Here is a 55,555-nt window from a genome sequence, read left to right as displayed (position 1 = left end):
ACGGCCAACATCGCCGCCCTGGTCAGCATCCCGATCCTGGCCGTGTTGATCTTCGTCGTCAGCATCAGCGGGTTCATGTACACCCCGATGCTGGCGTTCGCCGCCACGGCCTGTGCACTGATCGCCGTGGTGGTGATCCCGGTGGCCGTGTACCTCGGCCGGCGGATGGCGGTCGGCGCGATGGAGGCGGAGAAACAGCGGGCCGCCGAACGCGCGGCCGAGGCGTCCCGGCGTCAGCTGGTGGCCTGGGTCAGCCATGACCTGCGCACCCCGCTGGCCGGGATCCGGGCGATGAGCGAGGCGCTGGAGGACTCGGTGGTGGTCGAGCCGGAGGAAGTGGCCGACTACGCGCGGCGGATCAGCGCGGAGACCGCCCGGCTGTCCGCCATGGTCGACGACCTGTTCGAGCTGTCCCGCATCAACGCCGGGGCGCTGCGGCTGACGTTCGGCCCGGTGTCCACCGAGGAGCTGGTCGCGCAGGCCATGGAGGCGGCGGCGCCGGCCGCCGGGCAACGCGGCGTGCATCTGGCCGCGTCGGCCGATCCCGGCTGGCCGGTGGTGAACGGGTCGGACCACGAACTGATCCGGGTGCTGCGCAACCTGCTGGTCAACGCGATCCGGCACACCCCATCGGACGGGACGGTCGAGGTGGTCGCCGGACAGACCGGTGATCAGGCCTGGCTGGCGGTCCAGGATGCCTGCGGCGGCATCGACGCCGACGACCTGCCCCGGGTGTTCGACGTGGCCTTTCGGGGCGCCGCCGCCCGTTCGCCGGAGAAGGGGTCGGCCGCCGGTGGGGCCGGGCTGGGCCTGGCCATCGCGCGGGGACTCGTGGAGGCGCACGGCGGCGAGATCGCCGTGCACAACGAGGGGCCGGGGTGCCGGTTCGAGGTACGTCTGCCGTTGGCCGCGGCGGCCTGACCCGCCGGCCGACCCGCGCGCCGGCCGATTGCCCGGGGGGGATCACGCGTGGGGTCGGGTCACCCGCGGGTCCGGGCGGCCGCCGTCCCCGGCCTTCAGGTGCAGCACCGCAACCGCGATGACCGCCGCCAGCGCGATCTCCACCGCGCCGGCCGCCCGCTGCAGCAGACCCGGCGGCAGCGACAGCTGATCCAGGCCGACGATCCCGGGGATCCGGTTCAGGATCAGCGCCGCGCTGAGCACCCCGCTGACCGCGGTGGTGCTGAGCAGTACCCACCCGGTCCAGGTCGCGTTCATCACCGACCGGGACCGCCGCCACACCGCGAGGCCGACGATCGGCAGCAGCCCGAAGATCACCGCGCCGGCCATCAGGTGAATCGTCGACGAGGTATCCCCGGGCGTGCCGGGCAGGTTGGTCGGGAATACCGCGGCCAGGATCAAGGCCAGGGACCAACCGACCAGCATCGACCGGACCGCCGTCGCGCCGGCGAGGCCGCGGGCGATGGCAATCCCGGCCAGGGCCAGCGCCCCGGCGGTCAGCCCGAACAGGGGCTCGCCCCACGGCGTCTGGACCACGAAGTCGCTGATCGTCGTGGTGGTGGCCGACAGCCGAGCCGGGGCGTCGAGGTGCAGCAGCACGATCGGCGGAACCGACACCGTCGCCCCGGCGATGGCGATGCGGGCGCTGCGGGCCGGCGTCGCCCAGGAGAGAACGCCGATGCTCGACGCGCCCGCGGCGGGCGTCCTGAACAGGGTGGCGGTGGTCATCCCGGACTCCTCAAAAATGATCATGTACGGCGTTTCGCAGAACCTGTGAAAACCGTAGGAATGATCGAAGGAGCAGGTCAGAGGGTTAGCCCTGGTCTTGGTGAGGGTCCAGGCGGCCAGTTCCCCCCAGGGTCAGCCGACCGCTGGGCGTGGGAATACCCGGCCCCAAGGTGGGCCTGGACCCACCCCTGAGGCACCCGGATCGGGGTGAACCCGGACCGGGCCGGCGAGCGTAGCGTGAGGCCGTGACGACCGGGCCCACCCCTGTGCTGCATCGCCTGCCCGACCGTCACCGCGGCCCGGCGCCCACCGGCCTGCTGTCCCACCTGCGCCGCGCCCGTGACCACATCGACCGGGAGTACCGGTCGGCGGTCGACCTCGACCAACTGGCGGCGGTGGCCGGTGTGTCCAAATTCCATTTCGTCCGGGCGTTCGCGGCCACCTACGGGGAGACCCCGATCCGCTATCTCACCCACCGCCGCGTCGAACGGGCACAGGACCTGCTGCGATCGGCCAACCTGACGGTCACCGAGATCTGCATGGCGGTCGGGTTCACCAGCCTCGGGTCGTTCTCCTCCCGGTTCGCGGAGCTGGTCGGCGAGACCCCCACGGCCTATCGCAACCGTTGGGCCGCGCAAGGCGGCCCGCACATCCCCGGCTGCTACCTGTTCATGAGCGGGGTGCTCGACCCGAAGGTCACCGGCCACTCGCCGTGTTGATCATGGGGTTCCGGCCGCTCGGCGGGCTCGCGGAACGGCCACCATCCCATGATCAACTCGACTTGAGCGAGCGCCCGGTTGCGCAATCTCGGAGAAGCGGGCGAGCGCCCGACGGGCCTAGCGTCGTCGGCATGATCACCAACATCTCGCTGACCACGGTCTACTGCCTGGACCAGGACGCCACCCGGGACTTCTACGTCGACGTGCTGGGTTTCCAACCGCGGATGGACGCGCCGATGGGGCCCGACGCCCGATGGGTCACCGTCTGCCACCCCAACCAACCCGAGCTCGAGGTCACGCTGATGACGCCCGGTCCGCCGTTGGCACCCGATGCGGCCGACTTCGTCCGGCGCCAGTTGGAGAAGGGGCAGATGGGCGGCCTCGGCCTGCGGGTGGACGACTGCCGCAAGACGCACCAGGAGCTTGTCGAGAAGGGCGTGGAATTCCTCCAGGAACCCGCCGACCGGCCCTACGGGGTGGAGGCCGTCATGCGGGACAACACCGGCAACTGGCTGGTGCTGGTCGAGCCCCGCGACTTCGAACCGGCCGACCTGGCCTGATCGGCGATGGCCGGGATCAAACGGTGATCGCCGCGGTGCCGAAGGCGACGTTGAATCGGTCGCACCAGATGACCACCGAGTTCAGGCCGGACAGGTCGACGTCCGCCGGGATCTCGTAGTTCTGGTTGCCGTCGGTGCCCTTCAGGTCGCCCAGCCCGACGTAGCGGGTGTCGTCGTACTTGCCCCAGTCGTCACCGCCGGCGGCCTGATCGGACAACGCCACGTCCACGTCCGGGCCGTCGCTGGTGGAGAAGTTCTCCAGGCGGAGGATTCTCGACCCGTCGGGCAGCTGGAAGATCGTTGCCGTGCCCGTGGTGGTGTGCTCGCCGTCGACGAAGGTGCCGGTCGTCAGCACGACGGGTTCGGCGGCCGGCGGTTCCGCTGCCGCGCCGGTCGGCTCGACAGTTGGCCCACCGGTCGGCTCGGCGGCGGGCCCTGTGGTCGGGTCGGCCGCCGGCGCGGACGTTCCGGCGGACGGGAGTGCGGCCGGGGCGGCGGCGGCCACCGGGAAGCCCTCGTCGACGGTGCTGCGGGTGAACAACTTCCACGGTTGGAACAGGGCCAGGCCGACGGCACCGGCCAGCACCGCGACCACGACGACCGTGCCGATGATGATCTTTTTCCGGCTGCGCCGGCCCGTCTGGGCCGGTCGGGTGTCGAGGTCGTTCATGTCATCTCTCCCGGGGTCGCGGTCTCGGCTCGTGCCAGTTCATCGCACGCCTTGAGTACGGATCAACGGGCGAGTTGTGACAGGAGTCTGACGGATCGTGCCGACAGGAGCGTCGGTGTTCGCGGTCCGATACGGCCGGCCGCCCGGCCGCCCGACGGATCCGATCACGAGGGACCGGCGTGCGCGGATGACGCTCCCGCCCGAGGGACGGCGACTGGCGCCCGAGCCGCTCCGTCGCGATGCCACCGATGCCACCGACGCCCGCGGATGAGGTTCCGCCCATCCAGCACGGCCCGAGCGGGCCGGTCGCTACGACCGATCCGGACGGGCCGCGGGTGCCGACGGGCCGAACCGCTGAGACGAGCGGCCGACCATCCACCAGCGCAGGACGACGAACCGCAGACCGCCGACGAGGGCGTTGACGGCGACGAGTGCGAGCACTCCAGCGGTGTCGGACGGGTCGTTCAGCGTGGCCAGGGCGGCCGCGCCGAGCAGCAGGGTCAGCAGCGAGGTGAGGATGCCAACGGCGTGGTCGCCCTCGATCCCGGAGCCCGACCCGCCGAACGAGAACCGGCGGTGCAACTCGGTCGCCACCAGGGTCGACGCCAGCCAGGACGCCACGTTGGCCGGCTGGGATCCGACGCTGTCGGCCAGGAACGTGTACGTCGCCAGCTGCACCAGGCTCGCCCCGCCCCCGACCAGGCCGAACCGGGCCAGCTGACCGACCCATGGCGCCGTGGCCCGCCGCCCGACCTGCCCCGCGGACGCGGCCGGAAAATCTGGGTGGAGGATTCCGGCGAGGGTCATGACTCGACTCTGGTCGTCACGGCCCAGCGTGACCCAGGACGACGCTGAGTGTTTCCTGTGCCCGGGAGGACGATCATGGCCGACGTATGGATCGACCGAACGGGCACGGCCCGGCCGACCCTGGTGGTGCCCGCCCGCACCACGTGGTCGGAGTTCCCGGCTCTGTGGCGACCGCTGCTGGACGAGGTGTGGGGGTGCCTCCGGGCGGCCGGCGTCGGCGGGGGATGCCCCAACGTCATGCTCTATCTGGACGACGCGCCGCAGGTCGAGATCGGGGTGCTCACCGCGGAACCGGTTCCGCTGACCGGGCGGGTGGTGCGGTCGACGCTGCCGGCGGGTGCGGTCGCGACCACCCGGCATCGCGGCTCCTCCACCGGTCTCGGCGAGGCCCACGAGACGGTGCGGAACTGGGTCGCCGACCATGGCCGCCGCCTGGCCGGCCCGCGGTGGGAGGTCTACGGGCCGCATCGGGACGACCCGGCGGAGCTGTGGGTCGACGTGTCCTACCGGCTGGCGTGATCGGGTCAGGACCGCGGCGGCGTGCTCTCGCGCACGACGACATCGCCGATCACGGTGCTGACGGTGGTCTCGTCGTCGGGTCGCCCGCTCAACGCCAGGTCGAGCGCGTCGGCGCCGATCCGTTCCATCGGCAGCCGGACCGTGGTCAATGCCGGCCGGACGTCCCGCAGGGTGGAGATGTCGTCGAAGCCGGCGACCGCCACGTCGGCCGGGACCCGTAAGCCCTGGTCGCGGAGCGCGGCGATCGCCCCGACGGCCATCACGTCGTTCACCGCGAACACCACGTCGACCCCGTTCAGGACGCCGAGGTCGATCAGCTCGGTCATGGCGACGTACCCACCGTCCCGGGTGAGTGGCGCCACCAGCACGTTCTCCTGGGGCACCGGCGTCCCGGCGTCGGCCATCCCCCCGCGGAACCCGGTCACCCGGTCCTCGGACGTGGCGATCAACTCCGGACCGGCCAGCACGGCCGCCCGCCGGTAGCCCAACGACGCCAGGGTCGCGGCCAGCCGGCGGGCGCTACCGGCGTTGTCGATCTCGATGGTCCGCAGCGGCAGCCGGTGCTGGCCGACCACCGCGACCCGCCCGCCGCCCACCGCGTAGCCGACGAGCTCCGCACCCAGCCGGCCGGCCGACTCGGGGTCGTTGAACCGTGAACCGGCGAGCACGATCGCCCGCGCTCGTTGCCGGCGCAGCGACTCGACGTGCCGCACCTCGGTGAGCGGGTCGGACAGGGTGGCCGAGATCGTGACGATCAGGTTGCGGGCGGCGGCGACCTCCATCACCCCGGCGGCCAGCGCGCTCGCGGACGGGTCGGCGATGTCGTGCACGACGAGGCCGACGGTGGTCGTCGTGCCCCGGACGACCGCCTGGGCGTTGGCGTTGGGCGAGTAATTCAGCTCGGCGGCGGCGGCCCGCACCCTGGCCCGCAGCTCCGGGTTGACCGTGCGACCGGCCGAGCCGTGCAGCGCCCGCGACGCGGTGGCCACCGAGACGCCCGCCCACCGGGCGACGTCGGCCAGGGTGACCTGCTCGGCCACGACCACCTCCAGCCCGTTCGGAGCCGCCAGGGTAGCCGTCCCGCGTTCGCGTCGGGACCGCGGTGACGGGTGAACCGTAAGATGGCCCATCGTGCTCGTCCTCGCCCTCGACACCTCGACCCCCGAGGTCACCGCCGGCGTCGTCGCGTTGCGGTCGCCACACGAGCTGATCGCCGCGCTGCAGGCCGGACCGGCGGTGCGGCCGGCAACGGTGCTGGCCCAGCGGAAGGCGGTCGCCCCGCTCGGCCACGCGGAGAAGCTGATGCCGCTGGTGTCCGAGGCGCTCGCGGCCGCCGGGCACACCCTGCGCGAGCTGGATGCGGTGGTGGTGGGCATCGGGCCGGGCCCGTTCACCGGTCTGCGGGTGGGCATGGTGACCGGCGCAGCGCTCGCCGACGCGCTGGATGTCCCGGTGCACGGCGTGCCCGGGCACGACGGGCTGGCCCGGACGTTGCACCCGCTGCCCGGCGAACTGCTCGTGGTCACCGACGCCCGGCGACGCGAGGTGTATGTCTCCGGCTACCGGGCCGACGGCCGTCGGGCGCTGGGCCCGGCCGTGGTCGCGCCGGCCGCCGTGCCCGAGTTGCTGGCCGAGCACGGTCTGACGCCGACCCACGTCGCCGGGGCCGGCGCGGCCCTGCTGATCGCACCGGATCTGCCGGTGCTGACGCCGCCCGCGGACGCCCCCGCGCTCGGCCTGGTGGAGGCGGCGGCCACGCCGCTGCTGACCGGGGCGCTGCCCGGCCCGCTCGTCCCGCTGTACCTGCGCCGGCCGGACGCCACGGTGCCGGGCGCCCGCAAGTCGGTGCTGGGCCGGTGACCGCCGTGCCGATCGGGCTGGAAGCCGCGTCCGCCCAGGACATCCCGACGCTCGTCGAGCTGGAGGAGATCCTCTTCCCGGGAGATTCGCCCTGGACCGCAGCCATGTTCGCCGGTGAGCTGTCCGCCGGCTTCCACTACGTGGTGCATCGGGACGCCGATGGCGTCGTCGACGGCTACGCCGGGCTGGCGCTGCTCGGTGACGAGGCCGAGGTGCACACCATCGGCGTGCGACCCACGGCGCAGGGGGCGGGCCTCGGCCGGGCCCTGCTGCGCGATCTGCTCGCGCACGCCGGGCGACGCCGGGTGGTGCTGGAGGTCCGCACCGACAACGCCCCCGCCATTGCGCTCTACGAGTCGGAGGGGTTCGTGATCCTCGGAGTGCGCCGCCGCTACTACCGGCCCAGCGGGGCCGATGCCTACACCATGGTGCGTCCGGCATGAGCGCCGCCGCGGTCACCGGTCCGGTCGTGCTCGGGATCGAGACGTCCTGCGACGAAACCGGTGTCGGCCTGGTCCGGATGGCGGCGGGCGGGCCGGTGCTGCTCGGCCACGCCGTGGCGTCCAGCCAGGACGAGCACGCCCGGTTCGGCGGGGTGGTGCCGGAGATCGCGTCCCGCGCCCATCTGGAGGCGATGGTGCCGACCGTGCACGCTGCGTTCGGCCACGCCGGGATCGACCCCCGCGAGGTGGACGCGGTCGCGGTGACGGCCGGTCCCGGCCTGGCGGGGGCGCTGCTGGTCGGGGTCGCGGCCGCGAAGGCCTATGCCGCGGCCTGGGACGTGCCACTGTTCGGCGTCAATCACATGGCCGGGCACGTCGCCGCCGACACGCTGGAGCACGGGCCGTTGCCGGCCCCGGCGCTCGCCCTGCTGGTCTCGGGGGGCCACACCCAGCTGTTGCGGGTGGACGACCTGGCCGGCTCGATCACCGAGATCGGCACCACCATCGACGACGCCGCCGGCGAGGCCTACGACAAGGTCGCCCGGCTGCTCGGGCTGAGCTACCCGGGCGGGCCGGTGATCGACCGGCTCGCCGCGGACGGCGACCCGGCCGCCATCCGCTTCCCCCGCGGCCTCACCGGACCGCAGGACCCGGCCTACGACTTCTCCTTCTCGGGTCTGAAGACGGCCGTCGCCCGGCACGTCGAGCAGGCGGAGCGGGATGGCCGGACGGTCGACGTCCCGGACGTCTGTGCCTCCTTCCAGGAGGCGGTGGTCGACGTGCTGACCGCCAAGACCGTTCGCGCCGCCACCGATCTGGGCATCGGCACGGTGGTGATCGCCGGCGGGGTGGCGGCCAACGGCCGGCTCCGGGCGCTGGCGCAGGAGCGGTGCGCGGCCGCCGGGCTGGAGCTGCGGGTGCCCCGGCCGGGCCTGTGCACGGACAACGGCGCGATGATCGCGGCGGTCGGTGCGCATGTCCTGGCCGGTGGTGGCGAGCCGTCCGGACCACTGCTCACCGGCGATCCGGGCCTGCCGGTGTCGACGGTGCACGTCGGCTGATCGGGGACGGTCCCGGCCCTCCCGATTCGGCGTCGGGGACGGCCGACGCGGTCCCGTCCCCGGGCCGGCCGGCGGCCTCGTGTGCTCGGCCGACACCGGTCCCGGGCGGTCCGCGCTTACCCTGGACGGACGTGACCGTGATCCGGATCACGTCCAGCTCAACGAGGAGCGTCGATGACCGCGACCACCGCGCACGACCCGAGCCCGTTCCTGCGCTCTGCCGCCGGGCGTGCCTTACTCACCCGCCTGCGGGCGACGACCGACGGTCGCACCGGTGACCAGCTTTCGGCGGCCATCCGGGCCGTCACCACCGCCGGTTCGGTGCTGCCGGCGGAGGAGGTGGACGCGGCGCTCACCGCGATCACCCTGTTGCTCGCCGAGATCCAGCCGGAGTTGCTCGACGGCGCGCCGGACGAGGCGGCCCTGCGGGACTGGCTGCGGCACGTCGACACCGAGCTCACCCCGGGCCGGCGGATGGCCGCCGAGGCGGCCCTCGTGCGGGTTGAGATCGACCTGGACAACCAGTGGTACGACGCGCACGTGGCCGACGGCAGCGTGCAGGAGGTGCTGGCCGACCTGCACCGGTTGCGCAACGCCCTGGCCGACGCGGCCAACTGATCTCGGGCGCCCGATCACGGCCAGTTGACCATGGCCCGCCGACCGCGAGTCGTTTGGTGCTCGCCGATCGCCGATCGGGTCCACCGGCCGCAACGACCATCCGGTCGGCGCGCCGGCGCAGGTTCGCCGGGGTCGGTGGTTGAGACCTGGCACTCGCATGGCTAGAGTGCTAGTTGAACGGCTCAGTGACGGCCCGGCACCCGCGACGACGGACCCGAACCGCGCCGGGAACTCAAGACAATCCTGTCGACGGTGACCCCGCAGTGGGTGGCCGCCGCGCGAACGAACCCCAGAAGGGGGAGGTCACACAGTGGCGAGCGTGAACATCCAGCCGCTCGAGGACAAGATCCTCGTTGAGGCCAACGAGGCCGAGACGACGACCGCGTCCGGCATCGTCATTCCCGACACCGCCAAGGAGAAGCCGCAGGAGGGGACCGTCCTTGCGGTCGGCCCCGGCCGGTACGACGACAGCGGCAAGCGCATCCCGATCGACGTTGCCGAAGGCGACGTGGTCATCTACTCGAAGTACGGCGGCACCGAGGTGAAGTACGCGGGCAAGGAGTACCTGCTGCTGTCCGCGCGCGACGTGTTGGCCAAGGTCAGCAAGTGATGTCGACCGGCCGGTGAGCCCGCGCCCATCGGTCGGTCAGTTGCTATCCACCCCGCCCCGGCGGCCCGCACGCGCGGGCGGCCGGGGCGCGGTCATCTCCGCAGTTGTTCAAGGACACCGAGCCTCCACCGAATAAAGAGAACTGGAACAACACATGGCGAAGCAGATCCGCTTCGATACCGACGCGCGCGCGGCGTTGCAGCGCGGCGTCGACAAGCTCGCCGACGCGGTCAAGGTCACCCTGGGCCCGCGCGGCCGGTACGTGGTGCTGGACAAGAAGTTCGGCGGCCCGACCATCACCAACGACGGCGTCACCATCGCCCGCGACATCGAGCTGGACGACCCGAACGAGAATATGGGTGCCCAGCTGGCCAAGACCGCGGCCACCAAGACCAACGATGTGGCCGGTGACGGCACCACCACCGCGACCATCCTGACCCAGGCGATGGTGGCCGAGGGTCTGCGCAACGTGACGGCCGGCGCGGACCCGCTGGCGCTGCGCTCGGGCATCGCCCAGGCCGCGGACCGGGTCAACGAGCTGCTGACCGAGTGGTCCATCCCGGTGGCCGGCGATCGGGGCGCGATCGCCAACGTGGGCACCATCGCCTCCCGGGACGAGACGATCGGCCAGCTGCTGGGCGACGCGCTCGAGCGCGTCGGGGCCGACGGCGTGGTCAGCGTCGAGGAGCACTCGGGCCTGGCCACCGAGCTCGAGTACACCGATGGTGTGCAGTTCGACAAGGGCTACCTCTCGCCGTACTTCGCCACCGACCCGGAGGCCGGTGAGGCCGTCCTGGAGGACGCGCTGGTGCTGCTGGTCCGGGAGAAGATCTCCGCGCTGGCCGACCTGCTGCCGCTGCTGGAAAAGGTGCTCGAGACCAAGAAGCCGCTGCTGATCGTCGCCGAGGACGTCGAGGGCGAGGCGCTGTCCACGCTCGTCGTCAACGCGATCCGCAAGACCTTCACCGTCGTCGCGGTCAAGGCGCCGTTCTTCGGCGATCGGCGCAAGGCGTTCCAGCAGGACCTGGCCATCGTCACCGGGGCCGAGGTGGTGTCCAGCGAGGTCGGGCTCAAGCTCGCCGAGGTCGGCACCGAGGTGCTGGGGTCCGCCCGCCGGATCACCGTCACCAAGGACAACACCACCGTGGTCGACGGCGGCGGCACGGCCGAGGCGGTCGCCGACCGGGCGGCCCAGCTGCGTAAGGACATCGAATCCACCGATTCGGACTGGGACCGGGAGAAGCTGCAGGAGCGGCTGGCCAAGCTGGCCGGCGGCGTCGCGGTGATCAAGGTCGGCGCGGCCACCGAGATCGAGGCCAAGGAGCGCAAGCACCGCATCGAGGATGCGGTCCACGCCACCAAGGCCGCGGTGGCCGAGGGCATCATCGCCGGCGGTGGCTCCGCCCTGGTGGCCGCCGCAGCCGGACTGGCCGACCTGGAGGCCACGTTGTCCGGGGATGAAGCGACCGGTGTCGCCATCGTCCGCAAGGCACTCACCGCGCCGACCTACTGGATCGCCGCCAACGGCGGTCAGGAGGGTGCCGTGGTGGTCAACAAGGTCGCCGGCCTGCCGCGGGGTGAGGGCTACGACGCCGCCACCGATACCTTCGTCGACCTGGTCAAGGCCGGGATCATCGACCCGGTCAAGGTCACCAAGTCCGCGGTGTCCAACGCTGCTTCGATCGCCGGCATGGTGCTGACCACCGAGTCGACCGTCGTGGACATCCCCGAGGGCGAACACGATCATGCGGCGGGTGGCGGCCACCACGGCCACAGCCACTGATCGTTCTGCGATCCGGCGATTCGGCGGGCCGCTCGACCCCATTGGGTCGGGCGGCCCGTCGGCGTTTCGGGAACGGTCAATGGGTCCATTCGGCGGCGTGCGCGGATTCCGCGCCGCTCGGGTGTGGCGCGTTCACTCGTTGGAACCAATCCCGGCCCGCCGACAGTAGCCAGTTCCCCGATTGGGCGACTACTATCGAGTGACGAAGGGTGTGGCGTCGCGGCGTCATCGAACTGTGATCCGGGCGCGGGCATCCGGACGCCTGTCGCGCGGACCGTCACGCCGCCGGGTGTGTCAGAGTGCCCGGACGGGTGTTGGGGACGATCGGGCTACATGACGCCGGGGGGCGATGTGATCAACGGATGGCGGACGGGCGGTCCGCCCACTCCGGGCGGGCGAGCGCCGGCCGGTGCCGCCGGCAGTTCAGTGTGCGCCGGTGAGCGTGAGCATCTGCGCCCGTTCGCTCTCGGACAGTCCGCCCCAGATGCCGTAGGGCTCGTGAACCCGCAAGGCGTGGTCCCGGCAGGCCGCCATGGCCGGGCACTGGAAACAGACCGCCTTCGCCTGCGCCTCCCGGCGGGCCCGGGCCGGCCCGCGTTCACCTTCGGGGTGGAAGAAGAACGAACTGGCCATGCCGCGACAGGCTGCGTGCAGTTGCCAATCCCAGAGATCCGCATTCGGTCCGGGAAGGCGCCTGGTGTCCGCCACGTCGATCCCCTCTGCAGCAGTGGGCGCCGCCCATGTCGGCGCTCGATGGGACAGGTCCGAGAGGAACGGAAACGGTTCGTCGGGCCGTCAGAGCCGGGGATCGGAGCGCGGTCGACCGGGCAGCCCCGCCGGGCACGCCTCCGCCAGATTCGGGCGGGCGGGAGTGCCTGCGTCGTGCTGCCTTTGGGCCGGATCCGCGCTGATCTCGGCGCTGTTGATCTCCAGACCCTAGAGCCCTCCCGCGTCCCCGACAAGACCTTGATCACGTTTTTTGTCGATCTTGAGCTCGAGGTCGTCATCGTTGTCACCGCCGGGGGGACGGCGCGACCCGTGTGGGTGGGATGTGAACTGCATCACCACCACCTCCGCGCCTCGGGACGGACCCCCGAACAACGGAAAGTGACGGCAGGACTACCGTCTGTCAAGACAGCGCCAGTTACAACCATGCCGGACCTGGATCGCCCGTCCGTGTCCGACGATCGGCCCGCCGGCACACGCACCGACGGACCGGTCGAAGTAGTGACGCGGCCGATCGGGGTCTCCCTCATTCCGTCGAATGACCGAGGCAAAGTACTATTCACACCGTCTGCAGGGGGAGTCTCGTGACCAGCGTCCTGATTTGCGATGAGCGCCGGAGTGCGCGCGACGGTCTCACGCGCGTGATGGGCGCGGTGCCGTCGGTCGAAGGCATCGATTGTGTCGCCAGTGGCGACGAACTGCTGGCCCGGTACGGCCGGCAGTCCAGTGACGTCGTGCTGATCGGCACCCAGCGGGCGCTGACCAGTGGCATCGAGGCCACCCGACGATTGCTCGCCGTGCACCCGTCGGCGGTGGTGATCGTGTTCGGGTCGCCCGACGACACCGCGTCCATCGCGGCGGCGATCGCCTGCGGGGCCCGTGGATTCCTGCGGTGGGACGCGACCCAGCCGGAGATCGTCGCCGCGTTGGCCGACACGCTCACCACCCCGCGACTGCCGGCGCTGCGGGACACCCCGGACGGTGAGGCGCCGCTCACCGAGCGGGAGATGCAGGTCCTGCGGGGAATGAGTCAGGGACAGTCGAACGGCGAGATCGGGCGCGAATTGTTTCTGTCCGAGGACACCGTGAAGACGCACGCCCGTCGGCTGTTCCGCAAACTCGGGGCTCGGGATCGCGCGCAGGCGGTCGCGCTCGGCTTCCGCCGCGGGTTCGTCGCCTGACCGACCCGTGCGGCCGATCGGTGTCCGCGATCCGCTCGATCGACTGGTCGGATCACCCGACTCATCGCGTTCCGACTCCCCGCGGTGGGTCCTGATTCCCACCCATGGCGCCGAATGGGCGAATTAGGCGGCCCGTGCGCGTCGGGTGGCTACGATGAGGTCACATTCGGATTGATCGCCCGGCCGCCTCGTGCCTGCCGGGGCGGCTGCGTCGTTCCTTCGACGGTGTAACGGGGGTGCCACCGATGACGATGAATGAGCAGTCGTCGGAGAATCCCGAGCAGCCCGGTGCGGACGATCTTGTCGATCGGGCGGTCGGAGGTGACCAGGCGGCGATCGAAGAGTTGGTCGGCCGCATCCACCCCGTGGTCGTCCGGTACTGCCGCTCCCGGATGTCGGTCGGTCCGCAGTTCCTGGCGACGGCGGACGACATTGCGCAGGAGGTGTGCATGGCCGTGCTCACCGCGCTGCCGTCGTTCCGGCGCGAGGGCAAGCCCTTCCTGGCGTTCGTGTACGGGATTGCCTCGCACAAGGTGGCCGACGCGCACCGGGCGGCCGCGCGGGTCCGGTCATTGCCGGTGGCGCAGGTGCCCGACGGGCCCTCCACCGAGCGGGGGCCCGAGCAGTTCGTCGTGGCCTCGTCGACGGCGGCCGTGGTCGACGAGCTTCTCAGTCACCTGCCCGGCATCCAGCAGGAGATTCTCCGGCTGCGCGTCGTCGCCGGCTTGAGCGCGGAGGAAACAGCCGATGCGCTCGGAATGACGGCCGGCGCGGTCCGGGTGGCCCAGCACCGGGCGCTCGCCAAGCTTCGGCAGCGGTTGACCGCCGGGACCGTCCGCGCGGAACGTTTGAGCTGATGGCCCGCCGTCACGGGCGACGCGAGGTCGACCCTGATGCGCCCGTCGTCGACCTCGATCGGGTGCTGGCCGACGATCTGCGGATTGACCTGATCAGCCGGCGGCCCTGGCCCGATCGGGTGCGCGCACCACGATCCCCGGGCGCCCATCGCGCCGTCGGCCGGCACCATCGTCCGGCGGCGGACGAGCAGTTGCTCGAACTCCTCGACGAATGGCGGCTGGAGCTGGCCCGCCCGCCGCTGCCGCCACCAATGGTCGTCCGGACGTCGAGTCCGTCGCCGGCGAGCCGCACGAGACATCGCACCCGCTCGTGGCGCCCGGCCATGGCGGTGGCCGCCGCCATCGGTGCTGTTCTCGTGGGATCGGCCACCGTGGGTGCGGCCGATGCCGATCCGCGGAGCCCGCTATGGCCCATCACCAAGATCATCTGGCCGGCCCACGCCCAGTCGATCGAATCGGCCGAGCAGATCCGGGTCGCGCTCGACGAGGCCAGGGTGGCCGTCGAGGCCGGGCGCGGCGGGGACGCGCGGCGGGCCATCATCCGGGCGGTCGGGGAGTTGCCCAACATCACCGATGCCGCCGCCCAGGACAGCATTCGGTCGACCGTTGACCAGCTGTGGTCGAGGTCCGATCCGTCGGCGGCCAGTCGGATCCCCCACGGCGGGATGGGGTCGGTCGGGGGGTCGGCCGCGCCCGGGCCGCCGGTGACGTCCGGACCGACCGCCCGGACCGATCAGGTGGTGGCCGACGTCATCGGTCCGATCGCGGCCGGGCCGGAGGGGCCGGTGGGGACCGTCAACGCTGCTCGTCTCGTTCCGAGCGGCCCGTCCGGGACGGCGACCGACGTCGCGCCCAGCGGGTCGACCCTGCCGCCGACCGCTTCCGCCGTCGGCTCCGCCGCACCTGTCTCCGCCACCGCGCCCTCGTCGGGCCCGGCGCCGTCGACCGACCCCGCCGCGCCGGCCACGGTGCCCGACCCGGCGGCGGTCGTGGAGCCGGTCACGTCGGACTCGGCCATGTCGTCGCCGGCCGTCGCCACGCAGCAGTCCGGCCCCACGCCGACCCGGACCACGCAGAGCCCCGGCGACGCCGGCTACCAGGGCGTGTCCGGGGCTGACGGTGTCGGTGAGCAGCCTTCGGCCGCCGCCGATCAGGCCACGACCTCGGCCGGTCCGGGCCCGGTGGCCGCGGGCGTGTCCTCGTCCGGTTAGGCGTGGCCCATCTCCGTCCGAAAGGTAGGTTCGCTCACCTACGATGGACGGGGAACTGCCGGGCGCTCTGGGGCTGACCCGCAGCACACGTCGGCGAGAGGTCGGGCATGTCGGTCACGCAGCAACCGCTGTCGCGGGAGATGGAAGGCGTTCCGGTCATCACGACGGAGGACAAGTTCGCCACGCTCGGACTGACCTACGACGACATCCTGCTGCTGCCGGACGCCTCCGACCTGGTCCCCAGCGAGGCGGACACCAGCACCTGGCTGTCCCGCAACGTGCGGCTGCGCGTCCCCCTGGTATCCAGCGCGATGGACACCGTCACCGAATCCCGGATGGCGATCTCGATGGCCCGCGAGGGCGGTCTGGGCGTCCTGCACCGCAACCTGTCGATCGAGGACCAGGCGTCGCAGGCCGAGATCGTCAAGCGGTCCGAGGCGGGCATGGTCACCGACCCGGTGACCTGCCGGCCGGACGCCACCCTGACCGACGCCGATTTCCTCTGTGCGAAGTTCCGCATCTCCGGGGTCCCGGTCACGGACGCCGACGGGCACCTGCTGGGCATCATCACCAACCGGGACATGCGCTTCGAGGTGGACAAGTCCCGCCCGGTGCGTGAGGTGATGACCAAGATGCCGTTGGTCACCGCGCCGGTCGGGGTCAGCGCATCGGCCGCGTTGGGCCTGCTGCGCAAGCACAAGATCGAGAAGCTGCCGCTGGTCGACGCCGACGGCAAGCTGCGCGGGCTGATCACGGTCAAGGATTTCGTCAAGACCGAGCAGTACCCGTCCGCCACCAAGGACGCCGACGGCCGGCTGTTGTGCGGGGCGGCGGTGGGCGTCGGCGAGGAGTCGTACAAGCGGGCGATGGCGCTGGCCGACGCCGGGGTCGACGTGATCATGGTCGATACCGCGCACGGGCACTCGCGCCGGGTCGTCGAGATGGTGGCCCGGTTGCGGCACGATATCGGCGCGCGGGTCGACATCGTCGGCGGCAACATCGCCACCCGGGCCGGAGCGCAAGCCCTGGTCGACGCGGGTGCCGACGCCGTCAAGGTCGGGGTTGGGCCGGGCTCGATCTGCACCACCCGGGTGGTCACCGGGATCGGCGTGCCCCAGGTCACGGCCATCTGGGAAGCCGCGAAGGCCTGCCGCCCGGCCGGCATCCCGGTCATCGGTGACGGCGGCCTGCAGCAGTCCGGCGACATCGCCAAGGCCATCGCGGTCGGCGCCGACACGGTCATGCTCGGCTCGTTGCTCGCCGGCGTCGCCGAGTCGCCCGGCGAGCTCATCTTCGTCGGCGGCAAGCAGTACAAGACCTACCGCGGGATGGGCTCCCTCGGTGCCATGCAGTCCCGCGGAGAGGCCCGGTCCTACTCCAAGGACCGGTACTCGCAGGACGACGTGCTCTCCGACGACAAGTTGGTCCCCGAGGGCATCGAGGGCCGGGTCCCGTACCGGGGGCGGTTGCAGGACGTCGCGCACCAACTCGTCGGCGGACTGCGCGCCGCGATGGGCTACACCGGGTCGGCCACGATCGAACAACTCAAGGACGCCCGGTTGGTCCGGATCACCTCCGCCGGCCTCAAGGAATCCCACCCGCACGACGTGGCCATTACCTCCGAGGCGCCGAACTACATGGAGCGCTGACCGGGGCGTCCGCCCGGGTCCCGGTCGTCGGCGTCCCCACCCGACCGGCTCGGCAACGCCGCGCCCCGGCGCCGTGCCGGCGCCTGATCGCCTACCCTTGCCGCCGGGCCCTTTCCTGGGTCCGGTCCAGAGGAGGAACGGTGCCCGAGCGAGAGATCGGCATGGGCCGAACGGCACGGACGGCCTACGAGCTGGCGGACATCGCAATCGTCCCGTCCCGGCGTACCCGCTCGTCGTCGGACATCTCGATCGCCTGGCAGATCGATGCCTACCGGTTCGACGTCCCGCTCGTCACCCAACCCACCGACGCCGTCGTCTCCCCGGCGGTCGCCGCCGCGGTCAGCGGGATCGGCGGACTGGGCGTGCTGGACGGCGAGGGCCTGTGGGCCCGGCATGCCGACCCGCAGAAGGTGATCGACGAGCTGCTGGAACGTGCCGCCGCGGCCGACGACCCGGACGACATCATCGCCGAGATCCAGCGGATCTACGCCGAGCCGGTGTCCGTCGACCTGCTCACCGAAGCGATCCGGACGCTGCGCGAGTCCGGTGGCACCGTCTCGATCCGGCTGTCCCCGCAGAACGCCGCGTCGTTGGCCGGGCCGGCCATCGCGGCCGGGGTGGAACTGCTGGTCATCCAGGGCACGATCATCTCGGCCGAGCACGTACAGGCCAACGGTGCCGCGTTGAATCTGAAGTCGTTCATCGCCGACCTCGACGTGCCGGTGATCGTCGGCGGCTGCTCGGACTACAAGACCGCCACCCACCTGATGCGGACCGGGGCCGCCGGGGTGATCGTCGGCACCGGGCACGGCAACACCACCACCACGGACGAGGTGCTGGGCATCGCGGTGCCGATGGCCACCGCGATCGCCGACGCGGCCGCCGCCCGGCGCTCCTACCTGGACGAGACCGGCGGGCGCTACGTGCATGTCATCGCCGCCGGCGGCATCCAATCCAGCGCCGACATCGCCAAGGCCATCGCCTGCGGGGCGGACGCGGTGATGCTCGGCGAACCGCTGACCTGGGCTACCGAGGCCCCGGCGGCCGGCTGGTACTGGCCCACCACGGCGGCCCATCCGGTCCTGCCGCGCGGGTTCGCCGCGCCGGTGGGACCGGGCGACGTGCCGCTGGAGCAACTGCTGCTCGGTCCGGCGCTCGGCGCGGACGGCCGGACCAATCTGTTCGGGGCGCTGCGCCGGGCGATGGCCAAGGCGGGCTACTCGGACCTCAAGGAGTTCCAGAAGGTCGGCCTGACGATCCGGGCCTGACCGTTCCGGCCGCCCGGCAGGCTGCGACCTGCAGGGACGGGTCCGGTCTCCGCGGGAAGCGGATATGGACGGCGGTCGCCGTCCGGACCCGCCGCCGGCCCCGGGCGGTCGTCACAACCATCCGTTCCGCTTGAACAGCACGAACAGCCCGGTCGCGGCGGACACGATGACCACCGTGCCGACCACGAACCCGCGGGTCTCGCCGAACCCGGGATAGGGCACGTTCATCCCGAAGAACCCGGTGACCAGGGTCGGCACGGCGATGATCGCTGCCCACGCCGACAGCTTCTTCATGATCACGTTCAGGTGCACGTCGGACAGCGCCAGGTTGGTCTCGTAGGCCGAGCTGAGCATCTCCCGGACCGTGTCGGTCTCCCGGGCGGCGTGCCGGGCGTGGTCGCAGACGTCCTCGAACCGGCGCGCGGTCGAGCCGTGCAGCAGCGCGGCCACCGGGTCGTCGTCCGCCGCGGGCCGGCCCGCGGCGCCGGCCAGGTCGGCGGCCAGCTCGGCGAAGGGTGAGCTGACCCGTCGCATGCCGGCGATGGCCTGCCGGATCCGGAACGCTTGCAGCTGGTCCGCCCGGTTCATCGGTTTGTCGTCGAACAGTGAGGTGGTCAGCTCGTCGGCGGCGTCGGCGATGGCCAGCAGGGCCTGACCCTGGGTGTGGACCATCAGATCGACCAGCACGTGCAGGCCGGCCGGGACCCCGTCGGCGGCGAGTCCGCCGGCACTGTCGGCCAGCCGTCGGATCAGCGGGACCGCCGCCGGGGGGTCGGCGATCACCGCCAGCATCCGGTCGGTTGCCAGCAGCGCGACCCGGTCCTTGTGCAGCTCGTCGGTCTGCGCATCGAACCGGACGAGGGCGCCGATGACGATCACGGTCGAGCCGACGACGTCGAGCTTGGGTGGTTCCCGGTCGGACAGCACGTCCTCGACGGCGAAGTCGTCCAGGTCGAACAGGCGCGCGGTCTCGGTCAGCGCCGACCGGTGGCGCGGCACCCACCACCAGGCCCGGCGCTGTGCCTCCTGGGCCAGCCGGTCGGTGAGCTCGGTCACGGAGACGTCGGCGGCCACCGTGTCGGCGCCCCGCCAGACCCTCGACCTCGGGGCCGGATCGCCGGCCCGCCGGTCGGCCGGGACCGGGGTGATGGTCGAGGACACGACCCCCATCATCCGCTCGCGATCATCCACTCGCGCCCACGGGCCCGCGCCGGCACCTACCCTGATCGTCCATGACGGTGCTGATCGACCCGCCGCGCTGGCCCGCCCACGGCCGGCTGTGGTCCCACCTGGTCAGTGACGCCTCCTACGCCGAACTGCACGCCTTCGCGGCCGCCAACGGCGTCCCGGAACGCGGGTTCGACCACGACCACTACGACGTCCCGCAGGAGCGGTACCGGCTGCTCGTCACCGCGGGCGCCGTCCCGGTCGAGGCGCGGGAGCTCGTGCGCCGGCTCACCGACGCGGGACTGCGCCGGCCGAAGCGGGACCGGCGGGGCCGCTGACGCGACGGCCGACCCGGCGCACGGGTCCGCCGAACCGTCATTGCGCGCGCCGGGGCCTCGGTGCGCAATGACGGTTCGACCGGGCGGTGGGCGTCGCTTCGATAGACTCCGCCGGTTCCCGCGAACTCCAGGAGAGGCAGTCCGTCGTGCCCGAGCAGCCGCCGAGTCACCCCCACCCGGTCCTGGTGGTCGATTTCGGCGCCCAGTACGCGCAGCTGATCGCCCGCCGGGTGCGCGAGGCCAACGTCTACTCCGAAATCGTGCCGTCCACGACGACGGTCGCCGAGATCGCGGCCCGGCGTCCGGCCGCGGTGATCCTGTCCGGCGGCCCGTCGTCGGTGTACGCGGACGATGCGCCGGCCGTCGACCCGGGCCTGTTCGCCGCGGACATCCCGGTCATGGGCATCTGCTACGGCTTCCAGACGATGGCCCAGGCCCTCGGCGGCGCCGTCGCGCGGACCGGCCGACGGGAGTACGGCGCGACCGAGCTGACCGTCGGCGACCCGGGGTCCACCCTGCTGCGGGACCTGCCCGACCGGCTCCGGGTGTGGATGAGTCACGGGGACGCGGTCTCCGCCGCCCCGGCGGGCTTCACCGTCACCGCGAGCACCCCGGACACCCCGATCGCCGCGTTCGAGAATCTGGATCGGCGGCTGGCCGGCGTGCAGTACCACCCCGAGGTGGTGCACAGCGAACACGGGCAGGACGTGCTCCGCCGGTTCCTCTACGACGTTGCCGGCATCACTCCCGACTGGAACCCGCAGAGCATCCTCACGGAGCAGGTCGAGGCGATCCGGACCGTCGTCGGCGACGAGAAGGTGATCTGCGGGCTGTCCGGCGGCGTCGACTCCGCGGTGGCCGCGGCGCTGGTGCACCGGGCCGTCGGCGACCAGCTGACCTGTGTGTTCGTCGACCACGGGCTGCTTCGGGCGGGCGAGCGGGAACAGGTCGAACGCGACTACGTCGCCGCCACCGGCATCCACCTGGTCACCGTCGATGCCCGGGCCCGATTCCTGGACGCGCTGGCTGGCATCACCGAGCCGGAGACCAAACGCAAGATCATCGGCCGGGAATTTATCCGGGTCTTCGAGACCGCCGCGGCGGAGATCGACGCGGCCGAAGGAGGGGTGAAGTTCCTGGTTCAGGGCACGCTCTATCCCGACGTGGTGGAGTCCGGTGGCGGCACCGGCACCGCCACCATCAAGTCCCACCACAATGTCGGCGGGCTGCCCGATGACCTGCAGTTCCAGCTGGTCGAGCCGCTGCGCGCGTTGTTCAAGGACGAGGTACGGGCGCTGGGCGCCGAACTGGGTCTGCCGGCGGCGATGGTCGGCCGGCACCCGTTCCCCGGGCCGGGCCTGGGCATCCGGATCATCGGCGCGGTCGACGCGGACCGGCTGGAGGTGCTGCGGGCCGCCGACGCGATCGTCCGGGAGGAGATGACCGCGGCCGGCGTCGACGGGCAGATCTGGCAGTGCCCGGTGGTGCTGCTGGCCGACGTCCGCTCGGTCGGCGTGCAGGGCGACGGCCGGACCTACGGGCATCCGATCGTGTTGCGCCCGGTGTCCAGCGAGGACGCCATGACGGCGGACTGGTCCCGCCTGCCGTACGACCTGATCGCCCGCATCTCGAACCGGATCACCGGAGAGGTGCCGGAGGTGAACCGGGTGGTCCTGGATGTGACGAGCAAGCCGCCGGGCACCATCGAGTGGGAGTAGGCGTCGGCGACGTCGGTGCCGGGCGGTCGCGGGTCTGGCTGATCGTCGCCCTGGGGTCGTTGTCGGCGTTCGGGCCGCTGTGCCTGGACATGTACCTGCCGGCCCTGCCGGAGCTGCCGGGGGAGCTGGACTCCACCCCGTCGGCCGCGCAACTGACCCTGTCCGCCTGCATCATCGGGTTGGCCGTCGGTCAGGTGATCACCGGTCCCCTGTCAGACCGGCTCGGCCGGCGGCGGCCGCTGCTGGTCGGGGTCGCGATTTTCGTGATCGTCTCCGCGCTGTGCGCGGTCACCACGTCGATGACGCTGCTCATCGGCCTGCGGCTGGTGCAGGGCGCGGCTGGGGCGGCGGGCATCGTGATCGGCCGGGCGGTCATCGCCGACCTGTTCGCGGGCAAGGCGGCGGCCGCGTTCTTCTCCGCCGTCGCCTCGATCAACGGGTTGGCCCCGATCCTGGCGCCGGTGATCGGTGGCCAGATCCTGCGGGTCGGCACCTGGCGCACCGTGTTCTGGGTGCTGGCCGGCATCGGGGTGGTGCTGCTGGTGCTCTCGTTCCTGATCGTCCGGGAGACGTTGCCGGCCCAGCGGCGGTCCGGCGGCGGACTGCCGGCCACCCTGACCGCGTTCGGCATCCTGCTCCGGGACCGCGGCTACGTCGGTTCGGTGCTGGCCGGCTCGCTGGTCACCGCCGCCATGTTCGGGTACATCTCGGCGTCCCCGTTCGTGCTCCAGGACCGGTTCGGCCTGTCCGCGCAATGGTTCAGCGCCTGCTTCGCGCTCAACGCGCTGGGCATCATCGGCGCCACCCAACTGAGCCGGATCCTGCTGCGCCGGCTGTCGCCGCTGACCCTGCTCACTGTTGGCGTGCTGCAGGGCATGGCCGGGGCAGCGCTGCTGGCCCTCACCGTCGCCGCCGGCTGGGGCCTGCCGATGGTTCTCGTCGCGTTGTTCGTCCTGGTCTCTGCGGTGGGCTTCGCCCTGCCCAACGCCTCGGCGATCGCGATGGACCGGCACCGCCGGATCGCGGGGTCGGCGTCGGCCCTGTTCGGGCTGGCCCAGTTCGCATTGGGCGCGGTCGCCGCGCCGCTGGTGGGTCTGGGTGATCCGGCGTCGGGAGCGGCGCTGGCCGTGACCGCGGTGGTGGCGACCGTGCTCGGCGTCCTTGCCCTGCTGATCGGGCGGCCGGCGATCGGGCGGAACGCACCCGAGCGGGTGGTCAGCGCCGGCTGAGACCAGGGCCGGCCGACCGGCACGACACAACCGCCCCGTCTCCCGGTGGAGGGAGACGGGGCGGCCCCCGGGTCGTGAGCCTTCGGGGTCAGCCGTTTCGCCGGCCCCGGCCGGGCAGGGCGGTCACCAGCAGGCCGATCCCGACGGCCGCGACCAGCCCGGCCACCACCCACTTCGTCGATTCGTTCAGCAGCATCCACGGGTCCCCGGAGAACCCGGCGGACGCGACCGACAGGAAGATCAACGAGAACAGCAGCCCGATCCAGTTGACTCCGCGGCGCCGGGTCGGCGTCGTCTGCGTGCCGTCAGCCATGCCGCACCGTCGCCTGACCGGCACCGACATGCACCGTCAGATTGATGGTGCCGCTGTCCGACGAGCCGTCCTGGGTGGTGCTGATCTCCTGGTCCAGGCCGTCCTGGCGGATGCCCAGGCAGTCGATCTCGCCGGCGTTCGCCGTGCAGGTCAGGTTGACCCCGGTGTCGCTGGGCACGATCACGGTGGCCTGCCCGGCGCGCACGGTGAGCTCGGTGTCGACGGTCTGCCCGGCCTTGACGTCGAGCTGACGCAGGTCGAGTGTGCCCTGCCCGCCGTTCAGGACGAAGTCCTGTTCGGCCGCGGCCACGGTCGTCGGCGCCCAGGTCTGCTGCCCGTAGCCGGTCGTGCCGCTGATCCCGGTGACGGTCAGCGCCAGCGTCACCAGCGACAGGAAGATGCCCGGCCCGATCAGCGACCTGCCCTGGCCGCGCAGCGACCCGATGAGCAGGCCGACCGCGACGATCGTCAACGCCACCGCGGCGACGCCGGCCCAGGTCAGCGCCCACCAACCCTGGAGAGTGCCGACGGCGGCCAGGCCGCCCACCAGCAGCACCATGGCCAGCGTGATCCGACCGATCACATTCCGGTCCCGGGGGGTCGGGGGCGCGGGCGCGGCGGCCGGTTCGGGCAGGTCCCAGGCGAACGGCGCCACACCCAACGGGTCCCAGGCGGGTGGGGTCGCCGGGGCGGGCTCCGGGTGCGCCGGCCGGTCCTGCGGTCCGGGGTCCTTCCGGAGATTCACCTTGGACGGGTCCGCACCGGCCGGGCTCTGCTCATCCCAGAACGCCGGCTGCTCGAACGGCGACTGCGCCTGCTGCTGGCCGGTCGGCGACCCGGACCAGGGCTGGCGGGCGACCCACTGCTCGGCCTGCGCGCCCCATGACTGGCCGGCCTGGCCGGCCTTCGCCGCCCACTGGTCGACCCACGGCGCCGCGCCGACTCCGGACGAACCGCGGGTGGTGCAGGCGCGATTCTTGTTGCGGGCGATCAGCACGACCACCACGCCGGCGATGACCAGTGGCCAGAACGGCAGCCCCCAGGAGAACATCGACATGATCGAGATCAGGGCGACGATCGCCAACCCGACCGCCAGGACCGGCGCGGTGGCCGACCGGCCGCGGCCGAGCAGTGCCTCGGCCGGGGAGACCTCGTCCCCGTCGGCCGGCAGCAGCAGCCAGCCCAGGACGTACAGGGTCAGACCGAAACCGCCGAAGATCGTCAGCACCACGAATGCGACCCGGATCAGCACCGGATCGACACCGAACGCGCGGCCCAGGCCGCCGGACACGCCGGCGATCTTGCGGTCGGTTCCGGACCGCCGGGGGCGCCGGGACCACCAGTCTCCGCCGGGGGCGCCGGGCGCGGCGGGCTGTTCCTGATGCGTACTCATTCCGCTGCCTTTCCGTGGCGCTTCGCAGGCTCAGCCGCCCCGGCAAGGGCAGCGGCCTGAGGGTGTTGATGGTTCGCTTGCTGGCGCTCGCTCACGACCGCTGCCTTTCCGGGGCGCTTCGCAGGCTCAGCCGCCCCGGCAAGGGCAGCGGCCTGAGGGTGTTGATGGTTCGCTTGCTGGCGCTCGCTCACGACCGCTGCCTTTCCGGGGCGCTGACGGTTCGCTTGCTGTGGCTGTCTCACGGTGTCAACACTGCGCCGGCGGACCCGTCGGGCACCATCGGGGATCACCCTGGTTTGCCTTTCCAGGGTGAACCCGCATACCACTGGAGGCCGGGACGTGTGACTCTGGAGAGGTGAAATCGATGCCCGCGCTGCACCGTGCGCGCCGGACGGGGACCATCCCGCCGGCGGAAGCGGCCACGCCGGCCCCGGTTGAGCCGGACGGCCGTCCGACCAACCCGATTCCGGTCGTTCCCATGCCAACCCCACCGGCTCCGGTCGACCTTCCTACGGGTGTGGCGACCGACCCGGCCGCCGCGAATCCCCTGCCTTTGACCGGCCCCGGTTACACCATGGACGGCATCCCGAAGCTGACCCGCCGGCGCGACTACCGCGTCCTGGGCGGGGTGGCCGGGGGCATCGCCGACCACCTACGGGTCCGGGTCCTGTGGGTTCGGGTGGCCTTCGTCCTGCTCGCCCTGATGGCCGGGGCCGGGATCCTGGCCTACGGCCTGCTGTGGATCTTCGTGCCGCAGGCATCGCCGAACGCCCCGGCCCCGCAGCCGGCCAGCCCGCAGGAACGCCGGCAGGCGTTGGGCATCGCCGCGGTCGGGGTGGCCGTCATGATCGTCGCCGCTGCGCTCGGGCTGGGCGACACCCTGGGCGGCGTGCTGGGTCCGCTCGGCCTGGCCGCGATCGGCGCCGCGTTCATCTGGCGGGAGGCCGACGACGCCCGACGCGCCCGCTGGCGCCGGTCCGCGGCCGGCATCGTCGGCCCGTCCCGGGGTGCCTGGTTGCGGCTGGTCGGCGGTTGCGTGCTGGTGGTTGGCGGTCTGTCGGTGTTCGCGCTCGGCCAGACCGACTTCAGCGCCGTCCGGTCCGCCCTGCTCGCTGTCGTGCTGACCCTGGTCGGCGTCGCGGTGATCACGATCCCCTGGTGGGTGCGGCTGGTCCGCGACCTGGGCGACGAACGGCAGGGCCGGATCCGGGAGAAGGAGCGGGCCGAGATCGCCGCGCATCTGCACGATTCGGTGTTGCAGACCCTCGCGTTGATCCAACGGCAGGCCGGTGACGGCAAGGAGGTGCAACGCCTGGCCCGCAGTCAGGAGCGCCAGTTGCGCACCTGGCTGTACGGGCCGGCCGGTTACGCCGCCGGCTACGGATCGGCGACGCCGGGGGAGCAGTCCGCCCCGCTCGACCAGACGTTCGCGGCGAGCCTGGCCGAGGCGGCCGGCGAGGTGGAGGACACCTACAACAAGTCGGTGACCCCGGTGATCGTCGGCGACACGGCCATGGACCAGCACCTCAACGCGCTCGTCGCCGCGGCCCGGGAGGCGATGGTCAACGCGGCCAAGCATGCCCAGGTCGACGAGATCAGCCTCTACGCCGAGATCGAGGACGACACGGCCAGCGTGTTCGTGCGGGACCGTGGCGTCGGGTTCGACCCGGCCGTGGTGGGATCGGACCGGCGGGGCCTGGCCGAATCGATCCGCGGACGGATGGAGCGGCACGGCGGCACCGCATCGGTGCGGTCGTCTCCGGGCAACGGCACCGAGGTCGAACTCACCGTGCCCGTGCGGGGCGCCGGCCCGGAGCCGGCCGTCGCCGCGAGCAAGCAGCAAGGGGAGCCATCCGCATGACGCAGCCGGTGACCGTATTCGTGGTGGACGACCACGCTCTGTTCCGTACCGGGGTGAAGGCCGAGCTGGCCGGCCTGGGCGACGACCGGATCGCGGTGGTCGGCGAAGCCGGATCGGTCGGGGAGGCGGTGGTCCGGATCACGTCCGACGCGCCGGACGTGGTGCTGCTGGACGTGCACATGCCCGACGGTGGCGGGCGCGCGGTGTTGGAGCAGGTGCACGCCAAGTTCCCGGACGTGGTCTTCCTGGCGTTGTCCGTCTCCGACGCCGCCGAGGATGTCATCGCCGTGATCAGAGCGGGGGCGCGCGGCTACGTCACCAAGACGATCTCCGGGCGGGAGTTGGCCGACGCCATCGTCCGGGTGGCGGCCGGCGACGCGGTGTTCTCCCCCCGGCTGGCCGGGTTCGTCCTGGACGCGTTCTCCGACCGGGGCGGGCCGGCCCCCGTCACCGACCCCGAACTCGACCTGCTCTCCCCCCGCGAGCGCGAGGTGCTCAAGCTGCTCGCCCGCGGCTACGCCTACAAGGAGATCGCCGCGCAGCTGTTCATTTCCATCAAGACGGTGGAGACGCACGTCTCCAGCGTGTTGCGCAAGACCCAGAAGTCGAACCGCTACGAACTCTCCCGCTGGGCCTCCGACCGCCGCCTGGTCTGACTCGTTCCGGCGAGCCTTCCCGCGCGGATCAACTGCGCCGGCGCGGACGAAGTCGCCGGCCGACGTGCCGGCGCCGCACGCGACGTGACGGGCCTACTTGCGGCCGAGCTTGCCCCGCCCCATGGCCAGCAGCATCATGCCCAGGTCGGCGCCGGCCGGCCCGAGGGCCCGGAAACGCTCCAGCACGGCCATCTCCCGGCTGTAGACGATCTTCGGTCCGCCCAGGCTCTTCCGGGCGGTGCCGATCGCATGGGAGATCGCGGTCCGGCGCAAGATCAGTTCGACGAGCTTGGCGTCGATGTCGTCGATCTCCAACCGGAGCTCGTCGATCCCGTCCTGGCTGTCCGGGACGGGCACTTCCTCGGGCGTTCCACTGGCGTCGATGGCCGGCTCCACGATGGTCGATCTGGTCCGCAGGTGGACCGGGAGTGTGCTCGCGGTCGGTTGCGGTGCGGTCAGGGCACTGGTCATGATGATCCTCCTTGCCCCGGGTCGCGAGCCTGGGACACGAAAAACGCCCCGGGTCTCGCGGACCTCGGGGCGTCGTCGTGGGCGGGTGGCTCAGCCTCGGACGGGCACCGGGATCCGGCACCCATAGAAAAACTCGGGCCGCGCGGGCGCGCGACGGGAGTCGGTGAGGCGGGGCATGAACCAAGTAGAACACATCGGCCTGCGGCCGTCACCTGCGGCGGCCCCGAACCCTCGAGCGGGGCTCGATGGCCCGAACAGGTGATCGACTCCGGGGGTCCGCGCGGTGCCTGAGGAGTGTCGGTGCCGGCGGGTAGCGTGAGCACCGTCATGACGAGTCTGTTCGATCTGCCTACCTTCGGCCTGGCCGAGTCCGAGCCGTCGGCCGCCGAGCTGGCCCGGCAGCGAACCGAACGGGCGCGCACGCGGGCCGCGGAGCTCCTCGAGGGCCTCAACCCGCCCCAGCAGGCCGCCGTGGAACACCGGGGCGCCCCGCTGCTGGTGGTGGCTGGAGCCGGCTCCGGCAAGACCCGGGTGCTGACCCGGCGGATCGCCCATCTGTTGGCCGTCGGCGGGGCCCAGCCGGGCGAGATTCTGGCCATCACCTTCACCAACAAGGCCGCCCGGGAGATGAAGGACCGGGTGTTCGACCTGGTCGGTGGCCGCGCCCGGTCGATGTGGGTATCGACGTTCCACTCGATGTGCGTGCGGATCCTCCGGGCCGAGGCCACCCACCTGGGCCTGAAGACCACGTTCACCATCTACGACCAGGCCGACTCGCAGCGGCTGGCCCAGCTCGTGGCGAACGGGCTGAACATCGACGGCAAGAAGTACCCGCCGCGGATGCTCGCGGCGGCAATGTCGAACCTGAAGAACGAGCTGATCGACGCCGAGACCGCGCTGGAGCGGGCCGAGGACGACAAGCAGACCATCGTCGCGCAGGTCTACCAGGGGTACCAGGAGCGGCTGCGCGCCGCGTCGGCACTCGACTTCGACGACCTGATCATGCAGACCGTGCACCTGCTGCAGCAGTTCCCGGCGGTCGCCGAGCACTACCGGCGGCGGTTCCGGCATGTGCTGGTCGACGAGTACCAGGACACCAACCACGCGCAGTACCTGCTGGTCAAGGCGCTGGTCGGGGACGGGTCGGGGGAGGTGCCGGCCGGTGAGCTGGTCGTCGTCGGCGACGCCGACCAGTCCATCTACGCCTTCCGCGGCGCCACCATCCGCAACATCGAGGAATTCGAGCGGGACTACCCCGCGGCCCGGACCATCCTGCTGGAACAGAACTACCGGTCCACCCAGACCATCCTGTCCGCGGCCAACTCGGTCATCGCCCGCAATACCGGCCGCAAGGCCAAGAACCTGTGGTCGGCGCAGGGCAACGGCACCCGGATCATCGGCTACGTCGGCGACAACGAGCACGACGAGGCGCAGTTCATCGGCAAGGAGATCGACTCGCTGGTCGATGCCGGCGAGGCGGTGTTCGGCGACGTCGCGGTGTTCTACCGGACCAACTCGGCGTCCCGTTCGCTGGAGGACGTGTTCATCCGCAACGGCATGCCGTATCGGATCGTCGGCGGGGTGCGCTTCTACGAGCGCAAGGAGGTCAAGGACGCGCTGGCCTACCTGCGGTCGATCGCCAACCCGGATGACGAGATCAACCTGCGCCGCATCCTCAACACGCCCCGCCGGGGCATCGGCGACCGCGCCGAGGCGACGGTGTCGGTGTTCGCCGAGCGGGAGCGGATCGGCTTCGGCGAGGCGCTGCAGCGGATCGACGACATCCCGGGACTGGCCGCCCGGTCGGCGAACTCGCTCAAGTCCTTCGGCGAGCTGCTGGCCGGACTGCGGTCGGAGGTCGGGTTCGGCATGGAGCCGGCCGACCTGCTGACCGCGGTGCTGGAACGCACCGGGTACCGGGCCGAGCTGGAGGGCTCCGAGGACCCGCAGGACCACTCCCGGCTGGAGAACCTGGACCAGCTGGTCAGCGTGCTTCGGGAGACCGCCGAAACCCTGCTGGCCGGCGGCGGTCTGGCGGCGCTGGGGGGCGCGGACGAGAGCGCCGGCGGCGGCGCGGACGACAGCGCCGACGAGGATGTGCCGCCGGACGCTGGCGAGTTGCTGCTGGCCGTGTTGGAGCAGTTGTCGCTGGTCGCCGACGCCGACTCGGTGCCGGACTCGGCGGAGGGCATGGTCACGCTGATGACCCTGCACACCGCCAAGGGGCTGGAGTTCCCCGTGGTGTTCGTGACCGGCTGGGAGGACGGCATCTTCCCGCACCAGCGGGCGCTGGCCGACGACGCCGAGCTGGCCGAGGAGCGGCGGCTGGCCTACGTCGGGATCACCCGGGCGATGAAGCGACTGTACGTCACCCGGGCGATGATGCGATCCGCGTGGGGCCAGCCGAACGCCAACCCCGCCTCCCGGTTCCTGGGCGACATTCCGGACGAGCTGATCGAGTGGCGGCGCACCGACGCCGACGCCCGGGCCGGCGGGTTCATCGGGGACAGCGACTTCGAGGGCGATTTCGGCTACGGTCGCCGCCGCTTCGGTGGCGGGTACGGAGCGGGCTCCGGCGGGTCGGGCTGGGGCGGCGGCCGGTCGGCGCCGGTGACGGCGAGCCGGTTCGGCTCGGGGACCGCGTCCCGGGCCGGCGGCGCCGGGTCCGGTATCCGCAAGCACCCCACGCTGGGGTCGAAGCCGGTTCTGGAACTGGCCGTCGGCGATCGGGTGTCACACGACAAGTACGGTCTGGGCAAGGTTCTCGCGGTCGACGGGGTGGGCCAGCGGGCCACCGCGACGATCGACTTCGGCGCGGCCGGCAAGGTGCGGCTGATGCTCATCGGCGGCGTGCCGATGACCAAACTCTGAGCGCCCGTCGGCCGAGTCCGCGAGGCCGCCATCCGTCGGGCGAGCTGGAGCGTACTAGCGGACCGGATCGGACGGCACGATCGTCACTGGAAACGGGAGCGCCAGCGTCAGGGGGGTGTCGCCGGCCGATTCGCCGACCACGCCGTAGCGGCCGTCCGTTCGAGGTCGCGGTCGGCCAGCACCAGGACATCGGGCTGCAGTGAGGTCCGGTCCTCCGGTTGCCAGTCCAACGTTTGCCGCGATGACCTCCAGATTGTTCGGGCACGTCCGGTCGAGGACGACCCCAGCTTGAACGCAACGCGTTGATGAACGCGGCTCGGGGCCGGGCTCACCAGCAGGATCCCCTCGAGGTGCTCGTAGCGCAGCCCGTCGTCGGGTAGCCCGTCCAGGTCGTCGACCGTCCACTCCGCGTGGTCACGCGGCATCACCGTCATGGTCGTCATGCTCGCCTCCCGGGCCGTCGGATGTCGTACGCAGGAGCGCTGGACATCAAGGACGACACCGACACGCTGCGGGCCGATCGAGCGGATCCGGCGGAATCTGGACGAGCTGCTCGCCGGGATCTGACCAGGCGATCAGGGCGGACGGAACGATCGTGACCGGGAACGGACGGTTCAGGGTGACCGACTCGTCGCCGGTGGCCGCCCGGCGGTCCGGTACACGCCGTCGATGAGTTGCAGGGCCAGGATGGACGGTTCGATCGGGTCGACGATCCAGTAGTGCGCGATGCCGGCGTCCTGGTACTTGGATCGCTTGAGCACGGCATCCTTGCGTGCGCTGGACGGCGAGAGGATCTCGATGGCCAGCACCAGCGGCTCAGTCAGGTTTCGTTGCTCGATGTCGACCCGGCGGGCGACGAGCAAGTCCGGCTGCAGCGAGGTCCGCCGGTCCGGCTGCCAGTAGGGGCGCGAAAGAACCTGGAGATCGTCGGGGCAGCGCGGCGCGAGGAGTAGCTGCAGATTCGGCGCGCCGGGCCGACTGCTGTCCACAATGCCCAGTGGGCGAGGCTCAGTCGTCGTCCCTTGGCGCGGGTCGGGTCTGCCAGAGCCACATCAACCCGAGGACGGGCAGGATGACCGGGACATAGCCGTAGCCGGCGCCGAAGCGGGACCAGACGGTGTCGTGCGGGAACGCGGTGGAGTCGACGATGGACAGCGCACCGATGACGAGGACGCCGGCCATCTCGGTGCCGACCGCCGCCCAGGCCAACGGCCGGGACCAGCGGCGATCGGTGATCAGCCCGACTGCCGCGGCAATGTAGACGACGCCCGACAGCAGCGACAGGACGTAGGCCAGCGGGGCCTGGTCGTACTTGGTGGCGATCTGCACGATGCCGCGGGCCGTTGCGGCGACCGCGAACACCAGGTACAGCGCGATCAGGATGCGGCGCGGTCCGGTGGGCGGCGCGTCCTCGGTGTCGTCGGCGTGCTCGACCGTCGGCTGCTCAGCCAACCGGGGCCTGCCACAGCTGCAGGAGCCGAAGGACCATCACCGCGACCACCACTGCAGTGAAGCACAGGCACAGCGAACCCCAGCGCGTCCGCTCCTCCCGGGCCAGGTAGAAGCCGAGCGGCAGGGCCAGCAGCACCCCGACCGAGTACGCGACGAAAGTGACCGGTTCGGCGACCACGGTGCCGCCGAACAGCGCGACCAGCGCGATGGCCACCTGCGCCAGCAGTGCGACCTCGACCACGATGGCGCCGATCATCTGCGCCTCCGAGGTGGGCCGCCGCCGGCCGGCCTGGATCCCGGTCCACAGGGCCAGCAGCAGGCTCGCGGCGAGGACGACATAGCCGAGGACAGGGATCACGCCCTCGATCATCACCCACGGCGCCGACCGTCCCGCGCCGGCCATCCGGCCGGGCGGGGTGGCGCCGGTCCGGGCCGGCTGTCGTCCCCAGTTGCTACGGTCGCCTGGTGATGTCCTTTCCATCCCCGCAGGTGTCGGCCGGGGCACCGAGATGGCCGGCCGCGGCGGAGGGCGCTTCATGACCGGCCCGGGCCGATCGCCCGCGGACGACGGGCGGTCCGGCGCCGTGCTCCTGGCGTCGCTGCTGCTCGCCGCGGGGGTGGTCATCGCCACCAGCCCACTCACCGGTCAGGTCGTCCCGGCGGACGGCGCCCCGATGTCCGCGTTCCTCGCGGCCGGCTGGGTGGCCGTGGTGCCCGGCCTGCTCGCGGTGACACTGGCCCTGGTCCGGCCGGCGCTGGGATTGGCCGCGACGGCCGGATCCGGACTGATCGGGCTGAGCCGGCTGCTCGCCGACCTGGCCGTGGTCGCCGAGATCGACCGGGTGTCCCGGCCCGAACTGTTCGTCGAGACGACCGACCGGGCACGGCCGTTGCTGGTCGGCGCGGGCGGGTGGGTGCTGCTGGCCGCCGACATGCTGATGCTGGTGGTCGGGGTGCTCGCGTCCCGCCGGTTGGCCGGACTGCTGTGGTCCGGAGACGAGCTGCGCGGTGACGTCCTGTTCGGCGCGCCCGCCGATCGGGAGCCGGTCCCGGGCGTGGGCGACGACCCGCGGGCGCCGACGCTCGACGAGTCCGCCGTGGCCCAGGCCATGGGCGATGGACCCCCTTCCCGGCGCCGGTTGAATCTGCCGATGATGGGCACCGGGTTCCTGGGCGCGGTGCTGCTCCTGGTGGGCAGTCTCGACGTGCCGTACACCGGCGGCTACCTGTTGTTGCGGGTCCTGCCGTTCGGTACCAGCGTCAGCGGATTGGCCGCCGCAGTGGTGCTGGCCGTCACCGTGGCGGCCGTCGTGCTGGTGGCCGGCGGGCTGCCCGCGTCCATCGCGCGAGCCATGCTGGGCGGGGCCGCACTGGCCGCTGCCGTGCCGTCGCTGACGGCGGTGGTCGCGGTGGCGGTCGGCGCCCCGACCGGGCTCGCGGCGGTCGTCTGGTGGGCGATCGGCGGCGCCGTGCTGGTCGCCGCCGCCGGGCTGTTCGCCGGCCGCGGCGGACCGCAGGTATCGGCGGGTGAGGGCACCGCGGGCCCGCGCGCGACGTCGGTGACGGCTGCCGTGGCGGGACTGCTCGGCGCGGCCGCCCTCGCCGGCGCCTCGCAGACCGCACTGCTGTACCTGGACGGCGCTCCGCCCGATGAGGTCGCCGGGGTCCTGTTGACCCCGGCCTCCTTGCCTCTGCTGATCGCCGCCGTTCCGCTGGCCGTCGCCGCCGTGCTCACCCTGGTGCCGGCCACCGTGGGGGCCGGGCGCGCCGCGTTGCTGGTGGTCTGGGCCGGGGCCGGATACGCGCTCGGGCGGGCGTTGTGGGCCACTTCGCTGGTCTCGGCCACCTCGAGCGGTTCGGTCGGCGGGGTCAGCCATACCTGGACCGTCGGACCCGGCGGCTATCTGATGGTGGTCGGAGCGCTGGGGGCGGTCGTGGCGGCGGTGTTCGCCGCGATCGCGACCCGACAGGCCGCCGAGATGTCGATCGACGTGGTCGACGACCGAAGTCTGACCGACTCCCGAGGCGCCCGGCGGTGGAACGCGCTGATCCTCACCGCCCTGGTCCTCGGATCGTTGGCGATGCCGGTCTACAGCGGGCTGGGGGTGTCATCGGCGCCGACCCTGATCAGTGGTCTCGACCTCGACACATGGGCCTTCTGGTCGCTGGCGATCGGCGCGCTGCTGGGCGTGTGGATCGGGGCCGTCACCCGCTTCCCGATGACCGCGGCGGGTGCGGTGGCAGGCTCGGCGGCCGTGTTGGCCCAGCCGTTGTTCGTGCCCGGTGCGGTGCGGTCCCTGCCCGGGTTCGCCCTGGCCACGGGCTTCTGGCTGCTGCTCGGGACAGTCTTCGTCACGCTGTGCGTGGCCGTGGTGGCCGCCCGGTCGGCCGGCGGCATCGAACTGCGCCCGTCCTGGCCGGCGGACGGCGACCGGGCCGCGCAGGGTCGGATGCGGGACGATCAGGCATCCGGAGGACCCGGGGCGCGTGTCGAGTCGAAGGGCGGCTGACCATGCAGGAGGCGAACCAGATCAGGGTCGTCGTGGCCAAGCCGGGCCTGGACGGGCACGATCGAGGCATCAAGATCGTCGCCCGCGCCCTGCGGGACGCCGGGATGGAAGTCGTCTACACCGGCCTGCACCAGACCCCGGAGCAGATCGTCGCCGCCGCCTTGGCCGAGGACGCCGACGCCGTCGGCCTGTCCGTGCTGTCCGGCGCGCACATGACCCAGTTCCGCCGGGTCGTGGAGCTGCTCCAGGAGGCCGACGCCGACGACATCATCGTGTTCGGTGGCGGCATCATCCCGGCCGAGGACATGGACGAGCTGGCCGCGCTCGGCGTCACCGGCATCTTCACCCCCGGCGCCCCGACGGCCGGCATCGTCGACTGGCTGCGCGAGGCGGTCGCCCAGCGGCGGGCCCGGCTGGGGTAAGAGGGCGTTCCCTGCGCCGGACCCGCGTCCTCCGTGGGTCACCCGCCGACGACACCCGATGCCGCACTTGAGCGGGTCACCGTCTGGTAGCCGGGCTTGCTCCCGGTGACCCGCACGGTGATCTTCTTGCCCGCCGCGGCGGCCGGGACGACAAAGCTGCTGGTGGTGGCTCCCGTGACCGTGCTGCTGTTGATCCGCCACTCATAGGAGATGCTGACCGGCTGTGGGCCCCACAGCCCCGCGTCAGCGATCAACGTTCCGCCGACCACGGTCGCCCCGGTGATCACCGGGGTGGGGGAGGACGAGAAACTACCTTCCTTGACCGGCCCCATCGGTGCGCTGACCCTGCTCACGTCGGCGTAACCTTCTCGGCTCCCGGTCACGGTGACCGTCACGCTCGCGCCGACCAGGTTGGCCGGTACGACGAAGGTCCGCCCGGCGGCCCCGGCGACAGGTTGGCCGTTCGCGTTCCACTGGTACTTGGTGGTGACGGGTGAGGGACTCCACGTACCGGCAGCTGCGGTGAGGGTCCGGTCGACCTTGACGGATCCGGAGATGGTCGGCATGCCCGGGGTGATGGCGCCGGGCAGCGAGATCAGCGCGGGGGCGTCGGTCAGCTCACGGAGAAACGAGAAGCCGTCGACGGCCCACTCGAACACCTGTGCCCGGAAGACCGCCGGCTCTCCGGTCGACCGCGGTGCGTCGTACCGGCAGGTGAAGGATTGACCGGGGTCAAGGAAGACCCCGAACGTTGCCGGATCGGCGTACTCCACGCCAGCGCACGACGTTGAGGCGGTCACCGACTGTGGCTGCCGGTCCACCCCTGGAAGGATCCGACCCCGGGCTGTGCCGGTGTTGGTCACGGTGTACTCCAGGTGGACGGATTCGCCCACGGCCACAGTCGAGCCGGTCGTCACGATTCCCGAGAAGGAGTAAGCCGGGGTGGGCGAACCAATGGTGACCGTGCGGCAGCCAAGGAGCACGTTCTGGGTCCCACCGATGTCGATCGCGTGGAGACAGACGTTCTGTTCGCCCGTCTTCCCGGTCGAGAACGTCGCGTCGATGCCGTGATTGCTGCCGGTCCCGGGGTAGGCAGCCGCGACGTCCGGCCGGCTCGCGGTGGCCGGTCCGACATCGATGCCCTGAGCGCCCGGGGTTCCGGCCGGTCCGCCGACGTAGACGTGAATGGTGACAGGTGTGGTCGGCGCGTCAGGGTCGATGGCCCACCCGGTGACGTGCACTCGGCCGCCGCTGGGAGAGTCGGTGGTGTCGAAGCTGCCGAATGGGGGCCGGTTGACCGGGGCGGGCGTTTCCACGCCGGCCGGGCAGCGCTGGTTGACCGCGGTTGCCCACTCGCCGCCGACGAGACCAAGGGGGATCGAACCGTCCACCCTGCGGTTGAGCAGCCCTGGGAAGAAGCAGCCGTACTTCTTGTCGTTGCGCGGTTCGACATGCACGTGCGGTCCGGTCCAACACGAGCTGGACCGGACGCCGTGAGCGGCCGTGACCAGGTCGCCGATCCGGGCGCCGACCGGAACCGCACCCGAAGTAATGGGGAAGTTCGTCAGGTGTGCATAGGCGACTGTGCCCACCTTCATGCCGTCGAGCAGCACGTTCAGGGTGATCCGGTCCCCACCGTCGGCAAAGTTACCGCTGGCGCAGGCCCGGCCGATCCCCGCAACGCTCAGGCTCAGATTCCCGTTCGGGTTCCGAAACCGGGCGTAGGCGGATCCGCTTCCACCGACGTCGAAGGAGTAGTCCCCGGTGTAGGCAAGGTGGTGCGGTGGCGACTCGTCCGGACTGGAGTAGACGGTTCCGTCAAGCGGAGGCAGAACCGTTGCCTGCAGGGTGGATGCCATGGCCGTCGGTGCGACGACGACCGTGCCCGCGAGCAACAAGCTGACGATCGCAGCCAGTGTCGGCCACCGGCGGCGGGCGGCGCCGGCCCTTGTGGTGTGGGGCAGGCGTCGCCTCGGTCGGCCTGCCGGGGTCACCCCCACCTTGCTCGCTGGACGCGGCCCCGCCAACCAGCTGTGCCTACCTTGATCCCTGTGCATCGGGGGTCTCCTTGCCGCGCAGATCCGGTTGGCGCGGTTCGGGCCGCGCTGCGCCAAAACCTAGGCGTCGGCCGCGGAGTTCCGTGAGGGGTGTTCACCCCTCACAGAACTCGCGCGGGGTGTGGCTCCCGGCTCTCAGGGACGCAGGTCCGGTCCGGACAGCCGGCGCAGGAGCATGTCGATGGCGGTGGGCACCAGGGACAGGGTCGGCAGATCGCCGACGGCGTCCAGAGGCACCCAGCGGGCCTCGTCCGAGCTGCCGGCCGTCTCGTGCCTCAGCGACCCGCCGACGGTCCGAGCCAGGTAGACCACCCGCAGCGCGTGCAGGGGCCCGTCGCCGGGCACGATGCGGTCCGCCGGGTCCAGGAACAACGAGTCGACCCCGAGCAGCGTGCGCAGCTCCGCCTGGTATCCGGTTTCCTCACGCACCTCGCGAACGGCCGCCTGCTCGGTGGTCTCGTATGGCTCGAGACCACCACCGGGCAGCGTCCAGCCGCTGCGGCCACCCTCGTTCCAGTGCGTCAGGAGCAGGTTGCCGTCCTGCACGATCACGGCGTAGGCACCGACCCGGACATCCACCGAGTCACCTTACGACGGGGTCGCCCGGCCAGACCGGAACCGAACGTGGGTCAGGTCTCACCGACACCGGGTCACGGGCGATCACCCGCTCGCTAGGGTGACTTCGACGGTCTCCGGCGCCCGGGTCAATCGATTCGCGCCGGCCACCACAAGACCAAACCGCCCCGGCGAGGGAGACGACGTGGATCTGTACGAGTACCAGGCGAAGGAACTCTTCGCCGCACATGGTGTGCCGGCTCCGGCCGGCCAGGTGGCCCGCACCGTGGAGGAAGCCGTGGCCGCGGCGCAGGAGCTGGGCACCCCGGTGATGGTGAAGTCCCAGGTGAAGATCGGCGGCCGCGGCAAGGCGGGCGGAGTGAAGTTCGCCGCGACGCTGGACGACGTGCGGACGCATGCGGGGAACATCCTGGGTCTGGACATCAAGGGCCACGTGACCCGGCAGGTGTTGATCACCCCGGCCAGCGAGATCGCGCAGGAGTACTACGTCTCCTACCTGCTCGACCGGTCGAACCGGACCTTCCTGGCGATGGCCACCAAGGACGGTGGCATGGAGATCGAGCAGCTGGCGGAGGAGCGGCCGGACGCGCTGGCCCGGGTCCCGGTGAACGCGTTGACCGGTGTGGATGCCGAGAAGGCGAAGGAGATCGCCGCGGCCGGCAAGTTCCCGGCCGAGGTCGTCGACCAGGTCGAGGCCGTCCTGGTCGGGCTCTGGGACACGTTCGTGGGCGAGGATGCGACGCTGGTCGAGGTCAACCCGCTGGTCAAGGACGGCGACGGCAAGGTCGTCGCGCTGGACGGCAAGGTCTCGCTGGATGCCAACGCCGACTTCCGCCACCCGGAGCACGCGGCCCTGGCCGACACGGCGGCGGAGAACCCGCTCGAGGTCGCGGCCAAGGAGAAGGGTCTGAACTACGTCAAGCTTGACGGGCAGGTCGGGGTCATCGGCAACGGTGCGGGCCTGGTGATGTCGACGCTGGATGTGGTGGCCTACGCCGGTGAGGGGCATGGCGGGGTCAAGCCGGCGAACTTCCTGGACATCGGCGGCGGGGCCAGCGCCGAGGTGATGGCGAACGGGTTGGAGATCATCCTGTCCGACCCGGACGTGCGGGCCGTGTTCGTCAACGTCTTCGGCGGCATCACCGCGTGTGACGCGGTGGCCAACGGCATCGTCGGCGCGCTGAAAATGCTCGGGGACGAGGCCACCAAGCCGCTGGTCGTCCGGTTGGACGGCAACAACGTGCTGGAGGGCCGGGCCATCCTGAACGAGGCGAACCACCCGCTGGTCATCCAGGCCGAGACGATGGACGAAGGCGCCGACAAGGCCGCCGAACTGGCCTACGCCGCCCTGAACAGCACGAGCACGGGAGTCTGAAAAACCGATGGCGATCTTTCTGACCGAGAAGTCCCGGGTCATCGTGCAGGGCATGACCGGCTCCGAGGGCACCAAGCACACCCGCCGGATGCTGGCGTCCGGCACGAACATCGTGGGCGGGGTGAACGCCCGCAAGGCCGGCAGCACCGTCGATTTCGACGGCAGCGCGCAGCCGGTGTTCGGGTCGGTGGCCGAGGCCATGGACAAGACGGGCGCGGATGTGAGCGTGTTGTTCGTGCCGCCGGCGTTCACCAAGGACGCGATCATCGAGGCGATCGACGCCCGGATCGGGCTGGCCGTGGTGATCACCGAGGGGGTGCCGGTGCACGACACCGCCTACGCCTGGGCGTACGCGGTGAAAACCGGGAACGAGACGCGGATCATCGGGCCGAACTGCCCGGGCATCATCAGCCCCGGCAAGTCCAACGCGGGCATCATTCCGGCCGACATCACCGGCCCGGGCAAGGTCGGCCTGGTGTCCAAGTCGGGCACGCTGACCTACCAGATGATGTATGAGCTGCGCGATCTCGGGTTCTCCACGGCCATCGGCATCGGTGGTGACCCGATCATCGGGACCACGCACATCGACGCCCTGGCCGCGTTCGAGCAGGACCCGGAGACCGAGGCGATCGTGATGATCGGCGAGATCGGCGGCGACGCGGAGGAGCGGGCCGCGGCGTTCATCGCCGACAACGTGTCCAAGCCGGTCGTCGGATACGTGGCCGGGTTCACCGCCCCGGAGGGCAAGACCATGGGTCACGCCGGCGCGATCGTGTCCGGCTCGGCCGGCACTGCGCAGGCCAAGAAGGAAGCGCTGGAGGCCGTCGGCGTCAAGGTCGGCAAGACCCCGTCCGAGACCGCGCGCCTGCTGCGCGAGATCGCCGGGTAGCAGTGAGTCGCCGGGTCACCCGGCAGATCCTCGGCAACGGCCGGACCGCTTCGGTCCGGCCGTTGGGCTATCCGCGACCGGTCTTTGGCCGTCCGATCGACGCGGGACGCGCCGATCGGCCACCGCCCCCAGGGCTTCGGTCGGCGGAAAGCGGTGCGCCGCAAGCGGCCCCGTCGCATAGGTGGCCCGGTCGGGTGGTCGGGCCGGTGGTCGGACCGCGGCCACGCGACGCCCGGGCGGGTCGGTCGACGACCTCGCGGGCCGGGCGTCGGTAGGTTCGAGCGGGATCAGCCAACCCCGATTCAACCGCCCCGGCCCGGCCGGGTGAGCGAGGAGCCGACATGAGCCGACCGGACGACCATCGAGGTGCACCGCCCGGCGGGGCATGGTGGCCCATCCACTCCGACCCAGCGGTGCCGCCGTCCGGGTGGGCGCCGGAACCCGGGCGGCCCACCGGTGCTCCCGGATGGTCGGCCGGAGCGAGCGGTCCCGGGGGTGCGTACCCGCCCGCGGACCGGGGCGGCGGTTCCGCGTCGGTGGGTGGCGGCTCCGTCGGGCCCGTGGGGAGCGGTTCCTACCGGCCGGCCGGCGGTGGCCCCTACCCATCCGCGGGGCCGGCGGCCCCGCACCCGACCGGCGCGGAGCCGGGTGGCACCGCGGCGGGTCGGCCCACGCCGCCGGGCGGGGCCGGCGGTCACCGGAGCCCGGTCGACCCGGCGAAACTGTTCGGCCTCGTCATCGCCGCGCTGGGCGCGTTGAACTTCGTCTTCGGTTTCCTGCCCCAGGTGACGTCGAGCCGCATCGTTGAGAGTCCGTCCGTGTATGCGGTCGGACCGGGGTACGTGCCGATCCTGCTGCTCATCGCCGGTCTGTTGGCGCTCGCTGCCTTCCTGCCGGGCAGTGAACGGTCCCGGCTCGCCGTCGCGGCGGTGTCGGTCGGCGGCGCGGTCGGCGCGCTCATCTCCCTGGGTACCTCGAGTTCCCTGGAGCTGCTGGCCGCCGGCCAGGTCAGCAAGGGCGTGGGGGCCGTGCTGCTGACGATCTTCGGCATCATCCAGGCCGTGGTGGCCATCGCCGCCTATGTGGTCGGTGCGGACCTGCGGGTCGGATCTCGGAGCCGGTCGGCTGCCGATCCGGCCACCGATGGCGCGGACCCGTCCATCCCGCACGGATGGATGGCTGCCGTCCCGGCGCCGGCGTGGACCCCTGCTCGACCGAACCCACCGGCCGCGCCGCCGGCCCCGACCGCCGCTGCGGAGCCGGCCGGGTCGGTGGGCTACTACACCGGGTACGCGCCGGTGCCGGGCAGCGCCGCCGACCCCGGTGGACCCGCCGGGCCTCGTTCGGCCGTGTCCAGTTGGGAACCATCGGCCGACGACGACCGGCCGACCGGCCCGCAGCCGGTCATTGAGCCGGACTCGGGAGCGCTGGACCGGCGGAGCCCGGCCGAACGGGAGTTGCCCCGGGCGGCACCCGGTTGGCCGGGTCCGCCGTCCGATACCGGGGAGCCGGCCGGTACCGCCGATCCGATCGGATTGATCAAGCAATCCGCCCCGAGTTCCGACTCGCGATCCCGGCACGCCGCCGACGACCGGACCGGACCGACGCCGGCTCAGGCACCGGCACCATCCCCGGCGCAGGCACCGGCTCCAGTACCGGCGCAGGCACCGGCACCAGTACCGGCGCAGGCGCCGCCATCGACCCAGGCTGCGGCACCCGCACCAGCACCGTCCCCAGCACCAGCACCGGCACCGTCCCCAACACCAGCACCGGCACCGGCCCAGGCACCAGTGCCGGCCCAGGCTGCGACCCCGGCACCGGCCCCGGGCGGACCCGACGAGGGCGTGACCGAGGTGTACCGGATCCCGCCCTGGACTCCACCGGAAGGTCCGGCCGGGTCCTGATCGACCCTGGCGACCGGTTCGTCATCGCCAGGTGCGTGAAACGGTATTCGGCGCCATCCTGGAGTCGCCCACCGACGGGTCGTCCATCCGGTCCGGACGGTTCGACGACCACCCGGCGGTCGGCGAGCCGCCCGGCCGCCGGCGAGCCAACCCCGTAGCCGGGCGTCGTCGAGTCGGACCATCGAGTGGAGGCACGCCATGGACCGTGGGATCGCGCTGGTCACCGGGGCCAGCAGCGGGATCGGCCTGGCGGCCGTCGCCGCGCTCGCCGCAGACGGGTGGCGGGTGGTGGCCACCGCGCGCCGTCCCGACCAGGCGCCGGCGCTGACGGACCTGGTCGCCGCGGGGGATCGCGTCCAGCTGCGGTCCATCGACGTCACCGTCCCCGATTCGGTGCGCAGCGGCGTCCAGGCCGTGCTGACCGACCACGGCGCCATCGACCTGTTGGTGAACAACGCAGGGGCAGGTCACCGCGGCACACTTGAGCAGCTGTCCGACGACGAGCTCCGCGGCTCCTGGGAGCTGAACTTCCTGGGCGTCGCCCGGGTCACCCGGGCGGTCATCCCTGGGATGCGGGCCCGCGGTTCGGGCCGGATCGTCACCGTGACGAGTTCGAACGGCGTGATCGGGATGCCGTTCAGCGATGCCTACAACGCCAGCAAGTTCGCCGTCGAGGGGCTCATGGAGGGCCTGGCGCCGGTCCTGGCCGCGTTCGGGGTATCGGTCAGCGTGCTCGAGCCGGGGCCGGTGCGCACCGCGTTCCTCCGCAACGCGGGAGGGCGTACCGGGTCGGTCGACCCGGCCGACCCGTACGCCGACCTGCTCGGCCGGTACAACGCCACCATGGCCGGGCTGCTCGGCAGCGGGGAGGAGCCGGCGAGCGTCGCCGAGGTGATCGCCGGCATCGCCCGGGATCCTCGGCCGCATCTGCGCTATCAATCGTCGCCGGCGGCCACTGCGCTGGCCGGGCGCAAGCTGGTCGACCCCACTGGTGACACGGTGGTCGCCGGCACGTCGGCATTCCTGCAGCACGGCGCGGACCGGCTTCCCGGCCCCTGAACCCGGCGGTCAGCGGCGGGGCGTCGGCGATCGGCGCCGGTTCCGCGATCGGGCCCCGCTGGCCCGCCTGGCCGGTCCGATACGGCCCGCCGGCCGCTTGAGACCACCCGGCGAAGAATCGGCGTGCCTGGCCCGCCGGGTCGACCCGGCGTGTGACAGTGGGCCGGTGCTGCGCGAAATGGCTCCCGAACGGGCGACCGCGACGGCGCCCGATGACCGGCCCGCCGCGACCGGCCTGGTCGTCGCGGCGGCTGCCGTTCGGGGCGCCGTCGTCGCGGTCGCCGGCGTGCTGCTGACCGCCGGGTTGGCCTTGATGGTCTGGGCGATCACCCCCGCCTCGGGTCCGGATCCGGCGGTGGCCATGCGTGGCGGCGTGACCGCTTTCGCCCTGGCGAACCTGATGCCGGTGGCGATCGGCGACGTCACGCTGAGCCTGCCGCCCCTGCTGTTGACCGCCGTCCCGGTGACTCTGCTGGCGGTGACCGCCCGGCGCGGCCGCTTCCTGCCGAACGGTCGCTACCAGGAGTGCGTCGCCGTGCTGACCACCGCCGGCGTCTACGGGCTGGTCGTCGCCGCGACCACCCGGGGTTACTCGACGCCCGGAGCCGTGCCGGCCGGCTGGGTCTGGGCGGCATTCGCGCTGGCTCTGGTGGCCACGGCCCTTGGCATGCTCCGCGGCGACTCGGCCTGGTTCCAGTGGCTGCGCCGGGCGCTGCCCGGCTGGGCTCGAGCGGGCGTGCGAGGTGCCCTCGTCGGGACCAGTGCCCTGGTCGGGGCCGGCGCCATGGTCCTGTCCTGCGGCCTGATCCTGCGGTTCGGGTCCGCCGTCGACATCGCCGCGGCGGCGGCTCCGTCCTGGCTGGACGGGCTGGGCATGACGCTGCTCGGCCTGGCCTACCTGCCGAACGCGGTGGTGGCGGCCGTCGGCTTCCTCTCCGGCGTCGGATTCGAATTCGGGCCGGGTACCTACTCCCCGCTGGCCACGTCGACCGTTGACTTGCCCGGCGTACCGCTGCTGGCCGCTGCACCGCAACACGACGGGCGCACCATGCTCGGGCTGGCGTGCATGGTCCTTCCGTTGGCCGTGGGGTACCTGGTCGCCCGGCCCGTGATGCGCCGCCTGGTCACCCGGGCCGATCGGGTCGCGGCGGCGGCCTTGGCCGGCGTCCTCACCGGGACGCTGCTGGCCGCGACCGCCGTGGTCGCGGGCGGTGGCGTCGGCGACGGGCGCTGGTCGACGATGGGGGTCCCCGCCTGGCTCCTCGGGCCCGCGATCGCGATCGAGGTCGGTTCGGTCGCCTGCGTGATCGCAGCGGTGTCCGGCTGGCGGACCGTGCCGTGGCAGGTTCGGGAGGTCGCCGACGGCGCCGGGACGGCCAAGGCGACCGCAGCGACGGACGGTGAGTCGGACGCCGCTCCGGCGGCCCCCCGAGCGCGTCGGGCCCGCCGCACGAAGCGTCCGACCGACCGGTCCGCGGCCGGACGGAAGCCGACCCGACGTCCTCGCCGGTCCGCCGAGTCCGCGGAGCACGCCGAGGCGACACAGTCGACAGAGTCGGCCGAGTCGGCTGAGTCGGCTGAGTCGGCTGAGTCGGCTGAGTCGGCTGAGTCCGCTGAGTCGGCTGAGTCCGCCGAGGGCACCGGAGCGACCGGGATCACCAAGGCGACCAAGTCCGCCGTCGCGCCGCAGGCCGAATCGGACGCGACTCCCGACGACGAGGCCACGCATTCCGAGGCGAACCAGCCGACCCCCTGATCGCCCGTCTTCTGCACACCGGCGGCGGAGAACGGGCCGACGTCGCTGTCAGCAGCTGGGCCGGCAGAGCCGTTGACCCACGGCGTCCAGGAAGATCTCGCCGATCTGCCGCGGATCCTGGGACAGGTAGGTGGCGCCCCCGGTGGCCTTGCTGATCTGCTGGAGCGAGGCCACGTCGCTGTCCGGGCCGAACGCGATCGCAATGACCGGAACCGGTTTGGACGGGTCCTGCTCGGCGGTCAGGCTGCTCAGCAGCTGATCGAGCGTGATGCTGTTGTTGTCGTCGTTCATCCCGTCGGTCAACAGCAGCACCGCGTTGACCCGGTTCGGGTCGTAGCCGGCCCGCACGGCCCGGACTGCGTCCAGCGTGGTGTCGTAGAGGCCGGTGCCGCCGTTCGGAATGGCCTGCAATCCGCTCAGCGCGGCGGCCAACTTCGCCGCGCCGGTGCCCCCCTGCCCGTCCGGTCCGAGCGAACTGATTCCGATGAGTTCCAGGTGGTCGCTGGTGGGGGTCAAGTTCGTGGAGAACTCCCACAACCCGATGTCGCTGTCCGCCCGGTAAAGGCCCAGCCCGCGGGCGGCGGCGTCCTTGGCCAGGCTGATTCGGTCCGCGCCGTTGGTCCCGGGCACCGTGGCCAGCATCGACCCGGAGATGTCCATGACCGCGAGCGTCCTGGACGCCTCGTTGGTCACCTGAACGCTGCGGATGGCGTCGTCGACGGCCTGCGCGGTCGGCGGGGTTCCGGCCTCCCGGTGAGCCGGATCGACGCCGTCGGCGGCGGCCAACGTCGGACCCGCCGACTGGTCCGGCGCGCGGAACCCCGCGTCCTGCAGCGCGCTGCGCACCTGCTCGGTGCCCAGCACCTCCGCCAGGTCGGACGCGGCCGCCTGCACCGCGGGATCCGCCCCGATTGCGGCCACCGGGTAGTCCAGAGCGAAGCCCCCCGGGCCCAGGTACACGGCATGCGCATGGTCGCCGGTCGCCGCAGCGTTGTAGGACACCAGAGCCTGCTCGCTGACTGCGAGTGCGGTGGCCGGATCGCCCGCCAGCCGGCCGAGCAGTTCGGTGCTCGGCACCGGCAGGTCGTCCGGGCTGGAACGGACGCCCCAGGTGAGGGCCGCTCGCGCATCCGATGCCCCGGTGACCGACGCCCGAGCCGCCAACACCGCCGCGATGGCGGCTGCGGACTCGTCCGGATCGGACAGTCCCACCCGGATCGGCGCCGCGGCCTTCCGGGTCGCCAGAATCCCGGCGACGTCCGCGGATGCACCGGCCGCGGCCAGCTGCTGGGTCGCCTGACCGGACAGCGCGAATACCACGGGGGTGGTCGCGATCGAGGGCGCCGCACCGGCGACGGCCAGTCCGGCGGCTGACGCCCGGGACAGCCAGACGGAGGAATCCGGGATCCACACCGCCGCGTCGACCGCGCCGTTCCGCGCGACCTGGCCGGGATCGGTGGGTTCGATGCGGATCGGACAGTCCGCCGCGGTCAACCCGTGCTGCGCGATCACGTCGGCGAGCACCGGCGCGATATCCGGAGCTGCCGCCACCGTCACCGCCCCGTCCGCGACCCTGCACTCGGCGGCTACCCCGGAACTCGCCTCGGCGGCGTCGCCCGACACCTCGGTCGTCGGGGTCGATGCCGATGCCGATGCCGATGCCGAACCGAATCCCGACGCCGTATTGGTCGGTTGTGACGACCCCGAGCGGACCAGCCAGGTGACGACGCCGACCGCCGCAACGAGCGCGACGACCACGCCAACGATGATCAGGGTGCGGCTGCGCCCGGGGGTGGAGCGGTGCCGGCCGCGCGGTGCGGCGGGTGGCTGGTCGGTCATGACGTCGGCAACCCCTTGTGGTATTTCTGGCTGGCATTCACCGTATTCGTCCGGACTGATGAGTGTCGGAGCGAGGATCCGGATACCTCGAAGGGTGCGCGAATCGTCCTTCCGATCGAATCAGGCGGGATCGGCGAGCTCGGCCAGCGGGCCGAATGGCGGCCTCCCACGCTCGGCCTCGGGACCGGATGGCGGCCTCCCACGCTCGGCCTCGGGACCGGATGGCGGCCTCGCCGGCTCGGCCACCGGACCGGATGGCGGCCTCGCCAGCTCGGCCACCGGACCGGATGGCGGCCTCGCCGGCTCGGCCGACTAGCCTGGACCGGCCCGATCCTGGCCCACCCCGGCCGACCCACCGAAGGAAGTCACGAGCCAGCCGTGCCCGACGCCCCGACTCCATCCACGCCGTCGCCCAAGAACGTGGTCGTGCTGGCCTCCGGATCCGGCACGCTGCTGCAGGCCCTGCTGGATGCGCCCGATCCCAAGCCGTTCCGGGTCGCCGCCGCTGGGTCCGACCTGGCGTCGTGTGGCGCGCTGGACCGGGCGGTCGCCGCCGGGGTGCCGACCTTCACCTGCCGGGTGGCCGACCACGCCGACCGCACCGCCTGGAACGTCGCCCTGTCCGCGGCCGTCGGCGCCCACGCCCCGGACCTGGTCGTGCTCGCCGGGTTCATGAAGCTGCTGGCCCCGGCCTTCCTGCGCGCCTTCGACAACAAGGTGATCAACGCGCATCCGTCGCTGCTGCCGGCGTTCCCGGGCATGCACGCCCCGGCGGACGCGTTGGGCCACGGGGTCAAGCTCACCGGCTGCACCGTGTTCCTGGTCGACGCCGGGGTGGACGCCGGCCCCATCGTTGCCCAGCGGGCCGTCCCGGTGGCCGACGACGACGACGTCACGACCCTGCATGAACGGATCAAGGTCGTCGAGCGGTCATTGCTGGTCGACGTGGTGACGGCGCTGACCGCGGCGCCGTACTCGGTGCACGGACGGAAGGTGGTTCTGGGATGGCCGACGAGCTGACCGAACAGGGGCGCAGGCCAATTCGGCGCGCTCTGCTGTCGGTGTCGGACAAGACCGGTCTGATCGAGCTGGCCACCGCGCTGCACGCCGCCGGGGTGGCCATCGTGTCCACCGGCGGTTCGGCCAAGGCGATCGCGGACGCCGGCATCCCGGTCACCCCGGTCGAGCAGGTGACCGGCTTCCCCGAGTGCCTGGACGGCCGGGTGAAGACGCTGCACCCGGCGATCCACGGCGGCCTGCTCGCCGACACCCGGCTGCCCGACCACCTGCGGCAGGCCCAGGACCTGGGCATCGAGCTGTTCGACCTGGTCGTGGTCAACCTCTACCCGTTCCGGCAGACCGTCGCGGCCGGCGCCTCGTTCGACGAGTGCGTGGAGCAGATCGACATCGGTGGTCCGGCGATGGTCCGGGCGTCGGCCAAGAACCACCCGTCGGTGGCCATCGTGGTCGACCCGAGCCGGTATCCCGACATCGAAGCGGCGCTGGGGCAGGGCGGCTTCACCCTGGCCGAGCGGGCTCGGCTGGCTGCGGCGGCCTTCGCGCACACCGCCAGCTACGACATCGCGGTCGCGTCCTACCTGGGGGCGGCGACCACCGAGCCGGCCGACGGCACGCCCGGCTGGCCCGACTTCACCGGCGCGACCTGGGACAAGGTCTCCGCCCTCCGGTACGGGGAGAACCCGCACCAGGCGGCGGCGCTGTACCGGCACTGGCGGCCCGGGCTGGCGTCGGCGACCCAGCTGCACGGCAAGGAGATGAGTTACAACAACTACGTCGACGTCGACGCGGCCTGGCGGGCGGCGAACGACTTCGCCGACCCGGCCGTGGCCGTCATCAAGCACGCGAACCCGTGCGGCATCGCGGCGGTCGCCGGGGGCACCGACGACGACATCGCCCGCGCCCACCGGCTGGCCCACGAGTGCGACCCGGTGTCCGCCTTCGGCGGGGTCATCGCGGCCAACCGGCCGGTGAACCTGGCCATGGCCGAGCAGATCGCCGACGTGTTCACCGAGGTGGTGCTCGCCCCGGGCTTCGCCGACGACGCGGTCACCGTGTTGACCCGCAAGAAGAACATCCGGCTGCTGGTCATGCCGGCCGAGACCGCCCCCGATCCGGTGGAATTCCGGGCCATCTCCGGCGGCGTCCTGGCCCAGTTCCGGGACCGGATCGACGCCCCGGGGGACGCCCCGGCGAGCTGGACGCTGGCGGCCGGCGATCCGGTCGACGAGGCCACCATGAGCGATCTGGCGTTCGCCTGGCGGGCCTGCCGGTCGGTGAAGTCGAATGCGATCCTGCTGGCCGCGGGCGGTGCGTCGGTGGGCATCGGCATGGGGCAGGTCAACCGGGTCGACTCGGCCCGGCTGGCGGTGGAACGCGCGGGGGAGCGGGCCCGCGGGTCGGTAGCCGCGTCGGACGCGTTCTTCCCGTTTGCCGACGGCCCGGAGATCCTGATCGCCGCGGGCGTGCGGGCCATCGTCCAGCCCGGCGGTTCGGTCCGGGACCCGGACGTCATCGCCGCCGCCCAGGCCGGCGGGGTCAGCATGTACTTCACCGGCACCCGGCACTTCTTCCACTGACCGCTCCGATGGTGCTGCACCTGACCGAAACCCAGTACGCCGACGAGGACTTCACCGAGGTTGATCTGACCGGCCAGGAATTGGCCGGCATCTCGTTCACCAACTGCGACTTCAGCGAGGCCACGCTGGTCGACGCGCGCACCCACCGGGTCACCTTCACGCAGTGCCGGTTCCGCGGCACCGAGCTGTACGACAGTGCGCACCGGTCGAGCGCGTTCGTCTCCTGCAGCTTCGAACGGGCCGCGCTGCACGGCGCGTCGTTCGACGGGTGCCGGCTCACCGGATCCACCTTCACCGACTGCCGGACCCGGCCACTGACCATCCGCGACTGTGACCTGACCCTGGTGTCGTTGGCTGGGGCGAACCTGACCGGCGTGAACCTGTCCGGACTACGGCTGCGCGAGGCGAACCTGGTGCGGGCCATCATGTCCGGCTGTGATCTGCGCGACGCCGACCTGACCGGGGCGCGCGCCGAACGTCTCGACCTGACCGGCGCCGACCTGCGGGGCGCCCGGATCGACGCCGCCCTGTGGGTGGGCGCGGTGTTGACCGGGGCGCGGGTGGCGGTCGACCAGGCGGTCCTGTTCGCCGCCGCCCACGGGTTGGCCATCGGCGGCGACGACTGAGTCGTCAGCGGCCGTCACCAGGGGTGAGCCGCCGCCGCGCCGCCCGCGCCGCATGACCACCGTCGGGTAGAACAGGCGGGGGATCCGGGCGGACCGGGTTCCGGCCGGGACGGGGGATCGAGTGCGGCAGGAGCGGGCGTGGGCCATTGCCTGGTCGGTGTTCCGATTCGTGGTGGCCGCGGCGATCGTGGCCGCGGTGGTCGGGCAGCTGATCCGCAGCGTCGGGATCTCTGCGGACCGGGGCTGGCCCGTCGGGGCCACCATCGTCGACTTCTTCAGCTTCTTCACCATCGCCTCCAACTGCGGGGCGGTGGTGGCCCTGACCATCGGCGGCGTCATCGGCCTGTCCCGGGCTCGGGTCGATCCGCGGTGGTTCGCCGTTCTGCTGGCCTGCGTGAGCACGTACATGCTGATCACCGGGCTGGTGTACAACCTGCTGTTGCGCAACATTCCGCTGCCGCAGGGCAGCACGGTGCCCTGGTCGAACGAGATCCTGCACGTCTGGGCACCGCTGTTCCTGCTCGTCGACGTGGTCATTGCGCCCAAACGCCGGGCGGCGCCGTGGTCGACCCTCGGCGCCATCGTCGCGTTCCCGGTGGTCTGGGTGGTCTACACGCTGGTCCGCGGGCCGCTGGTGAGCGACTTCCGCACCGGCAACGACTGGTGGTACCCGTACCCGTTCCTCAACCCGCATCTGCAGGCCTGGGGATACGGCGGGGTCGCGCTGTACATCCTGGCCATCGCGGCGGGGGTGGTCGGCATCGGAGCCTTGGTCGTCGCGGCGAGCCGCTGGTCGGGCCGGCGCAGCGAACCCGTTACTCCGAGTCCTCGTCCCTGAGCTGCACGGCCCGGTCGTGCAGCCGGGCCCGGACATCCTCGGGGGTGTAGGCACGGCGCTCCCGCTCCCCGCGGGCGACCAGCGCGGCGCCCGTCGCCGCCACCCCGGCGATCCCGGCGACGCCCAACCATTTCCACACCTTGGTCCGCACGACCGTTACCGTAACCGGCCGGTCAGCCGTCGGCCGGGGTGGGACGGGTGGAGGTGTAGACGAATGCCGGCGGCAGGTTCCGCCAGATGGTGCGGGACACCTGAACCTCGTCGAACGACTCGTGCAGGGTCCGGTGCTGTCGTCGGGCCGGCGGCGCCCACCTCGTCCAGGCGTAGGTGAACTGGGTGTAGGTGCCGCCCGGGGCCAGGCAGCCGGCGATGGTGTCGACCAGCCGCGGACCGGCCGGGCCGGCGAAGCTCTGCCACGGCAGCCCGCTGATGATCAGGTCGACCCCGTCGATGCCGATCCGATGCAGCATGTGCGGCAGGTCGGCGGCGGCGCCGACGATCACTTCGACGTCCGGGAAGGTGGACGAGAGATGCCGGGCCATGGCCGGGTTCAGCTCGATACCCAGGTGCCGGGTCCCCTTGGGGGCGGTCTCCTGGATCACCCGGGTGAACGCCCCGGTGCCCGGGCCGAGTTCGAGCACGACCGGTGCGCGCTGCGTCCAGTCCCGATGGTTCAGCGGGCGCACCATTTGTTCGGCGAGCGACCGTGAGCTGGGAATCACGGACGCGGTCCGCAGCGGCGCCCGGACGAACTCCCGCAGGAACAGGAGTTGGCCGTCACCGCGCGCTGTGGTCAGTCGCCCGCCACGGCGCCGAGGATTCGATGTCCCGCCGGCCGCCGTCGTCACCCAGACTCCCTTCGCCGGCGCAGACCTCCCCGAGCGGTCCGATCGGACAACTATTCATACCCTGTCATGGTTCCTGGAGCGGTGGCCGGGCCACTTCGTGAACCACCTGGTCCGGGTCGGTCTCCCGGGCCGAACTCGGGTGCCGCCTGGTGGCCCGTCGGACCCGGCCGACTATCTTGATCGGCATGTCGGAACGGCCACCACGCGCGGCGCTCGCGCTCGATGAGGCCGCCGAACTGACCAGAACCGGCGATGTCTGGCTCTTCCGTGGCAGCACGCTGGCCGATCGGACGATCCGCACGCTGACCAATGCGCCGGTCAACCACGTCGGCATGGCGGTGGTGATCGACGACCTGCCGCCGCTGATGTGGCACGCCGAACTCGGCCGATCGCTGCCGGACATGTGGACCGGCAAGCGGCAGCGCGGCGTACAACTGCACGACCTGCGCGACGCCGTCACCACGTGGAACGTCAGGTACGGCGCCCGTGCTTGGCTGCGCCAGCTCGTTCCCGAGGCCACCGAGGCGATGGAGGACGCGGTCCTCAAGACCATTGCCCGGCTCGACGGAGCGCCCTTCCCCAGCACCTGGAAGCTGACCAAGAGTTGGGCGAGCGGCCGCCTCCGCTTTCACCGGGACACCGAAACGGTGTACTGCGCCGAGGTCGTCGCACTCACGTACCAGGCGATGGGGCTGCTGCCCGACCACCGGCCGCAGAACTGGTACGACCCCGGAAAGTTCTGGAGCGGCGACGGGCTGGAACTCCGGGAGGGGGCGACGCTCGGGCGGGAGATCGCGGTTGCCCCCGAGCGCAGCGCCGCGGGATGACATCATGCGGATCGTGATCGATTCATGACCGCGGTGATTCTGGACGGGCGGGCGACCCTCGCCGCGATCAAGCTCGAGCTGCGGGACCGCGTGCGTGCGCTCGCCGACCGCGGAACCGTGCCCGGCCTGGGGACCGTGCTCGTCGGTGACGATCCCGCCAGCCGCTGGTACGTGGCGGCCAAACACCGGGACTGCGCCGAGATCGGGGTGTCCAGCATCCAGCGGGAGCTGCCCGCCGGCAGCACCCAGGAGCAGGTCGAGGACGTCGTCGACGAGCTGAATGCCGACCCGGACTGCACCGCCTTCCTCGTGCAGCAGCCCACCGGCCTGGACGAATTCGCCATCCTGAGCCGGGTCGATCCGGCCAAGGACGTCGACGGCCTGCACCCGTACAACCTCGGTTCGCTGGTGCTGGGTCACCCGGCCCCACTGCCGTGCACGCCGTTGGGCGTCGTCGAACTGTTGCGCCGGTACGGGGTACCGCTCAACGGCGCCCACGTCGTGGTGATCGGCCGCGGCATCACCGTCGGCCGCCCGCTGGGTCTGCTGCTCACCCGCCGGGCGGAGAACGCGACGGTCACCCTGTGCCACACCGGCACCCGAGACCTGCCCCGGCTGCTGCGCCAGGCCGACGTCGTGGTCGCGGCGGCGGGAGCGCCGGGCATCGTCGGCGCGGACATGATCAGGCCGGGCGCGGCGGTGCTGGACGTGGGGGTCAGCCGGGTGGCCGGCAAGATCGTCGGCGACGTCGACCCGCTGGTGGCCGAGGTCGCCGGGTTCGTCGCGCCCAATCCCGGCGGGGTCGGCCCGATGACCAGGGCCATGCTGCTGACCAATGTGGTGGCGGCGGCCGAGGCGGCGTCCGCGCAATGACGTCGAGCCGTGCGCTGGTGCGGGCGATCCCGATCACCACCGTGCTGGCGATCGTGGCCGTCGGCCTCGTGCTGATCGCGTTGGCGTACTGGCGCCGGGGCACCGTCGCGCTGGCGTTCGCGATGCTGCTGGCCGGGCTGCTCCGGCTGCTGCTGTCCGACCGCGTCATCGGCGTGCTGGCGGTGCGCGGCAAGGCGTTCGACGTCGGGTTCTACGCCCTGACCGGTGTCGCGATGATGGTGCTGGCGATCGGCCTGACCTGACCGCGTTGCGGCGCCGCGGTGTTCAGTCGGTCGATCCGCCCTGCAGCCGGGTGAACACCCGGGCGAGCACCTGCGCCTCGTCCTCCGAGATGCGATCGGTGAAGACCCGCTCGACGCCGGCAATGTGCACCACGGCGGCGCTGCGCAGGGCGGCCCGTCCGCTGCGGGTCAGTTTGACCACGACCCCGCGCCCGTCGGTGGGATCCGGCAACCGTTCGACCAGGCCCTCCTCTTCCAGCCGGGCCACCTTGCGGGACAACCCCGGCTGGGACAGCACCACCCGGTCGACCAGATCCCGCAGCCGCAACCGGCCGCCGTTCTCCGCCAGCTGGGCGAGGACGTCGTAGGTCGACAGCGGGATCTTGCCGGCCTCCTCGAGTTCGTGCCCCAATCGCTGCATCAAGCGGGCTTGGCTCTGCAAGAATCCCTCCCAGGCGGCCTTTCGGTCGCCGGAGAAGCTCCGTTCAACTCCACTGCCGGCCGACCCCATCACGTCCCCCTGCCCTGCCGGGGTGACGTGGCGTGGGCCTCAATCCGTCGACCCGCCGAAGCACCCGCACCCGTGCTGACGGTACGGTCTGCGCGGAGATCTCGCACCAATGTCGGGCCCGTGTCGAGCCTTGCCGGGTCCGCGGACGCTTGGCACGACGGCACAAGGGAGAACGCGACAGATGGCGAAGATCAAGGTAACGGGGACCGTCGTCGAGCTGGACGGCGACGAGATGACCCGCATCATCTGGCAGTTCATCAAGGAAAAGCTGATCCTGCCGTATCTGGACGTGAACCTGGAGTACTACGACCTGGGTATCGAGAGCCGGGACGACACCAACGACCAGATCACCATCGACGCGGCGAACGCCATCCAGAAGCACGGCGTCGGCGTCAAGTGCGCCACCATCACCCCGGACGAGGCGCGGGTGGAGGAATTCGGCCTGAAGAAGATGTGGCGCTCGCCCAACGGCACCATCCGCAACATCCTCGGCGGGGTGATCTTCCGCGAGCCGATCATCATCTCCAACATTCCCCGGCTGGTGCCGGGTTGGACCAAGCCGATCATCGTCGGCCGGCACGCCTACGGCGACCAGTACCGGGCGACCGACTTCCGGTTCCCCGGGAAGGGCCGGCTGACGATCACTTTCACCCCCGAGGACGGCTCAGAGCCGATCGAGCACGTGGTGTTCGATTCACCCAGCTCCGGTGTGGCGCAGGCGATGTACAACCTGGACGACTCGATTCGCGACTTCGCCCGGGCGTCGTTCAACTACGGCCTCGCCCGGAAGTACCCGGTCTATCTGTCCACCAAGAACACCATCCTCAAGGCCTACGACGGCCGGTTCAAGGATCTGTTCCAGGAGGTGTTCGACGCCGAGTTCATCCTGCGGTTCAAGGAGGCCGGCATCACCTACGAGCACCGGCTGATCGACGACATGGTCGCCTCCGCGCTCAAGTGGGAGGGCGGCTACGTCTGGTCCTGCAAGAACTACGACGGTGACGTGCAGTCCGACACCGTTGCCCAGGGCTTCGGCTCGCTCGGCCTGATGACCTCGGTGTTGATGACGCCGGACGGCCGGACCGTGGAGGCCGAGGCGGCGCACGGCACCGTGACGCGGCACTACCGGCAACACCAGGCCGGCAAGCCCACCTCGACCAACCCGATCGCCTCGATCTACGCCTGGACCGGCGGCCTCAAGCACCGCGGGAAGCTGGACGGCACGCCCGAGGTCACCGGGTTCGCCGAGACGCTCGAGGACGTCATCATCTCCACCGTCGAGGACGGCAAGATGACCAAGGACCTGGCCGCGCTCGTCGGTCCGGACCAGGAGTGGTTGACCACCGAGGACTTCCTCGTCGCGCTGGATCAGAACCTGGCCAAGCGGCTGGGCTGATCGGTCGCGGCGCTGCCCGACGTTGCGGCACCGCCGCCGAGGCCCGACTGAGGCGGTGTCCGGAGCAGCACCGCTCCGGCCCCGGCCGCCGCGCCGCGGAACTCCCGTGGGGCGAACCCGGCGCCAGGTCGATCAGGAGTTCCGCTCGCCCGACCGGAGTTGCCATAGCGCGGCGGCGGCCGATCAGTCCGCCGCTGGTGGGATCCGCTGGTCGAGAGGTCAAGTCGGCCCTGCGACCGCGAGCGCCCGGCCGCGGGTCAGGGCGCGCCCGATCTTGTCGGCCAGGGCTCGCGGATCGTCGAGCTCGTCCCAGGTCCAGCGAACCACGGTCAGGCCATGGTCGCGGATGCTGTCCTCCCGCAGCTTCTCCTGGAAGACGGCGTCGCCGGGCTGCCGGCCATCGAGCAGGCCGCGACCGTACTTCGTCGCCCCGTCGAACTCGCCGACCGTGTTGAACTCGCGCCACCGAAAATCGGTCCGGGCGATGACGTTTCCCCACAGGTTGACGACCCGGAACTGCAACTCCGGCGGGGGCAGTCCCTGCCGGTCCATGGCGATCCGGCTGCGGGATTCCCCGACGCTCTCGGCGCCCGCGTCGGCGAACGCGATGACCTGGTGTGCGGTGCGGATCCCGCTGCGCCGAGCCGCCCGAGCGGCCGACGCCGCGAGCTGATCGCGTCGACCCAGCCCTCGTGCAAGGCGTGATCGGC

At 71.9% G+C, this 55,555-nt stretch carries 56 protein-coding genes (1 of these 56 cut by a window edge); 36 read left to right on the top strand and 20 right to left on the bottom strand.

Going from position 1 to position 55,555, the window contains the following annotated elements:
* On the top strand, window positions 1-921 hold the 3' portion of the coding sequence (locus ACILSK_RS01555; RefSeq protein WP_395725341.1) for a sensor histidine kinase. The gene continues 105 nt to the left of window position 1, outside the view; only the last 921 of its 1,026 coding nucleotides appear in the window; the start codon falls outside the window, past its left edge; the stop codon is at window positions 919-921.
* A 42-nt stretch (window positions 922-963) separates the two neighbouring features.
* On the opposite strand, the gene ACILSK_RS01550 is transcribed toward ACILSK_RS01555, so the two are convergent.
* The gene (locus ACILSK_RS01550; RefSeq protein WP_395725340.1) at window positions 964-1,689 is read right to left on the bottom strand and encodes a DUF998 domain-containing protein; all 726 of its coding nucleotides are present in this window, start codon (window positions 1,687-1,689) and stop codon (window positions 964-966) included.
* Between the two features lie 278 nt (window positions 1,690-1,967).
* On the opposite strand from ACILSK_RS01550, the gene ACILSK_RS01545 reads away from it, so the two are divergent.
* A complete protein-coding gene (locus ACILSK_RS01545; protein ID WP_395725485.1) occupies window positions 1,968-2,408 on the top strand; it encodes a helix-turn-helix transcriptional regulator in 441 nt (146 codons plus the stop codon).
* A 131-nt stretch (window positions 2,409-2,539) separates the two neighbouring features.
* Window positions 2,540-2,968: a VOC family protein gene (locus ACILSK_RS01540; protein ID WP_395725339.1), complete on the top strand. Its 429-nt coding sequence runs from the start codon at window positions 2,540-2,542 to the stop codon at window positions 2,966-2,968.
* A 16-nt stretch (window positions 2,969-2,984) separates the two neighbouring features.
* Here the strand turns inward: ACILSK_RS01540 and ACILSK_RS01535 are convergent, their stop codons facing one another.
* Together ACILSK_RS01535 and ACILSK_RS01530 are read right to left on the bottom strand one after the other, a co-directional pair.
* Window positions 2,985-3,638: a DM13 domain-containing protein gene (locus ACILSK_RS01535; protein ID WP_395725338.1), complete on the bottom strand. Its 654-nt coding sequence runs from the start codon at window positions 3,636-3,638 to the stop codon at window positions 2,985-2,987.
* Window positions 3,639-3,947: 309 nt separating this feature from the next.
* Window positions 3,948-4,445, bottom strand: a complete 498-nt coding sequence (locus ACILSK_RS01530; RefSeq protein ID WP_395725337.1) for a GtrA family protein — start codon at window positions 4,443-4,445, stop codon at window positions 3,948-3,950.
* 75 nt (window positions 4,446-4,520) lie between these two features.
* Between ACILSK_RS01530 and ACILSK_RS01525 the strand changes: the two genes are divergently transcribed.
* The gene (locus tag ACILSK_RS01525; protein WP_395725336.1) at window positions 4,521-4,964 is read left to right on the top strand and encodes a GyrI-like domain-containing protein; all 444 of its coding nucleotides are present in this window, start codon (window positions 4,521-4,523) and stop codon (window positions 4,962-4,964) included.
* A 5-nt stretch (window positions 4,965-4,969) separates the two neighbouring features.
* Here the strand turns inward: ACILSK_RS01525 and ACILSK_RS01520 are convergent, their stop codons facing one another.
* Complete coding sequence (locus ACILSK_RS01520; protein WP_395725335.1) at window positions 4,970-6,004, bottom strand: LacI family DNA-binding transcriptional regulator; 1,035 nt, start codon at window positions 6,002-6,004, stop codon at window positions 4,970-4,972.
* A gap of 91 nt (window positions 6,005-6,095) precedes the next feature.
* Here ACILSK_RS01520 and tsaB point away from each other — a divergent pair, with 91 nt between their 5' ends.
* From tsaB to groL, 6 genes are all read left to right on the top strand, one after another.
* Window positions 6,096-6,824, top strand: a complete 729-nt coding sequence (gene tsaB, locus ACILSK_RS01515) for a tRNA (adenosine(37)-N6)-threonylcarbamoyltransferase complex dimerization subunit type 1 TsaB (protein ID WP_395725334.1) — start codon at window positions 6,096-6,098, stop codon at window positions 6,822-6,824.
* A complete protein-coding gene (gene rimI / locus ACILSK_RS01510; RefSeq protein ID WP_395725333.1) occupies window positions 6,821-7,267 on the top strand; it encodes a ribosomal protein S18-alanine N-acetyltransferase in 447 nt (148 codons plus the stop codon). The genes tsaB and rimI overlap by 4 nt, the downstream gene beginning before the upstream one ends.
* The gene (tsaD, locus tag ACILSK_RS01505; RefSeq protein WP_395725332.1) at window positions 7,264-8,328 is read left to right on the top strand and encodes a tRNA (adenosine(37)-N6)-threonylcarbamoyltransferase complex transferase subunit TsaD; all 1,065 of its coding nucleotides are present in this window, start codon (window positions 7,264-7,266) and stop codon (window positions 8,326-8,328) included. The genes rimI and tsaD overlap by 4 nt, the downstream gene beginning before the upstream one ends.
* Window positions 8,329-8,502: 174 nt before the next feature.
* On the top strand, window positions 8,503-8,946 hold the full coding sequence (locus ACILSK_RS01500; RefSeq protein WP_395725331.1) for a hypothetical protein: 444 nt from the start codon (window positions 8,503-8,505) through the stop codon (window positions 8,944-8,946).
* Window positions 8,947-9,256: 310 nt separating this feature from the next.
* Entirely contained in the window at window positions 9,257-9,556 is a 300-nt protein-coding gene (gene groES, locus ACILSK_RS01495; RefSeq protein ID WP_395725330.1) for a co-chaperone GroES, read from the top strand.
* Between the two features lie 154 nt (window positions 9,557-9,710).
* Complete coding sequence (groL, locus tag ACILSK_RS01490; protein WP_395725329.1) at window positions 9,711-11,339, top strand: chaperonin GroEL; 1,629 nt, start codon at window positions 9,711-9,713, stop codon at window positions 11,337-11,339.
* Between the two features lie 423 nt (window positions 11,340-11,762).
* On the opposite strand, the gene ACILSK_RS01485 is transcribed toward groL, so the two are convergent.
* A complete protein-coding gene (locus ACILSK_RS01485; RefSeq protein ID WP_395725328.1) occupies window positions 11,763-12,047 on the bottom strand; it encodes a WhiB family transcriptional regulator in 285 nt (94 codons plus the stop codon).
* A 602-nt stretch (window positions 12,048-12,649) separates the two neighbouring features.
* Between ACILSK_RS01485 and ACILSK_RS01480 the strand changes: the two genes are divergently transcribed.
* From ACILSK_RS01480 to ACILSK_RS01460, 5 genes are all read left to right on the top strand, one after another.
* Window positions 12,650-13,246: a LuxR C-terminal-related transcriptional regulator gene (locus ACILSK_RS01480; protein WP_395725327.1), complete on the top strand. Its 597-nt coding sequence runs from the start codon at window positions 12,650-12,652 to the stop codon at window positions 13,244-13,246.
* 251 nt (window positions 13,247-13,497) lie between these two features.
* Window positions 13,498-14,103 carry an RNA polymerase sigma factor ShbA gene (gene shbA, locus ACILSK_RS01475; RefSeq protein WP_395725484.1) on the top strand — a complete coding sequence of 202 codons (606 nt, stop codon included), beginning with the start codon at window positions 13,498-13,500 and terminating at the stop codon, window positions 14,101-14,103.
* Window positions 14,103-15,314, top strand: a complete 1,212-nt coding sequence (locus tag ACILSK_RS01470) for a hypothetical protein (RefSeq protein WP_395725326.1) — start codon at window positions 14,103-14,105, stop codon at window positions 15,312-15,314. The genes shbA and ACILSK_RS01470 overlap by 1 nt, the downstream gene beginning before the upstream one ends.
* A gap of 140 nt (window positions 15,315-15,454) precedes the next feature.
* Window positions 15,455-16,963, top strand: coding sequence for an IMP dehydrogenase (gene guaB, locus ACILSK_RS01465; RefSeq protein WP_395725483.1), 1,509 nt, complete (start codon window positions 15,455-15,457; stop codon window positions 16,961-16,963).
* Window positions 16,964-17,124: 161 nt separating this feature from the next.
* The gene (locus ACILSK_RS01460) at window positions 17,125-18,231 is read left to right on the top strand and encodes a GuaB3 family IMP dehydrogenase-related protein (RefSeq protein WP_395725482.1); all 1,107 of its coding nucleotides are present in this window, start codon (window positions 17,125-17,127) and stop codon (window positions 18,229-18,231) included.
* A 111-nt stretch (window positions 18,232-18,342) separates the two neighbouring features.
* Here ACILSK_RS01460 and ACILSK_RS01455 read toward each other — a convergent pair whose 3' ends face one another.
* Window positions 18,343-19,392: a magnesium transporter CorA family protein gene (locus ACILSK_RS01455; protein WP_395725325.1), complete on the bottom strand. Its 1,050-nt coding sequence runs from the start codon at window positions 19,390-19,392 to the stop codon at window positions 18,343-18,345.
* A gap of 71 nt (window positions 19,393-19,463) precedes the next feature.
* Here ACILSK_RS01455 and ACILSK_RS01450 point away from each other — a divergent pair, with 71 nt between their 5' ends.
* The 3 genes from ACILSK_RS01450 to ACILSK_RS01440 all read left to right on the top strand — a co-directional run bounded on the left by ACILSK_RS01450 (window position 19,464) and on the right by ACILSK_RS01440 (window position 22,683).
* A complete protein-coding gene (locus tag ACILSK_RS01450) occupies window positions 19,464-19,736 on the top strand; it encodes a DUF4031 domain-containing protein (RefSeq protein WP_395725324.1) in 273 nt (90 codons plus the stop codon).
* 146 nt (window positions 19,737-19,882) lie between these two features.
* Window positions 19,883-21,454: a glutamine-hydrolyzing GMP synthase gene (gene guaA, locus ACILSK_RS01445; protein ID WP_395725323.1), complete on the top strand. Its 1,572-nt coding sequence runs from the start codon at window positions 19,883-19,885 to the stop codon at window positions 21,452-21,454.
* The gene (locus ACILSK_RS01440) at window positions 21,445-22,683 is read left to right on the top strand and encodes a multidrug effflux MFS transporter (protein WP_395725322.1); all 1,239 of its coding nucleotides are present in this window, start codon (window positions 21,445-21,447) and stop codon (window positions 22,681-22,683) included. The genes guaA and ACILSK_RS01440 overlap by 10 nt, the downstream gene beginning before the upstream one ends.
* Before the next feature lie 88 nt (window positions 22,684-22,771).
* Here the strand turns inward: ACILSK_RS01440 and ACILSK_RS01435 are convergent, their stop codons facing one another.
* Entirely contained in the window at window positions 22,772-22,996 is a 225-nt protein-coding gene (locus ACILSK_RS01435; RefSeq protein WP_395725321.1) for a hypothetical protein, read from the bottom strand.
* Window positions 22,989-24,389: a PspC domain-containing protein gene (locus tag ACILSK_RS01430; protein ID WP_395725320.1), complete on the bottom strand. Its 1,401-nt coding sequence runs from the start codon at window positions 24,387-24,389 to the stop codon at window positions 22,989-22,991. The genes ACILSK_RS01435 and ACILSK_RS01430 overlap by 8 nt, the downstream gene beginning before the upstream one ends.
* Window positions 24,390-24,963: 574 nt before the next feature.
* On the opposite strand from ACILSK_RS01430, the gene ACILSK_RS01425 reads away from it, so the two are divergent.
* Together ACILSK_RS01425 and ACILSK_RS01420 are read left to right on the top strand one after the other, a co-directional pair.
* Entirely contained in the window at window positions 24,964-26,250 is a 1,287-nt protein-coding gene (locus ACILSK_RS01425) for a PspC domain-containing protein (RefSeq protein ID WP_395725481.1), read from the top strand.
* On the top strand, window positions 26,247-26,906 hold the full coding sequence (locus ACILSK_RS01420) for a response regulator (RefSeq protein WP_395725319.1): 660 nt from the start codon (window positions 26,247-26,249) through the stop codon (window positions 26,904-26,906). Before ACILSK_RS01425 ends, ACILSK_RS01420 begins: the two co-directional genes overlap by 4 nt.
* Window positions 26,907-26,999: 93 nt before the next feature.
* Here ACILSK_RS01420 and ACILSK_RS01415 read toward each other — a convergent pair whose 3' ends face one another.
* A complete protein-coding gene (locus tag ACILSK_RS01415) occupies window positions 27,000-27,377 on the bottom strand; it encodes a chorismate mutase (protein ID WP_395725318.1) in 378 nt (125 codons plus the stop codon).
* Between the two features lie 327 nt (window positions 27,378-27,704).
* Between ACILSK_RS01415 and ACILSK_RS01410 the strand changes: the two genes are divergently transcribed.
* Complete coding sequence (locus ACILSK_RS01410; protein ID WP_395725317.1) at window positions 27,705-30,248, top strand: UvrD-helicase domain-containing protein; 2,544 nt, start codon at window positions 27,705-27,707, stop codon at window positions 30,246-30,248.
* A gap of 107 nt (window positions 30,249-30,355) precedes the next feature.
* On the opposite strand, the gene ACILSK_RS01405 is transcribed toward ACILSK_RS01410, so the two are convergent.
* From ACILSK_RS01405 to ACILSK_RS01390, 4 genes are all read right to left on the bottom strand, one after another.
* Entirely contained in the window at window positions 30,356-30,691 is a 336-nt protein-coding gene (locus tag ACILSK_RS01405) for a Uma2 family endonuclease (protein WP_395725316.1), read from the bottom strand.
* A 171-nt stretch (window positions 30,692-30,862) separates the two neighbouring features.
* Entirely contained in the window at window positions 30,863-31,237 is a 375-nt protein-coding gene (locus tag ACILSK_RS01400) for a Uma2 family endonuclease (protein WP_395725315.1), read from the bottom strand.
* A gap of 19 nt (window positions 31,238-31,256) precedes the next feature.
* Complete coding sequence (locus tag ACILSK_RS01395; protein ID WP_395725314.1) at window positions 31,257-31,700, bottom strand: hypothetical protein; 444 nt, start codon at window positions 31,698-31,700, stop codon at window positions 31,257-31,259.
* Window positions 31,693-32,058 carry a hypothetical protein gene (locus ACILSK_RS01390; protein WP_395725313.1) on the bottom strand — a complete coding sequence of 122 codons (366 nt, stop codon included), beginning with the start codon at window positions 32,056-32,058 and terminating at the stop codon, window positions 31,693-31,695. Before ACILSK_RS01390 ends, ACILSK_RS01395 begins: the two co-directional genes overlap by 8 nt.
* A gap of 178 nt (window positions 32,059-32,236) precedes the next feature.
* On the opposite strand from ACILSK_RS01390, the gene ACILSK_RS01385 reads away from it, so the two are divergent.
* Both ACILSK_RS01385 and ACILSK_RS01380 read left to right on the top strand, forming a co-directional pair.
* Window positions 32,237-34,210, top strand: a complete 1,974-nt coding sequence (locus tag ACILSK_RS01385) for a hypothetical protein (RefSeq protein WP_395725312.1) — start codon at window positions 32,237-32,239, stop codon at window positions 34,208-34,210.
* A gap of 2 nt (window positions 34,211-34,212) precedes the next feature.
* Window positions 34,213-34,632 carry a cobalamin B12-binding domain-containing protein gene (locus tag ACILSK_RS01380; protein ID WP_395725311.1) on the top strand — a complete coding sequence of 140 codons (420 nt, stop codon included), beginning with the start codon at window positions 34,213-34,215 and terminating at the stop codon, window positions 34,630-34,632.
* A 38-nt stretch (window positions 34,633-34,670) separates the two neighbouring features.
* Here the strand turns inward: ACILSK_RS01380 and ACILSK_RS01375 are convergent, their stop codons facing one another.
* The gene (locus tag ACILSK_RS01375; protein ID WP_395725310.1) at window positions 34,671-36,527 is read right to left on the bottom strand and encodes a hypothetical protein; all 1,857 of its coding nucleotides are present in this window, start codon (window positions 36,525-36,527) and stop codon (window positions 34,671-34,673) included.
* A 297-nt stretch (window positions 36,528-36,824) separates the two neighbouring features.
* Window positions 36,825-37,268 carry an NUDIX hydrolase gene (locus ACILSK_RS01370; RefSeq protein ID WP_395725309.1) on the bottom strand — a complete coding sequence of 148 codons (444 nt, stop codon included), beginning with the start codon at window positions 37,266-37,268 and terminating at the stop codon, window positions 36,825-36,827.
* Window positions 37,269-37,449: 181 nt separating this feature from the next.
* Between ACILSK_RS01370 and sucC the strand changes: the two genes are divergently transcribed.
* The 5 genes from sucC (at window position 37,450) to ACILSK_RS01345 (ending at window position 44,248) form a co-directional block, all read left to right on the top strand.
* Window positions 37,450-38,640, top strand: coding sequence for an ADP-forming succinate--CoA ligase subunit beta (gene sucC, locus ACILSK_RS01365; protein WP_395725308.1), 1,191 nt, complete (start codon window positions 37,450-37,452; stop codon window positions 38,638-38,640).
* Window positions 38,641-38,647: 7 nt separating this feature from the next.
* Window positions 38,648-39,529: a succinate--CoA ligase subunit alpha gene (gene sucD, locus ACILSK_RS01360; protein WP_395725307.1), complete on the top strand. Its 882-nt coding sequence runs from the start codon at window positions 38,648-38,650 to the stop codon at window positions 39,527-39,529.
* A gap of 560 nt (window positions 39,530-40,089) precedes the next feature.
* Window positions 40,090-41,433 carry a DUF5336 domain-containing protein gene (locus tag ACILSK_RS01355; protein WP_395725306.1) on the top strand — a complete coding sequence of 448 codons (1,344 nt, stop codon included), beginning with the start codon at window positions 40,090-40,092 and terminating at the stop codon, window positions 41,431-41,433.
* Between the two features lie 198 nt (window positions 41,434-41,631).
* Window positions 41,632-42,492, top strand: coding sequence for an SDR family oxidoreductase (locus ACILSK_RS01350; RefSeq protein ID WP_395725305.1), 861 nt, complete (start codon window positions 41,632-41,634; stop codon window positions 42,490-42,492).
* Window positions 42,493-42,658: 166 nt separating this feature from the next.
* Entirely contained in the window at window positions 42,659-44,248 is a 1,590-nt protein-coding gene (locus ACILSK_RS01345) for a DUF6350 family protein (protein ID WP_395725304.1), read from the top strand.
* Window positions 44,249-44,296: 48 nt separating this feature from the next.
* Here the strand turns inward: ACILSK_RS01345 and ACILSK_RS01340 are convergent, their stop codons facing one another.
* Window positions 44,297-46,087: a substrate-binding domain-containing protein gene (locus ACILSK_RS01340; protein WP_395725303.1), complete on the bottom strand. Its 1,791-nt coding sequence runs from the start codon at window positions 46,085-46,087 to the stop codon at window positions 44,297-44,299.
* 378 nt (window positions 46,088-46,465) lie between these two features.
* Between ACILSK_RS01340 and purN the strand changes: the two genes are divergently transcribed.
* The 4 genes from purN to ACILSK_RS01320 all read left to right on the top strand — a co-directional run bounded on the left by purN (window position 46,466) and on the right by ACILSK_RS01320 (window position 50,148).
* Window positions 46,466-47,107, top strand: a complete 642-nt coding sequence (purN, locus tag ACILSK_RS01335) for a phosphoribosylglycinamide formyltransferase (RefSeq protein WP_395725302.1) — start codon at window positions 46,466-46,468, stop codon at window positions 47,105-47,107.
* Window positions 47,092-48,684, top strand: coding sequence for a bifunctional phosphoribosylaminoimidazolecarboxamide formyltransferase/IMP cyclohydrolase (gene purH, locus ACILSK_RS01330; protein WP_395725301.1), 1,593 nt, complete (start codon window positions 47,092-47,094; stop codon window positions 48,682-48,684). The genes purN and purH overlap by 16 nt, the downstream gene beginning before the upstream one ends.
* Before the next feature lie 8 nt (window positions 48,685-48,692).
* Complete coding sequence (locus tag ACILSK_RS01325; protein WP_395725300.1) at window positions 48,693-49,310, top strand: pentapeptide repeat-containing protein; 618 nt, start codon at window positions 48,693-48,695, stop codon at window positions 49,308-49,310.
* Window positions 49,311-49,431: 121 nt separating this feature from the next.
* Window positions 49,432-50,148, top strand: a complete 717-nt coding sequence (locus tag ACILSK_RS01320) for a Pr6Pr family membrane protein (protein WP_395725299.1) — start codon at window positions 49,432-49,434, stop codon at window positions 50,146-50,148.
* On the opposite strand, the gene ACILSK_RS01315 is transcribed toward ACILSK_RS01320, so the two are convergent.
* Complete coding sequence (locus ACILSK_RS01315) at window positions 50,126-50,299, bottom strand: hypothetical protein (RefSeq protein WP_395725298.1); 174 nt, start codon at window positions 50,297-50,299, stop codon at window positions 50,126-50,128. The two genes, ACILSK_RS01320 and ACILSK_RS01315, sit on opposite strands and share 23 nt — an antisense overlap.
* 22 nt (window positions 50,300-50,321) lie before the next feature.
* Window positions 50,322-50,996 carry a class I SAM-dependent methyltransferase gene (locus ACILSK_RS01310; RefSeq protein WP_395725297.1) on the bottom strand — a complete coding sequence of 225 codons (675 nt, stop codon included), beginning with the start codon at window positions 50,994-50,996 and terminating at the stop codon, window positions 50,322-50,324.
* Window positions 50,997-51,181: 185 nt separating this feature from the next.
* Here ACILSK_RS01310 and ACILSK_RS01305 point away from each other — a divergent pair, with 185 nt between their 5' ends.
* From ACILSK_RS01305 to ACILSK_RS01295, 3 genes are read left to right on the top strand one after another with little or no spacing between them, the layout of a single operon-like run.
* Window positions 51,182-51,823 (top strand): hypothetical protein, encoded by a 642-nt coding sequence (locus ACILSK_RS01305; RefSeq protein ID WP_395725296.1) that lies wholly within the window; start codon window positions 51,182-51,184, stop codon window positions 51,821-51,823.
* Between the two features lie 24 nt (window positions 51,824-51,847).
* The gene (locus tag ACILSK_RS01300; protein WP_395725295.1) at window positions 51,848-52,696 is read left to right on the top strand and encodes a bifunctional methylenetetrahydrofolate dehydrogenase/methenyltetrahydrofolate cyclohydrolase; all 849 of its coding nucleotides are present in this window, start codon (window positions 51,848-51,850) and stop codon (window positions 52,694-52,696) included.
* On the top strand, window positions 52,693-52,959 hold the full coding sequence (locus tag ACILSK_RS01295) for a DUF3017 domain-containing protein (protein WP_395725294.1): 267 nt from the start codon (window positions 52,693-52,695) through the stop codon (window positions 52,957-52,959). Before ACILSK_RS01300 ends, ACILSK_RS01295 begins: the two co-directional genes overlap by 4 nt.
* Window positions 52,960-52,981: 22 nt before the next feature.
* Here the strand turns inward: ACILSK_RS01295 and ACILSK_RS01290 are convergent, their stop codons facing one another.
* The gene (locus tag ACILSK_RS01290) at window positions 52,982-53,359 is read right to left on the bottom strand and encodes a MarR family winged helix-turn-helix transcriptional regulator (protein ID WP_395725480.1); all 378 of its coding nucleotides are present in this window, start codon (window positions 53,357-53,359) and stop codon (window positions 52,982-52,984) included.
* Window positions 53,360-53,630: 271 nt separating this feature from the next.
* Here ACILSK_RS01290 and ACILSK_RS01285 point away from each other — a divergent pair, with 271 nt between their 5' ends.
* Entirely contained in the window at window positions 53,631-54,845 is a 1,215-nt protein-coding gene (locus tag ACILSK_RS01285; protein ID WP_395725293.1) for an NADP-dependent isocitrate dehydrogenase, read from the top strand.
* A 219-nt stretch (window positions 54,846-55,064) separates the two neighbouring features.
* Here the strand turns inward: ACILSK_RS01285 and ACILSK_RS01280 are convergent, their stop codons facing one another.
* The gene (locus ACILSK_RS01280) at window positions 55,065-55,397 is read right to left on the bottom strand and encodes a hypothetical protein (protein ID WP_395725292.1); all 333 of its coding nucleotides are present in this window, start codon (window positions 55,395-55,397) and stop codon (window positions 55,065-55,067) included.
* Between the last annotated feature and the right edge of the window lie 158 nt (window positions 55,398-55,555).

This window comes from Nakamurella sp. (assembly GCF_044224575.1).
Taxonomy (GTDB): Bacteria; Actinomycetota; Actinomycetes; order Mycobacteriales; family Nakamurellaceae; genus Nakamurella.
Note: the sequence above shows the minus strand (reverse complement) of the source record. Positions and strands in the feature narration are given on the sequence as shown.

Excerpts from the sequence above, each read along its gene's own strand:
- ACILSK_RS01550 (WP_395725340.1), bottom strand. The coding sequence starts at position 1,689 with ATGACCACCGCCACCCTGTTCAGGACGCCCGCCGCGGGCGCGTCGAGC.
- ACILSK_RS01540 (WP_395725339.1), top strand. The coding sequence starts at position 2,540 with ATGATCACCAACATCTCGCTGACCACGGTCTACTGCCTGGACCAGGAC.
- ACILSK_RS01535 (WP_395725338.1), bottom strand. The coding sequence starts at position 3,638 with ATGAACGACCTCGACACCCGACCGGCCCAGACGGGCCGGCGCAGCCGG.
- ACILSK_RS01530 (WP_395725337.1), bottom strand. The coding sequence starts at position 4,445 with ATGACCCTCGCCGGAATCCTCCACCCAGATTTTCCGGCCGCGTCCGCG.
- ACILSK_RS01525 (WP_395725336.1), top strand. The coding sequence starts at position 4,521 with ATGGCCGACGTATGGATCGACCGAACGGGCACGGCCCGGCCGACCCTG.
- tsaD (WP_395725332.1), top strand. The coding sequence starts at position 7,264 with ATGAGCGCCGCCGCGGTCACCGGTCCGGTCGTGCTCGGGATCGAGACG.
- ACILSK_RS01500 (WP_395725331.1), top strand. The coding sequence starts at position 8,503 with ATGACCGCGACCACCGCGCACGACCCGAGCCCGTTCCTGCGCTCTGCC.
- groL (WP_395725329.1), top strand. The coding sequence starts at position 9,711 with ATGGCGAAGCAGATCCGCTTCGATACCGACGCGCGCGCGGCGTTGCAG.
- shbA (WP_395725484.1), top strand. The coding sequence starts at position 13,498 with ATGAATGAGCAGTCGTCGGAGAATCCCGAGCAGCCCGGTGCGGACGAT.
- ACILSK_RS01470 (WP_395725326.1), top strand. The coding sequence starts at position 14,103 with ATGGCCCGCCGTCACGGGCGACGCGAGGTCGACCCTGATGCGCCCGTC.
- guaB (WP_395725483.1), top strand. The coding sequence starts at position 15,455 with ATGGAAGGCGTTCCGGTCATCACGACGGAGGACAAGTTCGCCACGCTC.
- ACILSK_RS01460 (WP_395725482.1), top strand. The coding sequence starts at position 17,125 with ATGGGCCGAACGGCACGGACGGCCTACGAGCTGGCGGACATCGCAATC.
- ACILSK_RS01450 (WP_395725324.1), top strand. The coding sequence starts at position 19,464 with ATGACGGTGCTGATCGACCCGCCGCGCTGGCCCGCCCACGGCCGGCTG.
- ACILSK_RS01435 (WP_395725321.1), bottom strand. The coding sequence starts at position 22,996 with ATGGCTGACGGCACGCAGACGACGCCGACCCGGCGCCGCGGAGTCAAC.
- ACILSK_RS01430 (WP_395725320.1), bottom strand. The coding sequence starts at position 24,389 with ATGAGTACGCATCAGGAACAGCCCGCCGCGCCCGGCGCCCCCGGCGGA.
- ACILSK_RS01425 (WP_395725481.1), top strand. The coding sequence starts at position 24,964 with ATGGACGGCATCCCGAAGCTGACCCGCCGGCGCGACTACCGCGTCCTG.
- ACILSK_RS01420 (WP_395725319.1), top strand. The coding sequence starts at position 26,247 with ATGACGCAGCCGGTGACCGTATTCGTGGTGGACGACCACGCTCTGTTC.
- ACILSK_RS01415 (WP_395725318.1), bottom strand. The coding sequence starts at position 27,377 with ATGACCAGTGCCCTGACCGCACCGCAACCGACCGCGAGCACACTCCCG.
- ACILSK_RS01410 (WP_395725317.1), top strand. The coding sequence starts at position 27,705 with ATGACGAGTCTGTTCGATCTGCCTACCTTCGGCCTGGCCGAGTCCGAG.
- ACILSK_RS01405 (WP_395725316.1), bottom strand. The coding sequence starts at position 30,691 with ATGACGACCATGACGGTGATGCCGCGTGACCACGCGGAGTGGACGGTC.
- ACILSK_RS01385 (WP_395725312.1), top strand. The coding sequence starts at position 32,237 with ATGACCGGCCCGGGCCGATCGCCCGCGGACGACGGGCGGTCCGGCGCC.
- ACILSK_RS01380 (WP_395725311.1), top strand. The coding sequence starts at position 34,213 with ATGCAGGAGGCGAACCAGATCAGGGTCGTCGTGGCCAAGCCGGGCCTG.
- sucD (WP_395725307.1), top strand. The coding sequence starts at position 38,648 with ATGGCGATCTTTCTGACCGAGAAGTCCCGGGTCATCGTGCAGGGCATG.
- ACILSK_RS01350 (WP_395725305.1), top strand. The coding sequence starts at position 41,632 with ATGGACCGTGGGATCGCGCTGGTCACCGGGGCCAGCAGCGGGATCGGC.
- ACILSK_RS01340 (WP_395725303.1), bottom strand. The coding sequence starts at position 46,087 with ATGACCGACCAGCCACCCGCCGCACCGCGCGGCCGGCACCGCTCCACC.
- purH (WP_395725301.1), top strand. The coding sequence starts at position 47,092 with ATGGCCGACGAGCTGACCGAACAGGGGCGCAGGCCAATTCGGCGCGCT.
- ACILSK_RS01325 (WP_395725300.1), top strand. The coding sequence starts at position 48,693 with ATGGTGCTGCACCTGACCGAAACCCAGTACGCCGACGAGGACTTCACC.
- ACILSK_RS01305 (WP_395725296.1), top strand. The coding sequence starts at position 51,182 with ATGTCGGAACGGCCACCACGCGCGGCGCTCGCGCTCGATGAGGCCGCC.
- ACILSK_RS01300 (WP_395725295.1), top strand. The coding sequence starts at position 51,848 with ATGACCGCGGTGATTCTGGACGGGCGGGCGACCCTCGCCGCGATCAAG.
- ACILSK_RS01295 (WP_395725294.1), top strand. The coding sequence starts at position 52,693 with ATGACGTCGAGCCGTGCGCTGGTGCGGGCGATCCCGATCACCACCGTG.
- ACILSK_RS01290 (WP_395725480.1), bottom strand. The coding sequence starts at position 53,359 with ATGCAGCGATTGGGGCACGAACTCGAGGAGGCCGGCAAGATCCCGCTG.
- ACILSK_RS01285 (WP_395725293.1), top strand. The coding sequence starts at position 53,631 with ATGGCGAAGATCAAGGTAACGGGGACCGTCGTCGAGCTGGACGGCGAC.
- ACILSK_RS01280 (WP_395725292.1), bottom strand. The coding sequence starts at position 55,397 with ATGGACCGGCAGGGACTGCCCCCGCCGGAGTTGCAGTTCCGGGTCGTC.